The organism is Peribacillus sp. TH14, from assembly GCF_016651145.1.
Classification (GTDB): domain Bacteria; phylum Bacillota; class Bacilli; order Bacillales; family DSM-1321; genus Peribacillus; species Peribacillus butanolivorans.
This window is the reverse complement of sequence record NZ_JAEKEK010000001.1, coordinates 4,284,190-4,341,860: the sequence shown is the minus strand read 5'-3', so window position 1 is coordinate 4,341,860 and position 57,671 is coordinate 4,284,190. Positions and strand designations below refer to the sequence as shown.

At 37.9% G+C, this 57,671-nt stretch carries 56 protein-coding genes and 3 pseudogenes (2 of these 59 only partly in view); 9 read left to right on the top strand and 50 right to left on the bottom strand.

Annotation, left to right across the window (positions count from 1 at the left end):
* Together mtnK and mtnA are read left to right on the top strand one after the other, a co-directional pair.
* Positions 1-1,064, top strand: the 3' portion of a protein-coding gene (mtnK, locus tag JFU50_RS21205) for an S-methyl-5-thioribose kinase (RefSeq protein WP_201223979.1). It extends 139 nt beyond the left edge of the window; only the last 1,064 of its 1,203 coding nucleotides appear in the window; its start codon lies beyond the left edge, outside the window; the stop codon is at positions 1,062-1,064.
* Positions 1,065-1,078: 14 nt separating this feature from the next.
* Positions 1,079-2,125: an S-methyl-5-thioribose-1-phosphate isomerase gene (mtnA, locus tag JFU50_RS21200; RefSeq protein WP_201223978.1), complete on the top strand. Its 1,047-nt coding sequence runs from the start codon at positions 1,079-1,081 to the stop codon at positions 2,123-2,125.
* A gap of 195 nt (positions 2,126-2,320) precedes the next feature.
* On the opposite strand, the gene JFU50_RS21195 is transcribed toward mtnA, so the two are convergent.
* From JFU50_RS21195 to qoxA, 11 genes are all read right to left on the bottom strand, one after another.
* Positions 2,321-3,208 (bottom strand): LCP family protein, encoded by an 888-nt coding sequence (locus JFU50_RS21195; protein WP_201223977.1) that lies wholly within the window; start codon positions 3,206-3,208, stop codon positions 2,321-2,323.
* A gap of 114 nt (positions 3,209-3,322) precedes the next feature.
* Entirely contained in the window at positions 3,323-4,807 is a 1,485-nt protein-coding gene (locus JFU50_RS21190) for a lmo1851 family serine protease (RefSeq protein ID WP_201223976.1), read from the bottom strand.
* A 280-nt stretch (positions 4,808-5,087) separates the two neighbouring features.
* Positions 5,088-5,792, bottom strand: a complete 705-nt coding sequence (deoD, locus tag JFU50_RS21185) for a purine-nucleoside phosphorylase (protein WP_053346597.1) — start codon at positions 5,790-5,792, stop codon at positions 5,088-5,090.
* 247 nt (positions 5,793-6,039) lie between these two features.
* A complete protein-coding gene (locus JFU50_RS21180) occupies positions 6,040-6,210 on the bottom strand; it encodes a YozD family protein (RefSeq protein ID WP_064505166.1) in 171 nt (56 codons plus the stop codon).
* A 201-nt stretch (positions 6,211-6,411) separates the two neighbouring features.
* Positions 6,412-7,119: a hypothetical protein gene (locus JFU50_RS21175; RefSeq protein ID WP_053346598.1), complete on the bottom strand. Its 708-nt coding sequence runs from the start codon at positions 7,117-7,119 to the stop codon at positions 6,412-6,414.
* 189 nt (positions 7,120-7,308) lie between these two features.
* Positions 7,309-9,075, bottom strand: coding sequence for a sensor histidine kinase (locus JFU50_RS21170; RefSeq protein ID WP_201223975.1), 1,767 nt, complete (start codon positions 9,073-9,075; stop codon positions 7,309-7,311).
* A 28-nt stretch (positions 9,076-9,103) separates the two neighbouring features.
* Positions 9,104-9,331: a YozE family protein gene (locus tag JFU50_RS21165; protein ID WP_053346600.1), complete on the bottom strand. Its 228-nt coding sequence runs from the start codon at positions 9,329-9,331 to the stop codon at positions 9,104-9,106.
* 662 nt (positions 9,332-9,993) lie between these two features.
* Positions 9,994-10,281, bottom strand: a complete 288-nt coding sequence (gene qoxD, locus JFU50_RS21160) for a cytochrome aa3 quinol oxidase subunit IV (protein ID WP_056520796.1) — start codon at positions 10,279-10,281, stop codon at positions 9,994-9,996.
* Between the two features lie 2 nt (positions 10,282-10,283).
* Positions 10,284-10,880, bottom strand: coding sequence for a cytochrome aa3 quinol oxidase subunit III (qoxC, locus tag JFU50_RS21155; protein WP_056520798.1), 597 nt, complete (start codon positions 10,878-10,880; stop codon positions 10,284-10,286).
* Positions 10,871-12,826, bottom strand: a complete 1,956-nt coding sequence (gene qoxB / locus JFU50_RS21150; RefSeq protein ID WP_201185413.1) for a cytochrome aa3 quinol oxidase subunit I — start codon at positions 12,824-12,826, stop codon at positions 10,871-10,873. The genes qoxC and qoxB overlap by 10 nt, the downstream gene beginning before the upstream one ends.
* Before the next feature lie 50 nt (positions 12,827-12,876).
* Positions 12,877-13,818 carry a cytochrome aa3 quinol oxidase subunit II gene (qoxA, locus tag JFU50_RS21145; protein WP_201223974.1) on the bottom strand — a complete coding sequence of 314 codons (942 nt, stop codon included), beginning with the start codon at positions 13,816-13,818 and terminating at the stop codon, positions 12,877-12,879.
* Between the two features lie 104 nt (positions 13,819-13,922).
* Here qoxA and JFU50_RS21140 point away from each other — a divergent pair, with 104 nt between their 5' ends.
* Positions 13,923-14,072, top strand: a complete 150-nt coding sequence (locus JFU50_RS21140; protein WP_201223972.1) for a hypothetical protein — start codon at positions 13,923-13,925, stop codon at positions 14,070-14,072.
* Positions 14,073-14,184: 112 nt separating this feature from the next.
* Here JFU50_RS21140 and JFU50_RS21135 read toward each other — a convergent pair whose 3' ends face one another.
* From JFU50_RS21135 to JFU50_RS21085, 11 genes are all read right to left on the bottom strand, one after another.
* Positions 14,185-14,466, bottom strand: a complete 282-nt coding sequence (locus JFU50_RS21135; protein WP_201223970.1) for a YokU family protein — start codon at positions 14,464-14,466, stop codon at positions 14,185-14,187.
* 1 nt (position 14,467) lies between these two features.
* On the bottom strand, positions 14,468-15,871 hold the full coding sequence (gene kamA, locus JFU50_RS21130) for a lysine 2,3-aminomutase (protein WP_201223967.1): 1,404 nt from the start codon (positions 15,869-15,871) through the stop codon (positions 14,468-14,470).
* A gap of 120 nt (positions 15,872-15,991) precedes the next feature.
* Positions 15,992-17,374: a sigma-54 interaction domain-containing protein gene (locus tag JFU50_RS21125; protein ID WP_201223965.1), complete on the bottom strand. Its 1,383-nt coding sequence runs from the start codon at positions 17,372-17,374 to the stop codon at positions 15,992-15,994.
* Between the two features lie 84 nt (positions 17,375-17,458).
* Positions 17,459-18,307, bottom strand: a complete 849-nt coding sequence (gene ablB, locus JFU50_RS21120; RefSeq protein WP_201223963.1) for a putative beta-lysine N-acetyltransferase — start codon at positions 18,305-18,307, stop codon at positions 17,459-17,461.
* A gap of 80 nt (positions 18,308-18,387) precedes the next feature.
* Positions 18,388-19,653 carry a peptidase gene (locus JFU50_RS21115; RefSeq protein ID WP_242489069.1) on the bottom strand — a complete coding sequence of 422 codons (1,266 nt, stop codon included), beginning with the start codon at positions 19,651-19,653 and terminating at the stop codon, positions 18,388-18,390.
* Positions 19,654-19,670: 17 nt separating this feature from the next.
* On the bottom strand, positions 19,671-20,336 hold the full coding sequence (locus JFU50_RS21110; protein ID WP_057216799.1) for a 3-oxoacid CoA-transferase subunit B: 666 nt from the start codon (positions 20,334-20,336) through the stop codon (positions 19,671-19,673).
* Positions 20,303-21,016 (bottom strand): CoA transferase subunit A, encoded by a 714-nt coding sequence (locus tag JFU50_RS21105; RefSeq protein WP_201223959.1) that lies wholly within the window; start codon positions 21,014-21,016, stop codon positions 20,303-20,305. Before JFU50_RS21105 ends, JFU50_RS21110 begins: the two co-directional genes overlap by 34 nt.
* 17 nt (positions 21,017-21,033) lie before the next feature.
* On the bottom strand, positions 21,034-22,386 hold the full coding sequence (locus JFU50_RS21100) for an aspartate aminotransferase family protein (RefSeq protein WP_201223957.1): 1,353 nt from the start codon (positions 22,384-22,386) through the stop codon (positions 21,034-21,036).
* 199 nt (positions 22,387-22,585) lie between these two features.
* The gene (locus JFU50_RS21095; protein ID WP_057216807.1) at positions 22,586-22,915 is read right to left on the bottom strand and encodes a hypothetical protein; all 330 of its coding nucleotides are present in this window, start codon (positions 22,913-22,915) and stop codon (positions 22,586-22,588) included.
* A gap of 261 nt (positions 22,916-23,176) precedes the next feature.
* On the bottom strand, positions 23,177-24,151 hold the full coding sequence (locus JFU50_RS21090) for a S66 family peptidase (RefSeq protein ID WP_201223955.1): 975 nt from the start codon (positions 24,149-24,151) through the stop codon (positions 23,177-23,179).
* 327 nt (positions 24,152-24,478) lie between these two features.
* Positions 24,479-24,619, bottom strand: coding sequence for a YjcZ family sporulation protein (locus JFU50_RS21085; protein ID WP_201223953.1), 141 nt, complete (start codon positions 24,617-24,619; stop codon positions 24,479-24,481).
* 314 nt (positions 24,620-24,933) lie between these two features.
* Here JFU50_RS21085 and JFU50_RS21080 point away from each other — a divergent pair, with 314 nt between their 5' ends.
* The gene (locus JFU50_RS21080; RefSeq protein ID WP_201223951.1) at positions 24,934-26,034 is read left to right on the top strand and encodes an SGNH/GDSL hydrolase family protein; all 1,101 of its coding nucleotides are present in this window, start codon (positions 24,934-24,936) and stop codon (positions 26,032-26,034) included.
* A gap of 46 nt (positions 26,035-26,080) precedes the next feature.
* Here JFU50_RS21080 and msrB read toward each other — a convergent pair whose 3' ends face one another.
* Together msrB and msrA are read right to left on the bottom strand one after the other, a co-directional pair.
* Entirely contained in the window at positions 26,081-26,509 is a 429-nt protein-coding gene (gene msrB / locus JFU50_RS21075) for a peptide-methionine (R)-S-oxide reductase MsrB (RefSeq protein ID WP_201185431.1), read from the bottom strand.
* Positions 26,499-26,990, bottom strand: coding sequence for a peptide-methionine (S)-S-oxide reductase MsrA (msrA, locus tag JFU50_RS21070; RefSeq protein ID WP_397443435.1), 492 nt, complete (start codon positions 26,988-26,990; stop codon positions 26,499-26,501). Before msrA ends, msrB begins: the two co-directional genes overlap by 11 nt.
* Positions 26,991-27,232: 242 nt before the next feature.
* On the opposite strand from msrA, the gene JFU50_RS21065 reads away from it, so the two are divergent.
* Entirely contained in the window at positions 27,233-27,976 is a 744-nt protein-coding gene (locus tag JFU50_RS21065; RefSeq protein ID WP_201223949.1) for a DUF4397 domain-containing protein, read from the top strand.
* Positions 27,977-28,031: 55 nt separating this feature from the next.
* On the opposite strand, the gene JFU50_RS21060 is transcribed toward JFU50_RS21065, so the two are convergent.
* The 11 genes from JFU50_RS21060 to JFU50_RS21010 form a co-directional block, all read right to left on the bottom strand.
* Complete coding sequence (locus JFU50_RS21060) at positions 28,032-28,616, bottom strand: YpmS family protein (RefSeq protein ID WP_053346618.1); 585 nt, start codon at positions 28,614-28,616, stop codon at positions 28,032-28,034.
* Positions 28,613-29,455: an SGNH/GDSL hydrolase family protein gene (locus JFU50_RS21055; protein ID WP_201185436.1), complete on the bottom strand. Its 843-nt coding sequence runs from the start codon at positions 29,453-29,455 to the stop codon at positions 28,613-28,615. Before JFU50_RS21055 ends, JFU50_RS21060 begins: the two co-directional genes overlap by 4 nt.
* Before the next feature lie 298 nt (positions 29,456-29,753).
* On the bottom strand, positions 29,754-30,344 hold the full coding sequence (locus JFU50_RS21050; RefSeq protein ID WP_116820621.1) for an SCO family protein: 591 nt from the start codon (positions 30,342-30,344) through the stop codon (positions 29,754-29,756).
* Positions 30,345-30,509: 165 nt separating this feature from the next.
* A complete protein-coding gene (locus JFU50_RS21045; protein ID WP_201223947.1) occupies positions 30,510-31,352 on the bottom strand; it encodes a DegV family protein in 843 nt (280 codons plus the stop codon).
* A gap of 224 nt (positions 31,353-31,576) precedes the next feature.
* Positions 31,577-31,822 carry a DUF2535 family protein gene (locus JFU50_RS21040; RefSeq protein WP_223305482.1) on the bottom strand — a complete coding sequence of 82 codons (246 nt, stop codon included), beginning with the start codon at positions 31,820-31,822 and terminating at the stop codon, positions 31,577-31,579.
* 155 nt (positions 31,823-31,977) lie between these two features.
* The gene (tatC, locus tag JFU50_RS21035) at positions 31,978-32,730 is read right to left on the bottom strand and encodes a twin-arginine translocase subunit TatC (protein WP_201185438.1); all 753 of its coding nucleotides are present in this window, start codon (positions 32,728-32,730) and stop codon (positions 31,978-31,980) included.
* An 85-nt stretch (positions 32,731-32,815) separates the two neighbouring features.
* Entirely contained in the window at positions 32,816-33,007 is a 192-nt protein-coding gene (locus JFU50_RS21030; RefSeq protein WP_053346624.1) for a twin-arginine translocase TatA/TatE family subunit, read from the bottom strand.
* A 193-nt stretch (positions 33,008-33,200) separates the two neighbouring features.
* Entirely contained in the window at positions 33,201-34,469 is a 1,269-nt protein-coding gene (gene ilvA / locus JFU50_RS21025) for a threonine ammonia-lyase IlvA (protein ID WP_201185439.1), read from the bottom strand.
* Positions 34,470-34,618: 149 nt separating this feature from the next.
* Positions 34,619-35,104: a dihydrofolate reductase gene (locus JFU50_RS21020; RefSeq protein ID WP_201185440.1), complete on the bottom strand. Its 486-nt coding sequence runs from the start codon at positions 35,102-35,104 to the stop codon at positions 34,619-34,621.
* The gene (locus JFU50_RS21015) at positions 35,101-35,895 is read right to left on the bottom strand and encodes a thymidylate synthase (RefSeq protein WP_201223946.1); all 795 of its coding nucleotides are present in this window, start codon (positions 35,893-35,895) and stop codon (positions 35,101-35,103) included. The genes JFU50_RS21020 and JFU50_RS21015 overlap by 4 nt, the downstream gene beginning before the upstream one ends.
* A gap of 57 nt (positions 35,896-35,952) precedes the next feature.
* Positions 35,953-36,663: an anthrax toxin lethal factor-related metalloendopeptidase gene (locus JFU50_RS21010; protein WP_309557831.1), complete on the bottom strand. Its 711-nt coding sequence runs from the start codon at positions 36,661-36,663 to the stop codon at positions 35,953-35,955.
* Between the two features lie 225 nt (positions 36,664-36,888).
* Between JFU50_RS21010 and JFU50_RS21005 the strand changes: the two genes are divergently transcribed.
* Both JFU50_RS21005 and JFU50_RS21000 read left to right on the top strand, forming a co-directional pair.
* Positions 36,889-37,131, top strand: coding sequence for a hypothetical protein (locus tag JFU50_RS21005; RefSeq protein WP_053346628.1), 243 nt, complete (start codon positions 36,889-36,891; stop codon positions 37,129-37,131).
* A gap of 304 nt (positions 37,132-37,435) precedes the next feature.
* Positions 37,436-38,796, top strand: a pseudogene (locus tag JFU50_RS21000) (IS1182 family transposase).
* Between the two features lie 149 nt (positions 38,797-38,945).
* Here JFU50_RS21000 and JFU50_RS20995 read toward each other — a convergent pair.
* Positions 38,946-39,716, bottom strand: a complete 771-nt coding sequence (locus JFU50_RS20995; protein ID WP_201223945.1) for a TerC family protein — start codon at positions 39,714-39,716, stop codon at positions 38,946-38,948.
* A 200-nt stretch (positions 39,717-39,916) separates the two neighbouring features.
* Positions 39,917-40,534, bottom strand: coding sequence for a YpjP family protein (locus JFU50_RS20990; protein ID WP_201223944.1), 618 nt, complete (start codon positions 40,532-40,534; stop codon positions 39,917-39,919).
* Between the two features lie 438 nt (positions 40,535-40,972).
* Between JFU50_RS20990 and ggt the strand changes: the two genes are divergently transcribed.
* Positions 40,973-42,661: a gamma-glutamyltransferase gene (ggt, locus tag JFU50_RS20985; RefSeq protein WP_242489068.1), complete on the top strand. Its 1,689-nt coding sequence runs from the start codon at positions 40,973-40,975 to the stop codon at positions 42,659-42,661.
* On the opposite strand, the gene JFU50_RS20980 is transcribed toward ggt, so the two are convergent.
* From JFU50_RS20980 to JFU50_RS20940, 9 genes and pseudogenes are all read right to left on the bottom strand, one after another.
* Positions 42,662-43,441, bottom strand: coding sequence for a class I SAM-dependent methyltransferase (locus tag JFU50_RS20980; protein WP_201185445.1), 780 nt, complete (start codon positions 43,439-43,441; stop codon positions 42,662-42,664).
* A 71-nt stretch (positions 43,442-43,512) separates the two neighbouring features.
* A complete protein-coding gene (locus JFU50_RS20975; RefSeq protein WP_201185447.1) occupies positions 43,513-43,947 on the bottom strand; it encodes a BrxA/BrxB family bacilliredoxin in 435 nt (144 codons plus the stop codon).
* Positions 43,948-44,178: 231 nt separating this feature from the next.
* Positions 44,179-45,865: pseudogene (gene ilvD / locus JFU50_RS20970) on the bottom strand (dihydroxy-acid dehydratase).
* A 538-nt stretch (positions 45,866-46,403) separates the two neighbouring features.
* Positions 46,404-47,540 (bottom strand): conserved virulence factor C family protein, encoded by a 1,137-nt coding sequence (locus JFU50_RS20965; RefSeq protein WP_053346633.1) that lies wholly within the window; start codon positions 47,538-47,540, stop codon positions 46,404-46,406.
* Positions 47,541-47,669: 129 nt separating this feature from the next.
* A complete protein-coding gene (locus JFU50_RS20960) occupies positions 47,670-49,547 on the bottom strand; it encodes an ABC-F family ATP-binding cassette domain-containing protein (protein ID WP_201223942.1) in 1,878 nt (625 codons plus the stop codon).
* A complete protein-coding gene (locus tag JFU50_RS20955; RefSeq protein WP_057216833.1) occupies positions 49,544-50,188 on the bottom strand; it encodes an HD domain-containing protein in 645 nt (214 codons plus the stop codon). The genes JFU50_RS20960 and JFU50_RS20955 overlap by 4 nt, the downstream gene beginning before the upstream one ends.
* 50 nt (positions 50,189-50,238) lie before the next feature.
* Positions 50,239-51,084 carry a DegV family protein gene (locus tag JFU50_RS20950; protein ID WP_057216836.1) on the bottom strand — a complete coding sequence of 282 codons (846 nt, stop codon included), beginning with the start codon at positions 51,082-51,084 and terminating at the stop codon, positions 50,239-50,241.
* A 175-nt stretch (positions 51,085-51,259) separates the two neighbouring features.
* A pseudogene (locus JFU50_RS20945) lies at positions 51,260-51,735 on the bottom strand (glutathione peroxidase).
* Between the two features lie 80 nt (positions 51,736-51,815).
* Positions 51,816-52,328 (bottom strand): hypothetical protein, encoded by a 513-nt coding sequence (locus JFU50_RS20940; protein ID WP_207198816.1) that lies wholly within the window; start codon positions 52,326-52,328, stop codon positions 51,816-51,818.
* Positions 52,329-52,536: 208 nt separating this feature from the next.
* Here JFU50_RS20940 and metA point away from each other — a divergent pair, with 208 nt between their 5' ends.
* Positions 52,537-53,445 carry a homoserine O-acetyltransferase MetA gene (gene metA, locus JFU50_RS20935; RefSeq protein ID WP_201185454.1) on the top strand — a complete coding sequence of 303 codons (909 nt, stop codon included), beginning with the start codon at positions 52,537-52,539 and terminating at the stop codon, positions 53,443-53,445.
* A gap of 176 nt (positions 53,446-53,621) precedes the next feature.
* Here metA and JFU50_RS20930 read toward each other — a convergent pair whose 3' ends face one another.
* The 4 genes from JFU50_RS20930 to JFU50_RS20915 all read right to left on the bottom strand — a co-directional run.
* Positions 53,622-54,317: an AIM24 family protein gene (locus JFU50_RS20930; RefSeq protein ID WP_056520866.1), complete on the bottom strand. Its 696-nt coding sequence runs from the start codon at positions 54,315-54,317 to the stop codon at positions 53,622-53,624.
* Positions 54,317-55,012 carry a class I SAM-dependent methyltransferase gene (locus tag JFU50_RS20925; protein ID WP_201185455.1) on the bottom strand — a complete coding sequence of 232 codons (696 nt, stop codon included), beginning with the start codon at positions 55,010-55,012 and terminating at the stop codon, positions 54,317-54,319. The genes JFU50_RS20930 and JFU50_RS20925 overlap by 1 nt, the downstream gene beginning before the upstream one ends.
* A gap of 333 nt (positions 55,013-55,345) precedes the next feature.
* Complete coding sequence (mntR, locus tag JFU50_RS20920; protein WP_053346643.1) at positions 55,346-55,774, bottom strand: transcriptional regulator MntR; 429 nt, start codon at positions 55,772-55,774, stop codon at positions 55,346-55,348.
* A gap of 102 nt (positions 55,775-55,876) precedes the next feature.
* Positions 55,877-57,671 carry the 3' portion of a DNA topoisomerase III gene (locus JFU50_RS20915; protein WP_201185456.1) on the bottom strand. 380 nt of this gene lie beyond the right edge of the window, so the window shows 1,795 of its 2,175 coding nt (coding positions 381-2,175); its start codon lies beyond the right edge, outside the window — the gene reads right to left on this strand; its stop codon occupies positions 55,877-55,879.

Here is a 57,671-nt window from a genome sequence, read left to right as displayed (position 1 = left end):
ATATTACAGACACAGCCACAAAAAAAGGAATTATAATCAAACAAGCGGTTCCTTATGCAAAGGTACTTGGTGAAAGTTGGCCGCTGACCTTAAAAAGGGCTGCAATTGAAGCAAATGCACTTATCCATTTCAAGAGCTATTGTCCCGAATTTGTACCGCAAGTCTATTATTCAGATGAACAGCTTGCTATCACAATCATGGAAGACCTCTCACACTTAAAAATAGCGAGAACAGGCTTAATCGATGGCGATCAATTTCCATTACTATCGAAACATATTGGTGAGTATGTTGCCAAAACGGCATTTTACACATCTGATTTGCATTTAGAACCGTCTGCGAAAAAAGAAGTGGCCCGAAACTTCACGAATCCTGAACTCTGCAAAATTACTGAAGTTTTTGTTTTCACAGATCCTTTTTTTGAAGAACTACCGGGTGAGTATGAAGTAGAATTGACGGATGCTGCCAAAAGCATTTGGAATGATCAAGAAGTAATACTTGAAGTCGCTAAGCTGAAACAAAGCTTTGAAACCGAACAGGAAGCCTTACTTCATGGAGATTTACATACGGGAAGTATATTTGCAAGTGATACAGAAACGAAGATTATTGATCCTGAATTCGCTTTTTATGGACCAGTTGGGTTTGATCTTGGCCAATACACAGCAAACATTCTATTCCAGGCAGTTACACGTAATCCCGCTGGAAAAGAGGAAATTTTCACACACCTCCAAGAATTTTGGGATACTTTTGAAGAGACATATACTAGTCTTTGGAATACCCAAAACAAAAGTCCGTTTCGTCAAGTAAATGGTTATCTATCATATGTGCTCACTAAATTCAGAAAAGATGCATATGGTTTTGCTGGCTGCGAGCTGATTCGGAGAACAATAGGCTTATCCCATGTTGCAGATTTAAATGTTATTGAAGATAAAGAAACAAGAATCGCTGCCAAAACGGCTACATTGAAAATTGGTGCTTTTTTAATTAAAAAAAGGGAAGAATTGGATGTTCCAGCTGTGATTGAAGCATTGAAGCAACATACACTGCCTACCTATTCAACCCTTTAAAAGGAGAACTACATATGACGACGACAACAGCCTTACCTTATTCCGTTCAATGGGATGATACTCATATAACTTTATTAAATCAACAGGCCTTACCTACAATTACAGAATTCATTAAACTTTATTCCGTTGAGGATGTATTTGACAGCATTTTGACATTAAAGGTCCGCGGTGCCCCAGCAATTGGTCTAACTGCAGCATTCGGTGTCGCACTTGGAGCGAATCAGGATGGTTCAACTGATTTAGGGGAATTCAAACAAAATGTAACTAAACATATTAAAAAACTAGCTTCTTCACGCCCTACTGCAGTCAACCTTTTTTGGGCGTTAAAAAGGATGGAAAACATTTTGCAAGCAGCCAAGAGTATTCCAACTGCCAAAGAGGCACTTATACTGGAAGCAAAAGCAATCTTTACAGAAGATGAAGATATGTGCCGAAAAATCGGGGAACATGGTTTATCCTTATTTGCTGAAGGAGATTCCATATTAACGCATTGCAACGCTGGGGGAATTGCCACTGCTCGCTATGGTACAGCCTTGGCTCCCTTCCATCTAGCGAAAGAAAGAGCCTTTCCGATAAAGGTATATGCATGTGAAACAAGACCTGTCCTGCAAGGGGCACGTTTGACTGCTTGGGAACTAATGCAATCTGGAGTGGACGTCACTTTAATCTCTGACAATATGGCTGCTCATACCATTCATCATAAACAAATCAATGGTATTATAGTTGGTGCTGATAGGATTGCGGCAAACGGAGATACTGCTAATAAAATCGGGACCTTGGGATTGGCAATATTAGCTAATCATTACGGTATCCCATTCTATGTGGCCGCTCCTTCAAGCACTTTCGACCTTTCCCTTGAATCTGGCACATCCATCCCGATTGAGGAGCGGAATGGGGACGAGATTACCTTCATTCAGGGAGTAAAGATAGCCCCAGATAATGTAAAGACATTCAATCCAGCCTTTGACGTCACACCGAATCATCTAATCACGAGCATCATAACAGAAAACGGTATTATTTCACCAGACTATGTGAAAAACATTCCGCTTTTTGTCAATTGAGCCAGGTTTCATCTTTTAGATGAAACTAATCATAACGAGGCGGAATCGCATATGTGATTTCGCTTCGTTCATTTTACTATGATATTTATATTTATTCTTGCGAGGTTCTTTATAAAAGATTATATATTATTAAATCAAGCTTAATTTTTCAAAAAATTGATTAAATATTAACAAATAGTGATCGATCAGCACTTCTTACCTTGAAAAAAATTCTTGAAGTGCCTCCTTATTTTTAGTGTAGTCCATTTTCAAAACTGCTCCAGATTGGGGATATATTTCATCTTTATAGCTTCCTTCAACTGGAATCCTTAAGGTTTCTACAGAATCTGGGGATTGGAAGACAACTTGAGAGCCCATTTCCATAATCGTTTTCATCCCAATATCCGTATCTAGGTAGGACATCCCTTTTTCAATAATACTAGGTAGGGCGACCATCCCTTCAAAGGATGAGATTTGATTAATAAATCCCGTTTTTAATTGAACTAATACTTCCTGTTGACGCGCGACCCGTCCAAAATCACTTTCATCATCATGTCGGAAACGGACATATTTCAATATTTCCTCACCATGTAATACATTTTTACCGCTGCTGGCTTCAATGCTCATATCATCAATAATTTCCTGATTCACATTTACCATCACACCATCTGGGGCAAGTAGGTCAACCATCTTTACGAATCCCTTAAAATCAATTACTGCAACATGATCGACTTTAACATCTAAGTTTTCTTGTATTGTTTTCTTAAGTAGTTCACTGCCACCATAATAATAAGCAGCATTTATTTTGTTATATCCGTATTTATAACCCGGTATTTTCACATAACTATCACGCATAATAGAAGCAAGTTTTAGCTTCTGTCGCTCAGGAAAGTAGCGTGCTAGTATCACAGCATCTGCCCGAGAATCCTCCTCTCCACGAGAATCGACACCAATCAATAGAAAAGTTTTCATACTTTCTTGGCTCTCTTCTTTAGAAAGGTTTTTTTCCGTATTTTTATTCTTATTTAATTGGGGAACAGGCGAATATGAACAACCAGCCAGCATTAAGACAATTAAACATATGAACAGTACCTTCTCTTTCATATCCTCACCTCATCGGTAAAAGTAACCATATTTTTCCCCTTTTATTGAAGTATTATGCAATTAACGATAAACAGCCTGTCAACGGTAATCGCTGACAGGCTGTTTATACTCAAATTATTTGATTTCCTTCTTTAAAACTTCCACTGCTTTTTTCACTTGTGTATCATTTTCAAGGATTTTCTCCCGGATGACCTGCATTAATTTTACGGTTGTATCGTCTTTGATAATACCTGTTTCTTTAACCTTTTGTTCTTTTTGGAATTCTTTAACTGCATTTGTTGTTTCTTCATCAAAGAATCCATCTATCTTACCTGGATTATAGCCTGCTGCTTTCAGCATTTTTTCAGCTGCCTTTACTTCACTGGAAGAATCAGATGCTTTCAATTCCTTATCCGGCGAAATATATGGAAGGCTGGCATAATCAGGAAGATTCACTTTAATATCCGGCTTGATCCCTTTTTTATGAATCCAATTACCTTCAGGAGTCAGCCATTTTGCTGCCGTGTATTTAAAGTTAGATCCATCATCGAAGTCTTGGGCTGTTTGTACAGTTCCTTTCCCAAATGATTTAACACCTATTAAAGGAATATCCGCTGATTCACTGACAGCCGCTGCGACAATTTCAGATGCACTTGCACTGCCATCATCAATCAATACGACTACTGGAATCTTCAACTCTCCATTATTCTTCGATTTATAGACATCTTTTTTCCCGCTACGTTCCTCAACTTGAAGAACTACTTCCCCATTTGGAATAAACAAGCTTGCCATATCTATAGCCTGGTCAAGCAATCCACCTGGGTTACCACGCAAGTCCAAGATAAGGCCTTTCATATCTTTCTTGGACATATCATTAAGTGCCGTTTCCAACTCTTTAACAGTATGCTCAGAAAAACTTGTTACTTGGATTTTGGCAACTCCATCATCTAGCATTTCGGCATATACTGTTTCAATTGGAATGGTATCCCGCTTAATCGTAAGAGCAATCGGTTCCGGCTCACCTGCTCTAGTGATGGATAAATCCACTTTCGTCCCTTTTTCGCCTCTGATTTTCAGGACAGCCTCAGAAGAGCTTAATCCTTCAATGCTTTTACCGTCCACACTTAAAATGATATCATTCGGTTTTACCCCTGCTTTTTCTGCTGGAGACCCTTTTATCGGTGAAACGACCATAATTTTTCCATTCTGCTCTTGTATCTCAGCACCGATTCCTTCAAAAGATGAAGAGATGCTCTCATGGAAACTCGATGCTTCCTTTTTATCCATATAAGTAGAATATGGGTCATCCAATGATTTGATCATTCCATTAATTGCCCCGTCAACCAGCTTGTCTTGATCAATCTCTTCATAGTAGTTATCTTTTATCGTATCGTATGTAGAATACAGCTTTTCAAATTCCGAATGTTTATCCGGTGCTAAAGACTCTACTTTTTCATCTCCAAAGGTCAAGGCTATTGTAGTAATCCCTGCGGTTAGAAATATGAGTAAGAAAATCCCCATAATGAACGTAAACTTCTTTATTTTTATGAATTTCCCTGCCTCTTTAGGCTGTTTTTGATTTTCTTCTTCCACTGAAGCCTCACCACTTTCATTCTTCATGACGATATAAACTTTTTCTCTATTTTATCAGCTTTCAGGCTAATCGGAAAATATTAGTTATCAAAAAAACAACTTTTGATCATATATATATCTTTTTTCACCATTTCGCGTAGGTAAAATCAGAAATAAAATTCTTAACCAAACCCATAATATTTCCCTGCCAATAATCTGTTAAATTACAAAAATGCGGATACCATGGAATAAATGAGTCTGTATCCTAACTATCATCGTACAGCTTCATTTATTCCTGGTAACCCGCAAGTAAATTTTCTTCTTAATATCAGTCCTGTATTGCTGCTTCTAATGCTACCTCAATCATTTCGTTAAATGTTGACTGGCGCTCAGCAGACGTCGTTTCCTCACCAGTTAATATGTGATCGGAAATGGTTAAAACAGAAAGAGCTTGACGTCCAAATTTAGCAGCAAGCGTGTATAGAGCTGCTGATTCCATTTCTATAGCTAGAATCTGATATTTCGCCCATTTTTCTAATTCACTATTATCGTTATAAAAGTGATCGGCCGTAAACACGTTACCGACCTTTAATTGCAAACCTTTGGCAATACCTGCCTCATAAGCTTTTCTTAGCAAATCGAAATTTGCTGTTGGAGCAAAATCGACTCCCCCGAATGTCAGGCGGTTCATTTGTGAATCCGTAGAAGCGCTCATTGCCAGGATTACATCTCTAACTTTTACATCTTTCTGAATGGCACCAGCAGTCCCAACACGAATCAGCTTCTGCACATTATAGCTATTCATTAATTCATTTATGTAGATGGAAATGGATGGAACACCCATCCCTGTACCTTGGACAGAAATGCGTTTCCCTTTATATGTCCCCGTATATCCAAACATGTTACGTACTTCATTGTATAGTTTAGCATCTTCTAAAAATGTTTCTGCTATGTATTTTGCTCGTAACGGGTCCCCAGGAAGTAAGACCGTTTCCGCAATTTCATGTTCTTTAGCACCAATATGTACGCTCATACAACTATGTCCTCCTTAACTTTTGGTTGAAAAGATGTTCAAAAACTACTATACCATATCAACCTCAAGATAGGAAAACAGAACCTTAATTTCAAGAGCTTGTAAGGGATTGAAATCTGGAATCTATTAAGAGGTCTAGAATAAGGCTCTTACATATAAAAATACAAACAAAACGGCGGTGGTCCGCCGTCTTTTAAAATATTTTTAGAATTAAGGGAAAGGAAGCTGCTAACCGTCTAATGACAGGTTACTCATCGACTTCTTCATCAATTATGCATTTTTCAAGAAGATATTCGAATGTGATGTCAGCAAGATCTTCAACTTCAGCTTCTGTTGGAAGATAGCCCCGTCTTATCAATTCTTGAAAGAAGAATTCCGCTATCTCTTCTGTATCAATAAAAACCTCAATTTCTCGCAAATCATCGCCCCCTTAATTAAAGGTGTATGAATGTATAGAGACAAATATTCCAGTAAGGCATTTCATTATATAAAAACATATGAAGTGTTCACTTTTTCATGAAAATTGCCTCCACTTATAATTATCTACTCCTGCCATTATTGAACAGAAGCTTTTGTATAGTAATTAGTTAATTGGCTTATTAGAAGGGTGGAATACCTTTCACTTTGTTTGCTTTTTTTTATGATCCGGATAAATTTCCTCTGCCGCTTTTTCAATTTTAGCAAGGGCGATTTTCATGATATGGTGATATTCATCATCGCCAAAATGTTCATAGAGCTTACAGTAATCATTATATAAATCTAACAGTCCATCGATCATTTCCTTTTTTTCATTTTTTGTCATAGTCATTTCTCGCTCACCTTTACCAGGGTTGTTTTGTTTAGCAATGATAGCAAGCTCATTATTCTTTTTAGAAAGGAGCAGCCCTAATTTTCGAATAATTGCATCTGCACGTTTGGCATCGGCTATTAAGGTCAATTCTTCTTCATGCGCTTCAAGCCATTCCCCGTCGGAGATTCGTGATAACTCATAGATCACATCCTCCCAGGCATTTTCCTTATAGCGCCATATTTCTGTTCGATAGCCGATAATCTTGAAATAATCCTGTTCATATCCATCTACCTGGACTAAGTCACCTAATAAATATTTGTACTCAATATCGATCTGTTCTCTTTGATAAAGGATTTCTCCTTCGTATTCATTTATGGATTGCAATGTTTTTTCAATATAAAGACCTTCACTATAATTCACTTCATACACATAAGCACCATCGAGAAATTTTACATCGGTTATTTTCCCGACTGTCCCATACATTATTATTACGACTGTATCGCCTATTTTAAATTTCGGCTGTTTTTTCTTGCCCATAAGAGACATCCCCCAATATGGTCCTTATCGTTTGATTAGTAAATTATATGCACAAACAAACATGGAGGTTAATAGAAAGAGGGGGGCATTTTGCTCATTTAGATACAAAAGTACTCTCATTTAATAAAGGGTCATATCAATGCTAAAGTTATGTGGTGTTACTATTCATTCTTTACGTAAAAAACCGTCTCATCGAATGAGACGGTTCGTTGTAGGAATAGTCAGGATTACGTCTGTTCCTTGGCCATATGTACTTTCAATTTGAAATTTCCCTTTTAGTTCCTCCATAATCTGGATGCATGTCGCAACTCCCAGACCATTCCCTTCCAATTTTGTTGTATAAAAGGGCATACCGATATTTTTTAAATTCTCGGGGCTAATTCCTATTCCATCATCACGAATGATTAATTTTATATATTGAGGAATGAATGTAAGATTCAATTCAATCTTCCCCTTAGAATCGAATGCTTCACAAGAATTATTCAAGACATTCAAGAGAACTTGCCTCAATCGGTTTCGATCAGTATAAATATATATAGATTGTGTCACTGAGTTAATTAATGTTACATGAGAACTAGGATTTGAAGAAGAATAGACATCTATAATTTCATCGAGGAAATCTTTTAGATCAAGTTTCTCCCATTCAAGCTGATGAGGCTTTGCTAAATCAAGAAGTTGAGTTACAAATACATTAACCCGATTGACTTCCTCAAGCATGACATCACTATACTTTACTATTAAAGTTTTATCATAATCCTGGCTCTTCAATAGTTGGAAGAACCCCTTTATTGTAGTCAATGGGTTCCTAATTTCATGGGCAACCCCTGCAGCTAGCTGACCTACATATTTCAACTTTTCAGTACGAACGATTTCCTTTTCACGATCCTCTATCGTTTCCATCATTCTCTGAAAAGCAAGGTTCAGTTTTACCATTTCTTCAAAGCTTCTTTTATTAGAAACGACGAATTCTTTTCCTTCAATAAATTCCTCTGTTGCTTCAACAAGATCTTGAACAGGTCGTACAAGAGTCTTTGTAAATAAATAGACCACTATAATGATTGATACAAATAAAATCGTGTAAATGGTTAGATAACGTGACAAAAGATCATTCAAAGGCTGAAACACTTGTTTCTTATCAGCTCCCACAACCACAAACCATTTATTTTCCGTTTGTGCCATCGTATGAACAGCCTGAATAGAATATATTTTCTCTCCATTCTCTGCACTGTACAAGTTATCCGTTTCAGAAGCTTCTATCAGTTTTGCTTTTGTTAATCCCATTTCCTCTAAGGTAGAATTCTGTTGGACGCCATGGGGATCTTTTTTGGAAACCATGATACCTTCTTGATTAATCATGAAAATGTTCACAGGATACTTATCACTAATATCAATAGCTTTTCTCTCGATCATCTCCCAAAGGTTTTCTAAGCGGAAGGCCGAGGAGACAACACCAACCATTTGCCCTGTACTACCATATACCGGTGCACTTAAAGTTATTATGGGTTCAGAATAAGCTCGTGTTTTATACACGTCAGAAAGAAATTCATTACCTTCTAGTGCTTCTTCAAACCAAATTCTCTCAGCTAAGTTAGCTCCAATCATTTTATTAGATGTATCTGCAATAACTTTACCTTCCAAATCCAAATACAAAGCTCCGTAATATTCCCGTTTTGCTCCAATAAACTTTTTTAGTTCATCAGACTTCTCTTCTTTTGATGAGCCAGGATTTATGATTACCGAATTTGCACTTAATAACTTCACATCACTATTCCGTTCGTTCAAATAATTATATGTTTCATTGACGATATTAAGTGAACCTGCATTCAAGGCATTTTTTGCTTCTTTTTCAAGCAAAGAGCGTTGTGATCCATAGGAAATTATTCCTAATATCAGAACAGGTAGACTTGCTATAAGTAAAGAATAAAGCAAAATTCGGGTTTGAAGGCTTTTAAGCATCCTTCGATCCCCCCTATTCCTGATCTCCCTACTGGAGTCCTTCTTCTATTTGGACATATTGTTCCCACGCACGATCAAATACAGTCATACTTTCGAGATAGTCGCCATTCAATTCTAAATAACTACTTAATTCATTATAATCATCCGATTGCTTTGGGAAACTGTGATCGTTATAAGCGTGATTAGCAAATTTAGTGATGGCATCAATTTCTTTAGGTTGTCGGAATTTCATTAAATATAAATAAAACGGTCTCATGTGACGAGCCCTCCTAAAAAGTAACTAAGATTTCAGCTTTAATATATCGGAAACTTTACCTTCCGTCTACATTTTTAAAAACCAACATGGGTTTTTCTTCCTACAATTATAGGATAACTAACGATATTTCACCAGAAACAGAACGCAATTTATGATGAACTGTGATTGAAGAAAGAGTACAATGTCAATTTTCTTCGAAATTAATTTATATTAACCTTTCACAAAAGTGTCCAAGTCTTGCCTGTCAGGTCAGCTCTTATCCAATAAAAATAAAAGCCGATGTTTCCTTAGCGTAGGAAACATCGGCTTTCTTGTCGAAATTCTCTTTTTTCGGGCACGAACCTAACAGTACAGACGAGTTTTAATCTTTCTAAATAGTTGAATAATTAATACCAAACTAATCTATTCTTTTTACTGAGTACAAGCTAACGTTTAATGGAGCTTAAATAGGTTTGTTTACAATTATTCAACAATCATATAACTCAATGACTTACTCTTTTCTGTCTACACTAAGGGAATCATATCCTTTAAATAGAGAAATATATGTTTTTATAGAAACTGTACAATCTCTTCCTACCTAAAAATCAAAGTAATTCAGCTTCAATAATCTCTTCATCTTCAATTACTCATCATACGCCTTCTGTTTCCCAAGCTGTTTCATATCAATAACTCCAACCCCAGATCATACATAGTATTGTACCGAAGACAGTAATTAGAGCTAGGAATATAGCGCAATATAGAGTCATAAAAATTGATTTGCTATCATCAGTTTCACGAGCATGCATAAACACAACTAGTTGAACAGCTGCTTGTATGAATGCTGTCAATATAAAAATCGTCATGCCTGTTGCTTTTGACATATTGAAGAAGTAAACCAAAAGAGCTACAAACGTCAAAATCAATGAAAATACAAAACCCCATACTTGTTTAGCCGGGAATAATTCCTTCATGTTTATGTCATTCCTTTCATGTAGATAAAGGTGAAGATGAAGATCCAAACGATATCTAAGAAATGCCAGTAAAGAGAGAAAATGAAGGATTTATTGGCTGTTTCAGGTGTCAACCCGCGTTTTTTCACTTGAAGGATAATAAATAACCCCCAGAAAAGTCCTAATGTAACATGTGCTCCATGTGTCCCTAATGTTGTAAAGAGCATCGAAGTAAATGCACTAGTTTGCAGTGTAGCTCCTTCGTGATAATAGGTAATGAACTCAGTAATTTCAAATCCTAAGAATCCTAATCCAAGAAGGAGAGTGATTACGAAGAATGTCAACATGGCTTTCTTGTTGCCAAGTCGCATGGCATGAATTCCAAGCCCGATGACAAAACTGCTTGTTAAGAGCAAGAATGTTTCAGCAAGTACTGGAGTGATTTCAAAAATTTCTGCTCCAGTAGGACCGTTACCCGTACGATCAACTAATGTAAAATATGATGCAAAGAGTGTTGCAAAAAGCATAATTTCGGCTCCAAGGAAAATCCAGAAGCCTAAAATATTTAGACGATTTTGTTCCGTACTATATTCAAGAGGTTGCGAGTGATCTATTTCCATTTATTAACACCCCCGAATTTTGCTTCTGTCTCTTTAATTTCTTCTACAGAAATGTAATGCCCATGATCTATTTCGAATGAACGATGAGCCATGCAAACAAAGATACCGATTAACCCAATAATCGCAAGAAACCATATGCTGAATACTAACGCAAATCCAAAGACAAAGAAGATACAGGACATGATAAACGGTCCGCCGCTGTTATTGGGCATATGAATTTTTTCATAGTCACCCTTGAATAATTCATGACCTTTATATTTAGCATCCCAAAACGTTTCCCTTGAGTTCACTTGTGGAATAATAGCAAAGTTATATTCTGGTACTGGATTATGAGTAGCCCATTCAAGGGAACGTGCATCCCACGGATCCTCACTAACATCTCTTGGAGCATGGCGAATGCTATAGTAAATCGTATATACGATTAATACAAAGCTGATTGCCATTAAAGCTGCCCCGATAAACGAAATCATATTTAATGGTCCAAATCCAGTCGATTCAGAGTATGTGTATATACGACGTGCTTGACCATCTAAACCAGTGATATACATAGGGAAGAATGCTAAGCAAAAACCAATGGTTAGAAACCAGAACGCCCATTTCCCAATCCTTTCATTCAACATGAAACCAAACATTTTCGGCCAGTAGTAAGTTCCGGCACCAAGCACAGCAAATACTACACCCGGAATGATGACATTGTGGAAGTGAGCTACTAAAAACATTGTATTATGGTATTGATAATCCGCCGCTGACATCGCAAGCATAACCCCGGTAACTCCACCGATTGTGAAAAGAGGTATGAAACCTATTGAATAAAGCATAGGTACGGTAAATCTGATTCTACCTTTCCACATCGTGAACAACCAGTTAAAGATCTTGATTCCAGTCGGAATAGCAATTACCATCGTTGTAATCGAGAAAATACTATTAACATATGCTGCTTGCCCCATTGTAAAGAAATGGTGCGTCCAAACGAAGAATGAATATATAGAGATAAATACCATTGAAGCAACCATTGATCGATAGCCATATAGGTTACGTCGTGAAAAGGTTGGGATAATCTCACTAAAAAGACCAAATGCAGGCAAGATTAAGATATATACTTCAGGATGTCCCCAAACCCAGAACAGGTTAGCCCAAAGCATATCCATACCGCCCTCAGTCATTGTGAAAAACTTGGTTGCGAATAGTCGATCCATTGTTCCCATGATCAGCGCCACTGTTAATACAGGGAATGCGAAAATGATAATAATGCTTGTGACTAAAGCAGACCATGTAAACATTGGCATTTTCATTAATGTCATACCGGGTGCTCTCATTTTAAGAATAGTCGTCAAAAAGTTAATCCCCGTCATTAATGTACCTATTCCGGCTATCTGAATACCAATCATATAATAATTCGTTCCAACATGTGGGCTAAATTCATTACCTGCAAGCGGGAAATAAGATGACCACCCTGCATCAGGCGAACCACCAATTACAAAAGAGATGTTGAATAGCATCGCACCCATAAAAAATAACCAGAAACTTATGGCATTTAGACGTGGGAATGCTACATCTCGGGCTCCAATTTGTAATGGCACGACGAAATTCATTAAGGCCATAATGTACGGCATCGCCATAAAGATAATCATCACAACCCCGTGTGTTGAAAAAATTTCATTATAGTGCTGTGAATCTAATAATTTGTTATCCGGTACGGCAAGTTGCGCACGCATCATCACAGCATCTACCCCACCACGAAATAGCATCAACAAAGCAGATATTAGATACATAATACCTATTCTTTTATGATCGACTGTTGTTAACCAGCCACTCCATAAATAAAACCATTTTTTAAAGTGGGTTAAACCAACAATGATCAAGAGAACAGTAACACCAATGGCCACCATTGATGAGTAAATGACGGGACTAGGATTAGGTATAAGAAATCTAGAGAAAAAACCCATACTTTTGTGTTTCCTTTCTGAAAATATTTTTCTTGAGATAGACTAAGAAATTATTCATGATTGTGTGCTGATTTTTCTTTACTATTACTTGACTTATGATCATGCTCCATATGTTCACCTTTTGAATTCGTGTTAGAGTCACTTGAGCCATGATGATGTCCAGCATTTTCACCTTCTGGAGCTGGTGAGAAGTCTAAATGAGTTCCAGTAAACGTTAACTGTCCCTCATGACCCGGTTTTAATAATTCATTGAATCTTACTTCAGTAATAGGTTTCGCAGTTTCTTTAACTTCCTTTACCCATTCATCAAACTTATCTTGAGACATCGCTTCGACGTGAAACGTATTTTCAGCGAATCCTTTCCCACTAAAGTTTGCATTTCGTCCCATCATTTCCCCTGATTCGTCCGCTGCTAAGTGTAATGTGGTCACCATGTTAGACATGGCATATTTTTGACCGCCAAGTTGTGGAATCCAGAAACTCGTGATAGGCCCGAATGAATAAAGTTTAAATTCAAGTGGTCGATTTGTTGGAATATACAAGTAGTTTACTGTCTCGATATCGTTTTCTGGATAACTAAAATGCCACTTCCAGTCAGATGACGAAGCGTAAATAACTAATGGATCTTGACCTTTGTACCCTTCCGGAGTGGCTTCCACTTTATTGTTGGAAATTACAGAAACAACGGAGAAGAAAATGACGATTAAAATTGGCACCCCAACAATAATCGTTTCAACAACATGATTCCCTTCAATGTAGGGTGGTTCATATTCTTTAGGTAGTTTAGAGTCACGGTATTTCGTTAACACAAAGACTAAAATAGCACAAACAACAATAACAATAACCGCCATGATCGCAATTGATAGCCAAATCACATTGGCTTGCGTTTGGGCTTGAGGTCCTTTAGGATCTAAGACCGCTAATGATTCACATCCAGAAAGCACATTGACTATGGTAGAAAGAATGGCTAATAGAACCCATTTTGTTTTCATATATGTATCCTTTCTTTTAAGATTTCATTTCTAAGTTATCCCAAAAAATGTTTATTAAGAATGGTAATTTCTCACAATCACATTTATAGGCGGGATGAATATGAATGAATTCATTTGGGGAATGTTCAGAGAAACAGGTAATCCAAATACCTATTTGCTATGAAAAGGAATTTGAATATGTGAGGAGATACTGCATGGATTTTTTTATTCCTATTGGTCAAAGTAAGGGTAGTGAAGATGAAAATTTAAAATGAGGCCGCTACTAATGCCTTCACCGTTCGAGATGTACACCCTATAGACCACACCGCCGGGCGCACAGAAAAACCTCACCCAAAAAAGTAGATGAGGCAACTTCTAATCATTTTGTTATTTCCCAAAATCAAAGTAATTCCGCTTCAATAATCTCTTCATCTTCAATAACTCATCATACTTGGTCTGTTTTGCAAGCTGTTTCGAATCAATTAAAAATAGCTGATCTTCAATTCCTTTTACAATTTCATCACTCTGAAAAAGAGCTTTACAATTCTCACAATGGGAAGAAGGAGTTTCAGTAATTTCAACGGCTCGCGTTCCATCTGGTAATTCCCAATAGACCGTACCAGTTACCGGTGTAAGTTTTCCTATCTCACACCATGGACAAGTTTCCATGCTATTCTTCCCCCTTTGGAGTGCTCTTTTTTTGCTGTGCCTGGAATTTCTTTTCTTTTAACTGATCTCGCTTTTCACGTTGATTTTTTAATGAAGCATGCTCCGGGTTGGTAACGTAATTTTCACGGCGATTCATTCGTTTCAGCCCTTCAGGCACTAAATTAAATTGCTTGTCATTCATCAAACCAGCTATTCCTATATCTGACCGTTTTTCTTCCATATCAGGATATATGCCTTTGAAATAATCATCTGCAAGTCCTGGTGTGTAATGCTCAGGTTCGGGATAAGTGGTAATTACTCCTTCAAAATTACGTAGCACTGTTTTTGTCGGTGATTGTGAAAGGATATAGTTCGGTTGTAATGTAATTTTCCCTCCACCCCCTGGTGCATCTACAACGAAAGTCGGGACAGCATATCCAGACGTATGACCGCGTAAGCCTTCAATAATTTCAATCCCCTTAGATATCGGGGCTCGGAAATGACCAATTCCTTCGGATAGGTCGCACTGATAAATGTAGTAAGGACGGACACGAATCTTAACGAGGTCGTGCATCAGCTTTTTCATGATCGCAACACTATCATTTATACCGGCTAGAATAACAGCCTGGTTGCCTACCGGTACACCTGCATCTGCTAGCATCTCACACGCTTTCTTTGATTCTTCGGTAATTTCTATAGATGTATTGAAGTGCGTATTTAACCAAATTGGATGATACTTTTTTAAAATTGCACACAAATTTTCTGTGATTCGTTGAGGGAATACAACTGGAGCTCTCGTACCTATCCTGATTATTTCAACGTGGGGGATTTCCCTTAAGTTTTTTAAAATATATTCCAGGATGGTGTCATTAATCAATAATCCGTCACCGCCGGAAATAAGAACATCTCGGACTGCTGGTGTATCACGAATATAGCCGATTGCAGCGTCTAATTGTTTTTTTGGTACTCCCATACCTATTTGTCCTGAAAAGCGTCTTCTCGTACAATAGCGGCAGTACATGGAGCACTGATTCGTGACCAAAAAAAGGACGCGATCAGGATATCTGTGAGTCAATCCCGGTACTGGTGAATCTTCATCTTCATGAAGCGGGTCCTCCATGTCATATTTGGTTTTATGCATTTCTTCTGAGATTGGGACAGATTGCATTCTGATTGGACACCTTGGGTCATCCTTATTCATCAACGAAGCATAATAGGGGGTAATATTTAATGGGATGGTTTTCGTAGAGATCCTGACACCTTCCTCTTCATCAGGAGTCAAGTCTATAACTTTTTTCAAATCCTCCACAGTTCGGATAGTATTCGTAAGCTGCCACAGCCAGTTGTTCCATTGTTCATCGGTTACATCTTTCCATAGCTCTATATCTTTCCAATTACGCTCGGGCTTATATAAGTCAAATAACATGGTAATACCTCCTGAGTCTTGATAGTAGTATTTAATGCAAGAAGGATGCCAAAATTAACCAAAAACTACATATGCCCATAAAAAAATCCGGATTACATGGTCCATCCGAATTTTAAACATTCAAGTATGTTTTTTCATTTTATATTGCAGGGTCTGCCGTGGAATCTTCAATAACTTCGAGGCCTGAAAGACATTGCCTCCTGTTTGAAGAAGAGCCTCGGTGATCAATTTCGTCTCCATTTCCATCATTGCCTGACGCAGTGGAAGTATTTTTTCTTTTGAAGTGGGACGTTTTTTTAAAAACTGCGGCAAATCTTCAAGTGTTAATATATCTTTTTCTGTATGATTCATCATGAATTCAATCGTATGCTTAAGCTCTCTAACATTCCCTGGCCAATGATAATTCTGTAAGAAAACCTTTGTCTTCTCATCAATTCCCTCTATGGGAAGTCCTAATTTCTTGTTATAGAATAAAATAAAATGATTAGTAAGGAATAATATATCTTCAGGGCGCTCTCTTAGCGGAGGCAGCTCATAGCTTAATACATGTAATCGGTAAAATAAATCTGCTCGTAACTTGTTTTCCGTAACGGCTTTTTTCGGATCTATATTCATCGCTGCCATAATTCTTACATCCACTTGGACATTCTTTGCGGCACCTATCCTCCTAATAAACCCATCTTCAAGCACCCGCAGCAACTTTGCCTGCAGGTCAATCGGCATCGATTGTAATTCATCCAAAAACAAGGTGCCACCATTGGCCAATTCAAATAAGCCCTGGCGATCCACTGCACCTGTGTAACTGCCTTTAGCGGTACCGAATAAAAGAGATTCTAATAAATTTTCTGGTAAGGCCGCACAATTTTGTGCGATGAACGGTTCTTTTCGGCGGTTAGAATCCTTATGGATACTTTGAACAAAAAGTTCTTTTCCTACACCGCTTTCTCCATAAACTAATACAGAGGAAGAGGAACGGGCAGCCTTTTTCCCTAGTGAAATTATGTTTCTGAATTCAGTATCACTGGTTAAAATATCGTTAAACGTATATAAATTACCATTCACTTCCTCTTTTTTTTCAGGACCTTTCATTGTCTTGAGCGAGCTTTCCAGGTCAGCTAACCGTTCAGATAACTGCTTCAAACTCGAATAATCCTTCGCTATTTCTATGGCACCAACTATAAACCCATCTACATAAATGGGGAGCGTTGTATTTAACGTTTCAATGATCCTACCATGTGCATTTACATACGATTGACTGTAATTATAAATGGGCTTTTCAGACTTAATAACTCTCAGTAATGTAGAAGATTTGTGATTTAACGAAGGGAAGGCTTCAAGTAATGGTTTCCCGAGTACTTCCCCTACTTTCATTCCATCATGATTGGCTGCCACTCCATTATAAAAGATGGTTTGTCCCTTTGGATCAATCACATGAATGCCCTCATCAATGGTTTCAAGTATCGCTTCTAATACTTCACTTGTATTAAAAAATTCACTAGGCAAGGTCCACCTCCTCTAATACGTCCTTACTTAATATATATGAGGAAATGCCAAAAACTTGTCATAAACCTGCCTGAAAATGAGCACTCATGTATAATTTTTCACCCACAGATTCATGTCCTCAAGTTTATCGAAGATGTAACAGTTATTGGCTAATCGCCCGCGGTATGCGTAATCATGCTGGTGCAGGGCCGCATTCATACCGAATGACAGTGATCGGGCAATGGAATAGATACAATAAATTTCATGTGAGACAAGGTGGTCTTCAAGTTTAGCAATCAAATGCTTCATTAAGCCGTACTGCCGGTGTTCGGGCAGTGTCGCACAATCAGTGATTTCAGCGTTATGGTAGAAGGCATCGATTTCTGCTGAGGCAGCACTAACGATTTTATCATTATGGGCGTAAATATAAAAAACTGTTCCGCTTTTCATGCACTTTTTCACATATTCCGGATCATTCATCGGAGTGGGGTATATTTCAAACACCTTTCCATACAATTGTGCCAGCTGAATAGCATCGGATTCATCTGCTTTACGACAATGGTAGGCTGCTGGCGGAGCATCTAAAGCGGCTTTTAACGGGAGAGTCTGTACACCGGCAAGGATTTGATCCTCCTTTTCCCAGTTTTCACTGTTTCTACGTTCATTCTTGTTATATTTAACAAGGAAGAAGCAATCGCTTCCTAAAAAGTACTTATCTATACTTCCTTCATATAAAAAGCCTTGAACTAGTAATTCTTGAACGTTTTCCTTTCGTGTCTTAAAAATGATTTTCTCTGCTGATATGTTCTCAGCCACCTTCAAAGATTCTTCTACGCAATCTTGAAAGTGACCGAGATAATCTTCCACAAGGACCCGCTTATTAAACCGGTCGATTGTAATATGTAATGTGCAACGCGGTTTTTGAATTTTTTTTTCAATAATTCCTGTCTCCATCTAACTTGCTCCTTTCCTATCAATCAAATTATTGTAACAAAAGGCCTGACCCTATGAGAATCAGACCCGTGAGAAACTTATTATTCCTCTTCCACTCCACACCATTCGATTATAGTTAAAGCGATGATTTTTGCAACGTCCATCATTTTATCCACTTCTATATATTCATTAGAATCATGAGCCAACTTCGTTTCCCCCGGTCCGAAGACAACTACAGGAGTCGATCCCACTGATGAAAGATACCCTCCATCCGTCGCCCAGGGGGAGGCTTCAACAAGCGGCTGTTCACCCATCACTTTTTCATAGTATGCACCTAGTGTTTTCATCAATGGATGCTCAAGTTCGAGACTGCCAGGCAACCATCTAGCCCCAAACCATTCTAATTCAATGGGCTTCTCTTTGAACCATGCATCAGTCTGGTTTAAAGCCTCAATACACTGCATCAGCGAGCGTTGTGCCGCTTCCATTGTTTCCGTGGGGGCAATCCCAAACCGGCCTTCTAGTACGGCTGTATCCGGAACAGAAGAAGGCCAATTCCCACTTTGAATACTCCCAATATTAATCGGAATTGGAATTGTTACATTTTTATAGAGAGAATGACGAAGTGACTCGTTTCGTTCTTGTTCAAGCTTCTTGATTTCTAGCATTACACTAATTGCTTTATCTATTGCACTTACCCCTTCATATCTTGTACCTCCATGTGCCGACTTACCTTTGACTATAAGCCGAAACCACATCGATCCTTGTTGAAGTGGAAATAGTTTCATATTAGTTGGCTCAGGAATGATTGCCCCATCAGCCCGGTATCCTCGCAAGACTGCCGCAAGTGTACCTGCACCTCCGCTTTCTTCTTCAATCACACTTTGGAAAATAACATCCCCCTTCAATTGTATACCAGATTCAATAATTGCCTCGAGTGCTAATAATAAAGAAACATTGCCACCTTTCATATCAGTCGTTCCACGCCCAAACACTTTTCCGTCTTTTGCCATGCCGCTATATGGGTCATCGTGCCAAGCAGTATGATCTCCCTCGGGAACCACATCAATATGACCATTTAAAATAAGAGATTTGCCGTTGCCGATTCCTCTTTTAATCGCAACAAGGTTGGGGTTTCCTTTAAAATCTTTACGATCACAGTAAAAATGGGGATGATTTCTTAATTTTTCATCCCCAATCTCCCATAAATCTATTTCGAGACCAAGCTGTCTGCACTTTTCAACTACAATTGCTTGCGCACTCCCCTCTTGGCCTCGCTTGCTCGGTTCCTGTACCAGTTTTTGTAACAGCCTAATTCCATTCGTTCGATGTTCATTCAACCAAGTGCTGATTTTCTCTTCATACATATCACCATTCTCCTCTCTCATTCTTTTAAAATATGGATATTTTTAGAGACTGTAAACGAGGCTTCGGTTTGATTCCTGATTTCCTCGATACTAGAATTTTCAAATAAATCAGTTAATAAGAGGCCTTCGGGCGTCACAGAAAATACGCCAAGCTCCGTGATAATCATATGTACGCATTCTTTAGCCGTTAATGGTAACGTACATTCTTTTACTAATTTAGACATGCCTATTTTATCAGTATGCTCCATTAATACGATGACCTTTTTGGCCTTTGCCGCAAGTTCCATCGCCCCACCCATCCCTGGTACTCTTTTTCCTGGCACATTCCAATTAGCCAAGTCGCCTAATTCGCTTACTTGAAGTGCTCCAAGAATCGTGATATCCACCCTGCCCCGGCGTATCATTCCAAATGCGATCGTACTGTCACAGTATGAAGCTCCTTCTCTAATGGTAATGGGAAGACCTCCAGCATTACAGAGATGCGGATCTTCCTTCCCCTTTTTTGGAGAACTTCCGATTCCAACAAGCCCATTTTCAGCATGAAACATAACTCGATGATCATTCAAAAGATGATTCGGCACAAGGGATGGTATGCCAATTCCCAAATTGACCAGCATGCCATTGCTTATTTCTGCTGCGGCTCGTTTCGCTAATCGATTTCTGACTTTGGTTCCCAAACCCATTTCCAATCGACTCCTTTTGATGGAATGATATAATCCACAAATGCACCCGGAACAATAATGTCTTCCGGATTCAAAGCGCCAAGTGGGACGATTTGCACTGCCTCGACTATGGTGATTTGTCCGGCAGTTGCTACGAGCGGATTCGTATTCCGAGCACTTTTATCAAATATTAGATTTCCATAAGGATCTGCCTTTTCTGCATAAACAATTGCGATATCTGCAGTCAACGCAGGTTCCACTAGATAATTTTTCTCACCCAGCCTTATGGTTTGTTTTCCGTCACGGACTATATCGACGTCCAGGCCAATGTCGGTCAATATCCCACCAAGACCCATCCCACCTGCCCGGATGCGTTCGACAAGCGTCCCTTGCGGTGAGAACTCTACTTCCAGCTCACCATTGTTCATAAATAGGCCCGCATTTGGGTTAGAACCAATATGAGAAACGATGATTTTTTTCGCACGCCGCTGTGTGACCAGTTTCCCGACCCCTATTTCTGGAAAACCAGTGTCATTTCCGATTAAGGTTAAATTTTTAATACCTGATTCCAAAATTAAATTGATCAATCCCGGCGGGGTACCGATGCCACCGAACCCTCCAAAAAGAATAGACTGATTATCTTTAAAGAGATGTAGAACATCCTCAAAACGGCAAATTTTCTGAAATGAATTTTCTAACATACTAACTCACTTCCTTGTTAGGATGACAGATGACCCGGTAGGATCTGCTCATTAAATTGTCGGAGTGTTATATCGAGCCTCATTAACAATTCTGCACACTCATCCTCCGAAATCGTTAAAGGAGGAGATATGATAATTGCAGCCCCGGTTACACCATCTAGACCCGCTGCTGCAGGGTACAATAGGATTCCATTTTTCATTCCCAATTTAATGATTTCATTAGTCACGTCGACAACCTTTGGAAGCGGAGACTTTGTCGATTTATCCTGGACAAATTCCATACCAATCAATAAACCCCTTCCACGGATGTCTCCGATAAAGGAATACTTCTCTCCTAACCTCTTCAGTCCTCTAATTAAGTTTTTCCCTCTGTCGGCTGATTTTTCAACGAGATTGTTTTTTTCTACATATTCTAACACCGCTAACGATACCGCACATGATAATGGATTGGCGCTAAGTGTATGCCCTCCGATAATCGACTGAGAGCCACTCATGATTGGCTCCATCACTTTTCTCGTCATTACAGCGGCAGCTATAGGAGTATACCCCCCACTCATTCCCTTTCCGAATGTTACGATATCAGGTTCTACATCCCAATATTCGGAAGCAAGCATCTTACCGGTCCGACCGAATCCAGTCATAACTTCATCGGCAATGAATAAAATGTCATGTTCTTCACAAATTTTCTTGAGTTTTTTAAAATAACCATCCGGTGGAACAATAGCTCCCCCGGCTGCGCCAATGACAGGCTCAGCAATAAAAGCGGCAATATTGTCACCACCAATGCGTCTAATTGTTGCTTCCAATTCCTTAGCACAGGCCATTCCGCACGTATGGGGATCAAGTTGAAGTGGGCAGCGGTAGCAATATGGAGGAGAAACGGAAGGATATGATTCAAGCATAGCGGTAAACCGTTCACGGCGAATAGGGTGGCCCGACATCGAAAGAGCCCCCATCGTGATGCCGTGGTAGCTCATCCATCTGGATATAATTTTATGTTTCTTAGGTTTCCCTTTTTCCTGCCAGTGCTGAATGGCAATTTTCAAGGCAGTTTCGGTCGCTTCGGATCCGCTATTTACAAAAAAGCTATAATTCAGTTCCCCTTTTGTTAGTTCAGCAATTTTTTTGGCGAGTTTCTCCGCTGGTTCACTCGTAAACTGTGAACGATACACAAATGAAACCTGATTAGCCTGTTTTTTCATCGCATCAATAATTTCCTGAACACCATGACCGATGTTAGCAGTAACAGCACCGGATGAAGCATCCAGGTAGTTCTTTCCTTCTTTATCGTATAAAAATACTCCCTCACCATGACTGATAGTCGGGTAGGCTCCTCCTAGGACCGGCTTGATCAATGAAGACTGCTCCATATGCCCACACTCTCCTTCTCTGGAAACAAACTAGCATTATAGTAAAGTGTATGTCCTGATTCAGGGAATCTTGCTAAGGAAATTGACCTAAGCTTGTAAACATCAAAAAATTCTTTTAGATTTTTGAGATGGGTCATTATAAGGAGTGACTTAATAGGGTACAAAAAAAAAGTGTATCCACAAGAGATACACTTTTTTCTTACAATGCGCTATTTAGCTTTTCTTGACGAATTGACTCTAAAAAATTTTCATCCTTTAAAACAGCCAGCACATTTTTATAAAAAGCAGTTTTATCAATAACTGAGGTATGTACATATTCATACTCTTTTAAAGATGGATGACGCAAAACATGTTTCATGCATGAATGACAAACTTTTTTAGTACCTAACTTATAGTAGTTCAAGTTACTTGCATCCCCATTTGAAGTGTCTTCGTTACAAACGAAACAAGTATGGCTTACACGGCCTTTTTTATTATATTCGGCCAAAGCCCCTTCTAAACGGATGGATGCGGGAATTGTTAATAACACATAATCACCTTTTCTATTTTAAATCTCTTAGTATTATATCAGAAAAACATAGAATTTGAACAATTAGCCTCATATTCCCTAATAATGCTTGTAAAATAATAAGATATTCAGCGCTGACAAGAGGTATTACTCCTAAAATCAACCAGAAAACATAGCTTCAGGCAAGTAGAAATATATTCATAATATAGGGAATTACCAGACCACATCCAAAATAACTTAAAACACCGTCCACTTTTGAACGGCGTCTTATCTCTAGTTTTTTTATGAAAGGACATTAACAGTTACTTTTCCGTTTTTCACATTCATCACTGCTTTTGCACCTACCGGGACCGTTACAAATGGATGAACATGTCCAAAGTTAGCATTCGCGATGACAGGTATACCATTTATTTCTTTCTTTGTTGAAATAATTTCCTGCAACGCATAATCAGTCATCCCGGATTCCTTTTGGAAACGGCCTATGACAATTCCTTTTATTCCGCTTGCATCTGGCAATTGAAGCAATGACTGTAAATCTCGGTCAAAACTGAATGGATGGCTTTCTTCATCATCTTCTATAAACAGGATACTATCCTTTAAAGAAGGCATATACTCTGTACCCTGTAAAAGATTGATTGTACAAAGGTTGCCTCCAATGATTGTCCCTGTCGCTTCCCCTTCCTGAATGACCATATATCCTAAATTTGTATGGAAAGTGCGATCTTCCTGTTCTAAATGCCATGAATCATCACTCCACGTTTCACTTGGTTCAAGATAAAAGTCATCAACCTGGAGAACTGCTTTTTTAAAGTATTCCATTGTATATTCCAGCCCAGCCTTCATGCCGAACGTCGAGAAATGAGGACCAGGGTATGTAGTTAAGCCTGTTTTTTTATAAATTGCCAATAAGATAGCCGTTATATCACTATATCCCATCAACACTTTTGGATTTTCTTTAATCAAATCGTAGTCAATATATCGTAGTAATTGGTTGGCATTATAACCGCCAATAGCCGTAAAGATTCCCTTTACATTTGGGTCCCGAAACGCATCATGTAAATCCTCAATTCGATCTTCAATTGAATTCGAGAAAAAGTCGTCATGGACCAAAGCCGTATTACCATATGTCACTTTAAATCCAAGCTCCATTAATCTTTCTTCTGCCAGCCTGCGTTGTTCCCCTTTGACAATCGCCAGACTTCTCGAAGGTGCAATAATCCGGATTTCATCGCCAGCTTTTAAACGAGAAGGTTTCATATCTTTTTTCCCCCTAAAATAATTATATCTTTCGTTATTTTAGCAGATATGCTGAATAAAGAAAAACCAGGACACTTAAGAACATGCATTCGTATTATTTCATAGTTTATTCCAAAGAAAAATAACTAGGATTCCTGGTTATTTTCTTTCACCAGCTAAAAACCGGTTCTTCGATATTTTTCAGTTGGTTTTTTTCGATAATTTTACGGGCAATCCAGCCCCCAGACACTGGTCTGAGAAAGTAAGTATTTAAATAGGATTTATTCCTTTAAATTACTAACATAAAGAAAAGACCAGCATTTACTGGTCTTTTAGTTTTTTCTTTTGTTAGCAACAGAATGAAGCACCGATGATAATCAGCAGAATGAACAATACAACGATTAACGCGAAACCTGAACCAAAACCGCAACCGCCACCGCGACCACCACCATAACCATATCCTCCGCCATATCCACCATATCCGTACATTAAGTTTCACTCCTTCTTGATTTCTGATTTCTCTTTACACCTTACCATATGTCATTAAGCCCGCCTTGGTCTGTGCATTAGCCTATTTTTCTAGATTTAAGAAAAAACTTTCCAATTATTGCTTTCATCTTTATAAATCATATTAGGTGAACAGCCAAGGGCAACCGCGAAAAATGTCAAAAAATCGCCTAGTACTTATTGTGTAAGTTTCAAATTGGGATATAATAAGGAAAAAACCATTCTTAGCCTCTTTAAGTCTTTAAGCTATCTCTTACCTATTTAGATAAATAAAATGTTAATTCGGGGGAACTACATTGAAAAAGAACGCAAAACCCTTCATCCCTTTCGCTGCAATTGCCACGATTCTTCTTATCAGCTATATCCTTCAAAAAGTTCCTAAAACCTATGGATCAGATGATTCATTAAATGTTTATCAAAAATTTCAATCCGGCCAGCCGATTCAATACCTTGTTGTTGGTGACAGTATTGGAAGAGGCTCTGGAGCCGAAAATCCTAATTTAACATGGTTCAAACAGCTAGAAAACAAGATGAATGACGTCAACGATATTCCTTTTCACGGGGATTATGTGGTCCAAAGCGGCTCCACTGCTTTTGAAGGCCTCTTTAAGCTCTCCCAAAGAAAGAAACATGACCATAAAGATTTAATTTTTATCGTATTCGGCGAGAATGACCGCAAATACATGAAGGTAGACGATTTCATCATGACGTATGAGGCGTTAATCAGGAAGGCGAAGCGTCTCCATCCTAATGCAGAAATGTTTACAATAACGGAAAGCAGCTTGAAATATGAGGAATTTGCATCAGCTATCGAACTATTATCTAAACATTATGGGGCTACTAATGTAGATATGCGGCCAATTTTTCAGACTTCAGGCTATACTGAAAAACAGCTGACTAAAGACTTAATACATCCAAATGGACTAGGCTATCAATTTTATGCTAATGCAATTTATGAACAATTTCTTGATAATTTAAAACAGGAGAAGCCAATAGCAAGCCTTCCCTCCAAGCTTCACGCCGGTTCTGAATTAGATTTATCAGAAGTTGACAACTATGAAAAGATGATCGGTTTCCGTCCAAGAGGAGACTACTTTACAAGTAATGCAAAAGGGAGCCTGATTGAATACAATTTCAAAGGGAGTATTCTTGGTGTGAAACTACTTAGAAGCCCTGATGGCGGGGAAGTGGCTGTAATTATCGATGGAAATAATATCACATCTTTAAATACATGGTGGCCCTTTGCACGAGAAAGATATTTGTTTATCACCAATGGACTTTCTCCCGGTTCACACACGGTCCGTTTTGAAGTAACCGGAAGAACAATGGCAAGCGATCCGACCGCATTACCATATGTACGTATATCATCGATCATCAGCGATGATATAAACCACTAGTAAAGCAGATAAAAAAACCCTATCATCCAGTGATAGGGTTTTCTAATTAATCAAACAACTTCTTATATTCCCCGTATCCTTCTTTTTCAAGATCTTGGACCGGAATGAACTTTAACGAGGCAGAATTGATGCAATAACGTAATCCAGATGGTCCGGGTCCATCATTGAAAACATGACCAAGATGAGAATCGGCAGTTTTTGAGCGCACTTCAATCCTTCTCATACCGTAGCTAGTATCTAGATTTTCTACCACTTCTTCTTCCACTAGCGGTTTAGTGAAGCTTGGCCATCCACAGCTAGAATCAAACTTTTCCTTTGAAGTAAATAGAGGGTTGCCGGAAACGACGTCTACATATAGTCCCGCTTCCTTCAAGTTCCAATATTCATTATGAAAAGCTGGTTCTGTCCCATTATTTTGAGTGACTTCATATTGAATTGGTGAAAGTTTCTGCTTTAATTCTTCTTTACTGTTCATCTTTTTCCCCCCAATGATGTTGTAAAAATGATTTACGTCCTGACCCAATCGAATACCTTTCGTAATGCTCAGGTTGCTTTCTATAATAATGCTGGTGATACGTCTCAGCCTGATAAAACGTTTGGGCAGGAATAATCGGAGTAACAATTGATTTGGAAAATTTGCCGCTCTCCTGCAGTTTTACTTTGGAAGCTTCAGCAATTTCGCGTTGATTTTCGTCATGATAAAAAATCGCCGTTTGATAGGAACTGCCACGGTCATAAAATTGTCCTCCTGGATCAGTTGGGTCAATTTGCTGCCAAAACAATTCGATTAATTTTTCATAAGGATATACACTCGGATCAAAAGTAATCTGAACAGCCTCATAATGTCCCGTGGTTTCAGAACAAACCTCTTTGTAAGTAGGATTTTCCTTTGTACCCCCTGTATAGCCTGAGATAACTGATTCGATACCAGGCTGCTCATCGAATGGCTTTACCATACACCAGAAACAGCCGCCTGCGAATGTTGCTTTCTCTAATTGCTTAGTCAAATGAAATATCCTCCTTTTATGCAAACGTTCCATTGAATGCATTTTAACGCTTTTATTTTGCCCTGTAAAATATTTTGCCGTTCAAAATGATTAATATATGCTGTCTCACCACTTCAAGTTAGGTTTGACACATGCCCAAGCATACTTCCATATGATGGGTTCATAATGAATAAAATGAGAGGTGAAGGAATTTGAGCGATAAACAATCATTTTTACAAAAAGCCTTAGCTTATGATTTACTATCCTCTTACTATAAATACAGCAATCCACATCTGCATGATTATTATTATCATAAGCACTTAAAAAGTCTCGAAAAAGCAACACAACCCATGAGATATGAACAAAGAAATACAGTAGCACCCTCATATGTAAGAATTCTACACGCTGCCCCAAAGTCTCCAGCTATCGATGTATATGTAAATGAAATGCGCATTCTCAAGAACTTTGTATATAAAGGTAACAGTGGTTATTTATCATTACCCCCTGGAATGTATCAAATCGATATATACCCTACTGGGCAAACCACTTCAACCATATTGAGCCGGAAGGTCGGGCTCGAAAGTGGAAAATCATTTACAGTCGCTGCCGCTGGGGCAAATGAATCGTTGAAAATGTTAACTTTAGAAGATAATCCATTTGTTCCTCAAAATGAAGCCAAGGTACGATTTATCCATCTATCATATGATACACCTTCAGTCGATATTGCCGTAAAAGATGGAGATGTCGTGTTTGCAAACCTTCCGTTTCGTAAAGTAAGCGAATATTTAAATCTATACCCTATGAAAGTTGATTTTGAAGTGAGAACCGCTGGTACAAAAGATGTTGCACTCTCATTACCCAACACAGATTTCCAAGCAGATACCTCCTCAACTATTTATATAATCGGATTGAATCAAGATCAACCTGCATTAGAAACACTTACATTAACTCCATAAATGAGTAAAAAACCTGGATACCTTGATCCTGGTTTTTTACCCATTTATTCTTAATTCACTGCAGCGAAGACGGGATGGTCAATAAAAATGAAATATCATCATTTTTCAAATCAAATTCTTTTGCCTTTACCCTAATGTCGCTTTTAAGTTCCATATCCTGCAGTGATACATAAATACTTTCGTCGTTGGGGCGAATACTGACCCACTCCGGCATATTATACCGATCGTTAATTAAACTCATGACATATGAAACCGGAAGATTCATCTGTCCAACAGCAACAGACTTTTGCTTTAAGATCAAATCACCATTCTTTTGAGCAATTGGTTCAAACGTTAATTTCATTTCAACTTCACGATTAAAAAATGGCATTGTTCCATACAGCTCGACTTCATCCGTTAAAAAAACTTCATAATGAATAGATCCTGTCAATCCTTCTTTATCAAGATACTGGTTGATTAATCGAGTCAGGTCTTCCCGATTCGTATGAATCTGAAATTGTATATCCTCTTCGTAACTTACTTTTGGTATCAGCTCTTTATCTTTAGCCGGAAGATTAACTAAAATCAGGACGAACAGGATGACCAGGATGTTTAGGGCTAATAAAGAAATAAACAAAGCCTTCCATTTGACTTTTGTCATTCTTGGTCATCATCTCCTTTGGCACTAGCTTCTAACGTGTCCTTTCCAATAGTGGTAATTTCCATGTTATTATAGATTCTTGTTGCAATTAGCTCATACCCGCGATCATTCGGATGAAAATAATCCTCAGCATACAGCAAGTCTTCTTCAGAGTTTTTAAAAATATCATCTATCTCGATAAAATATGCTGAATCATATTCCTTGATAATCTCTTTCCCGCTTTCATTCCAATCATTCATGATCATATCAAGTTCATAAAAATCGGCAAACCATTTTGAAAATGGATTATATACACCCACAAGGTAAATCTGGGCGTGATCATTTTCAGAGCGCACCTTATCAAGTATCTGTCTTAATCTTTTTTCATATCCTATTTTTGCTGAATCAAACTGATTCAGTTCCAAGTTGGAAAAATTCTGTTTAAATACCTTCATGATATCATTTCCACCGATTGTGACAACTATGGAGTCGGCTTGTTCAATGTCGTCTTGAATTTCTGCCTTATCCAATCTTTTTAAAAGTTGATCGGTCCGATTTCCCCGAATGCCATGATTAATCATCTCTACAGAAATAATGGATGGTTCTTTTTCCAGCTTATTTTGTAAATAAGGCAGATAGCCGCCATTATCTTTGCTATCCCCGACACCTTGGGTCAAGGAATCACCGATGGAAACAATTTGAACAGGATCCGGAAAAAAGCTGGCTGGAATGGTTTCCTTTTCACTCAGTTCAATGACGCTCTTTTGCTGAACTGATGACTGATTTGAAACAGTTTCACTTTGACTGCAACCTGAAATCCAAACTAGGCATATGAAAAGACAGGTGATTTTGTACCACATGATCCTCACCTTCCTACCCATATATTATATCATGTAGAAAACGAAAGATTGCAAACAATATACCCTCTTTCTATTCTACTCTTTGCTAAAGCAATAGTTACTATATACTATGAAAAAAAGCAGGGATTAAAAGCTAGTCCTATAAATTTTAGCATGTACTTAGCATGTAAAATCATTCTTCACTTCTGCTGTTTCGTTCATAAACGATTTACAACTATTTGACTATAGGATAATGGACTTTTCCCTTTATTTTCATTTTAAAACTATAAAAACAGAAAGAACAGGTAATTTAACCTGTTCAATAATTCTGTAAAATTTTAATATGTTTGATGATTTCATCAAATGGAATATCCTGCAAACCTGTGTATTCTTGAATAATCTTCCCATCCTGATCCACTAGAAAAAAGCTAGTCTGATGGATAACCTGGTCCTCATTTTCAGGTTTCTTAACAAGTGTTTTAAAGTTCTCCAATGCAAACTGCTCGATTTCTTCTTGACCATAGCCAGTTAGGAAGTGCCAGTTTCCGTAGTCTACATTAAATTGATCTCCAAACTTTTTTAATACATCGGGTTTGTCAATCTCTGGATCCACTGAAAAGGAAACAAACTCTACATCTGAGATGCCTTCGTCCTTCAACATTTGTTGAAGTTTAGACATATTTGAAGTCATTGGCAAACATACATCCTCACAACTTGTAAAGATAAAGTCCGTGACCCAAACCTTTCCTTTAAGGTCACTTTTTGAAAAGGGTTCCCCTTCCTGATCTATGTAACTGAAATTTTCAAGGTCCCAGTTTTTCGCATCAGGTACTCCGCTTGAACCGCATGCTGTTAACAGCAATAATACCGTTGTGCCTATAGCTGCCTTAAGCAAATGCAGCATTCTCATCCCTACCCCGTCCTTTATGTATAAAATATTCTGTTACTTCATTTATTCTACCAGACCAAGTGGTGTGAGAAAAGTAACTCTTTCTACAATCTAAAGACAATTTATTGAACAATGAAATAGCTCAAATCATACACATAACTTCGGTAACTGCTTTTCTATAAGAAATCAGTCCCAATAATACATAATAGCCATGGCGCCTTCACCTGTATGGGTACTGACTACAGCAGTAGTTGCCTCTATCTTTATATCGTGAAAACCTGATAATTCTGATATGGATTTACGAACTTTATCCGCAATTTCAAAACCGTTTGCATGAACAAACCCAATGCTTTTAATTGTTTTTCCGTGTGTATCTTCCTTGAATTTCTTGACAATATATTTCACAACCTGTGACTGGCTTCTAGCTTTGGACACAGGATTCAGTACACCATCGTCAAGAAGAGCAATCGGCTTGATGTGCAATAGGGAACCGATAAACGCAGAAACTTTACCAATTCTTCCACCCTTCACAAGGTTATCAAGAGTTTCAATGACAATGATTAAACTTGACTGCTTTTTAATGTTTTCTAGGCGTTCAATTATCTCTTCAGAAGATTTCCCTTCTTTCGCCATTTTTGCTGCCTCAATAACCTGAAATGACATGGCCTTTGAAATGAATTTAGAGTCTAAAACGGTAACTTTTGCATCAGACACACTAGCCGCGCTCTCCGCTGAGCGGACTGTTCCACTCATACCACCAGTCATATGAATAGAAATAATCTCACTACCGTCTTTCCCAAGTTCATCATATACCTCCACAAAGGTTCCTACTGCTGGTTGAGAGCTTTTTGGAAGTTCTTTAGACAGATTCATTCTTATCAAGAATTCTTCCTGTTCTATTTCAACCTTATCCAAAAAAGTCTCTCCATCAATATAGATTGATAGAGGAACCATTGTTATATCATAATATTCTAGTTCTTCTGGTGTCATATCTACTGTTGAGTCTGTTACTATCTTTACTTTATTCATCATTACACATCCCTAAATTAACATATCTATTGTATTATACCTACTCAAAGAACGCATTCAAACTAAACTATTCATTTTCTATGTTAAAGAATACATTTAATTCTAAATGATTACACAAAAAAAGACCATCCCATAAGCCAACTAACCACACGCCGCTTATTCGATATTACATGGAATTAGAGGCATCTCTTTTATAGGAGAAGTTAGCTATGGAACAGTCCACATTAAGCATTATTAAGTAAATTCTCATAAAAAATCTTGTGATAAACAGGCCGTTTAAGTACTGATGCTAAATAATGCTTAAATGAGTAATTTTCTTTATGATCTTTATTATCAAAAACTCGTTTTACAAACACTTCCAAACGCACGGTCAACATAAAAAAATTCGGATCACTAGGCAATAAAACAGGAATTTCTGAAATTGTGACCTTATGTCCAAAACAATCTTTGAATTCCAAGCATTTGAACATCAAATTATCAATCCTCATTTTTAACCGATTGCTTATATTATACACAATAAACCCAAAAGTATAAATATTCATATGTATAAAAAACTGACAAGCCCCAGCATTTTTTAAATTACAAAATGACCCACAAGGGCATAATGCCTTCATGGGTCATTTTTTTATAAATCTTCCTCGTTATTAAAGGTTTCTTCAAGTAAACTTTCTCGCTTCACCTTACGTTTATACACTATTTTAGATAGTGAAATACTGATTTCATATAATAACAATAGAGGAACCATAACCAAAAAGTCTGACATAAAATCAGGTGGCGTAATACAAACCGCTATAACCACAAGTACAAAATAAGCATACTTCCTTAATTTTTGAAGCACGTATGGGTTAATTACACCAATTGAGGTCAAAAACATGGTAACTACAGGGAGCTCAAATAAAACAGCAAAAGGAAGTGTCATATTCAAGACGAATGAAAAATACTTATCCGCTGTAAAGTTGGTTATGAACATATCATCGCCCAATTCAATCAAAAATTGAAGAACGGTTGGGAAGATGACAAAATAACCAAAAGCAAGTCCTCCGATAAAAAGTATGAAGAGAGCAGGTATATAGGCAAGCGTGGCTCTTACTTCATTTGGCATCAAAGCCGGTTTAACAAATAACCAGATTTGCAGAGCAATTATCGGAATCGTTGTGGCAATGGCTACAACTCCTGAAAGCATAAAGTAAATCCAGATAATATCACTCGGTCCTAATACCATTAAGTCGAAATCAAGATCCTTCACAAACCAATTATAGATATCTTTAACATAAATAAAACTGACGATAAAAAAGATGAAAAAAGCAACAGCCGTAATGATAAGCCGTTTTCTCAATTCATCGAGATGATCGATGATATTTAATTCTTTATCTTCCAAAGTTGATCACGCCTTCATCTGAAAATCCGTATCTTTGTTTCAGCATAAAGGCGCAAGACGGTACCATCTTACGCCCAGCATTTAATTATTCATGATTTTTTTGTTGTGTTTTCTTTTCTTCTTCATAATCACCTTTTGTTAATTCACTCGTAGATTTTTTAAATTCACGCAGTGTTTGTCCAAAAGCACGACCTATCTCGGGAAGTTTCTTCGGACCGAAAATAATTAATGCTAATATTAAGATGAGAATTAGACCAGGTACTCCAATGTTCGACATTGATACATCCCCTTTGGTGTTGTAATTCGACCTACTCTGATTATAATACCATTTCCAACCAATTGAAAGTAAACTGGCATTTCTTCATAAAATGGTAACAATTATCGACAGATTATTTATAACAAATGTGCAGGTAGAATAAAATGTAAAAACATATTTATTATTCTATCCTACTTTACCATTTTGTCTATAATTAAATTAATAAGTGAAATAAATTACTGTCTTTATTGACTTCAACAAAGGAGAATCCTTTTTTATTCATTCTTTGAATCAGTCCATTATAATCATTTTTGTCTTTTAACTCCACACCAACAAGGGCCGGCCCGCTTTCTTTATTGTTTTTCTTCGTATATTCAAAACGGCTAATATCATCATTCGGTCCTAACACCTCATCAAGGAATTCCCTTAGTGCTCCTGCCCGTTGTGGGAAATTTACGATAAAGTAATAAAGCAGACCTTCAAATAATAAAGACTTTTCCTTAATTTCCTGCATACGGCCAATATCGTTGTTACCCCCACTGACAAGACAAACAACTGTTTTTCCTTTGATTTGTTCTTTATATAAATCCAGTGCAGCTACTGATAACGCCCCAGCCGGTTCAGCCACAATCGCATGCTGATTATATAAATCCAGTATCGTGGTACAGATTTTCCCTTCAGGAACGACAACGATATCTTCCAAGTTTTCCTTACAAATCTGATATGTCATCTCTCCTACATGCTTAACAGCCGCACCATCAACAAAGGTATCTATGTTTTCAAGTTCAGTCGCTTTTCCTTCTTTGAACGAATATTCCATTGAAGCAGCACCAAGTGGCTCTACTCCAATACATTTCGTTTTCGGCGAGACCGATTTGAAATAACTTGAAACACCGGCCATTAGTCCCCCACCACCGATTGCTGCGAATATATAGTCAATTTCATCTTCACAATCATTTAGGATTTCAACAGCTGTTGTACCTTGCCCGGCGATTACCTTTTCATCATTGAAAGGATGGATAAAGGAACGGTCTTCTTTTTCACAGCATTCCATCGCCATGGCAAATGCATCATCAAATGTATCACCAATTAAGACTATTTCAACATTTTCCCTGCCAAATAACTGAACTTGATCGACTTTTTGCCTTGGTGTTGTAGCAGGCATGTAAATTTTCCCATGAATTCCTAATTGACTACAGGAAAAGGCCACTCCTTGTGCATGATTTCCTGCACTGGCGCATACGACTCCGTTCTTCGTCTCTTCCTGGGTCAAGCTTTTCATTTTATAGTAAGCTCCTCTTAATTTAAAGGAACGTACATGTTGAAGGTCCTCTCGTTTTAAATAAACATTACATTCATATTTTTCAGAGAGCCTCTGATTTTTTTGTAAAGGAGTATGTAAAACAATCTCTTTCAGTTCTCTATAGGCAATTAGAATATCTTCCAATTGAATCCCCCTATTCATAGATACAGTCTGGTTCATAACAATCCCTCATTTCCTTCCTAATCAATTCAATTATTATAGCACTTTACTGTTATTAATGTAATTGATTTTTCTAAAAATTCTATCTTTTGTTTGTTTTAAACCAAAAAATCCGATTATGGCTAATGTTCCATAATCGGATTTCACTCTTATTTTTTTTGCAGGATAATATATTCATGCGGATAGAGATTTTTTTCATCCATGATACCCGGGAGAGATGAGATCTTTTCCCATTCTTCATCATTAATTTCCGGAAAATAAGTGTCACCTTCAAAGTTCTCATGAATTTCCGTAATATATAAGCGGTCTGTAAAAGGAAGAATTTCTTTGAAGATTTCCGCTCCACCAATCACGAAGACTTCCTTGTCACTTTTATCCGCAAACGTCTTAATTTCTGAAATATCATGTAATACAGTGCAGCCCTCTGCTGTAAATTCAAGATTTCGGGTAACGATGACATTTTCCCTACCAGGCAGCACCCTCCCGATTGATTCAAATGTTTTACGGCCCATCACAATTGGATGACCTAACGTCACTTTTTTAAAATACTGGAGATCTGCTGGTAAATACCACGGTAGTTGATTGTTTTTCCCTATCACTCGATTTTGACCCATGGCCACTATCAACGATATCATATGCTAACCTCACCTTTTATATGGGGATGGGCTTCGTAGTTTTCCAGAACAAAGTCCTCGAAATTAAAATCAAAGATATTTTTCACTTCCGGATTTATTTTCATGATTGGCAGTGGTTTGGGATCTCTTGTCAACTGCAGTTCCACTTGGTCAAGGTGATTCGAATAGATATGTACGTCCCCAAATGTATGTACAAATTCACCAACTTCTAAATCACATACTTGGGCAATCATCATCGTTAATAGCGCATATGAAGCTATATTAAACGGAACACCTAAAAATACATCGGCAGAACGCTGATAAAGCTGACACGAAAGCTTGCCATCAGCCACATAGAATTGAAAGAAAGCATGGCAAGGCGGCAATGCCATTTCGTCCAGTTCTCCCACATTCCAAGCACTTACTATCAATCTTCTTGAATTTGGATTGGTTTTAATTTGTTCAATCACTTCACTGATTTGGTCGATTTGTCTTCCATCCGCTGCTCCCCAAGAACGCCATTGATGACCATAAATCGGGCCTAATTCTCCCTTTTCATCAGCCCATTCATTCCAAATGCGCACGCTATTTTCCTGAAGGTAGCTGACATTTGTGTCACCCTTTAAAAACCATAATAATTCATGAATAATCGCTTTTAAACTAACTTTTTTCGTTGTAAGGACAGGGAACCCATCCTTTAAATTGAATCTCATTTGATATCCAAAGGTACTTATCGTTCCTGTTCCCGTACGATCACCTTTTTGAGTGCCATTTTCAAGTACATGCTTACATAAATCTAAATATTGCTTCATGGTAAACCACCTTTTCTACATTCATCCTTCTTATTTTAACGTATTTCAGCTCAATGTTTAATCTAATTGTTTAATAAAATTATAAGTCTCAGGTGCTTTTTGTCTAAGTAGTTGATTTTGTTCAAAGTTTACATAAAACATGGCAAATGTTTCTGCAAAGTATTCTTCAGGATAATTTAAAAAATAAGACTGTCCTGGAAACAGTACATCTACTTCCTTTCCCCAAATTCTCAAATAATCTATGTCCTCACGGATGCCATCATAAACAATATTATCAATGGAATGCGCAAGCTCATGTAGCTCCAAATTTACAGAACCATGTCCTTTTCCCTTATCGCTTGCACCGATTTTAACTAATACGGTATATGAACCACCCATGCCTGGAACGGAATCCCATGTTGTATCTTTATTCAAATAACCACGTGGAGCTTTCCCTTTTAAATAGGCCGCTGATTGATTTTCTGTCAAATTTCCGTTGAATAGCTTCATTCTCACTCCATGGTCTACAGTTTTCAACAGTAGGGAATGAGGAAGTGCATCAATAGTTTCTACAATCCTTAAGGCTTCCTGTTCATCGAAATCCTCTTCAGGAAATAAAAATAAACTTTGCAGTTCTTTATTATCCTGCAATATTTCCGCCTGCCTTAAAGGATTATCTTTCGTCAAATTCCGCCATTTCACTCCTTCCGCTTTAGCTAAGGATAGGGAAAGCATTGAAAGGAAACAAGCAAATAATACAAGTATTGCTATCCAATTTTTATATTTCACCTTCAACCCTTCCTTTCCTTAAATCCAATGTATATTGCGAAAATATATGTATATTAAACTATAAAAAAATCCCTATACTATTATATTAGTATAGCATATTAAGACAATATATTAACTTTATGTTTTTCTGGTAAATTTGGCTGAAGATTTCTCCCACGGAGCACCAATTCTCCGGATTTTTCATATATCAACAGTATCTAATCGTAAAAGGTTTAAGGTGATTACATGAAATCGATTAATAAAAAGGTCATCCTGCATGAGCACCGTGAACTTGCCGAAGAAGTTCTTGATATCTACAGTTTAAAAGTGTTTATCATTCTCGACCTTTTGCTGTTCTCTATTTTCTTCGGTATATTGCTACATCCTTTACTCACTTCACTCTGGCTTAACTTTTTTTTACCTTTTCTTTTTTTCACAACATTTACTGTCATTCTTCAACTATTTGATATTTTCCAAAGAAAAAGCTGACATCATTTTGATGTCAGCTCAGACTGTAGACAAACTCGATGAAAATCGAGTTTGTCTACAGTTTTTTTGAGGGGTTGTAAAAATTCGAACGTTGATTGGAACGTAGGGCACTCGCTTTCCGCGGGCGGTCAGTGAGCCTCCTCGGCGCCTTTGCGCCTGTGGGGTCTCCCTTGGACACGCTTTTCCCGCAGGAGTCTCGCACCTTCCGTTCCAATCAACTTTGTTTTAACAATTAGAAATAAACACTTTTTCCTACAGTCTTTTTTGTTTTAATATAGGAGTATTAAAACTTGTGGTGATGACTATGCTTTCGAAACATAATTCTATTCAGCGAGATCAACTTGAAATGATTACTTTGGATCAACTGGTGCCAGCGAACCATTTGGTTCGTAAAATTGAGGGGGCCATTGACTTCACTTTCATTTATGACTTGGTGAAAGAGATGTATTCAGAGATAGGCCGCCCAAGTATTGATCCAGTTATTTTAGTTAAATTGACATTCATTCAATATACCTTCGGTATTCGTTCGATGCGTAAAACGATTGAAGAAGTTGAAACGAATATGGCTTACCGTTGGTTTTTAGGTTACGGTTTCCATGATAAAGTACCTCACTTCTCAACGTTCGGGAAAAATTATGAGCTTCGCTTTAAAGATACAGACCTGTTTGAACAGATTTTTTATCGTATCTTAATGACAGCCTCAGAAAGAAAGTTAATTAGTGCAGAGCACGTATTCGTTGATTCAACACATGTGAAAGCCAGTGCGAATAAGCGTAAGCGGAAATTCGAAAAGAAAATCGTTCGTAAGGAAACACGAGCATATCAAGGACGCCTTCAAGAAGAAATAAATCAAGATCGTGAAAACAATGGAAAGAAGCCTTTTCCACCGGATAAATTTGATAAAGAAGAAACCAAAGAAATTAAAGAAAGTTCAACTGACCCTGAGAGTGGCTACTATGTAAAAGATGAACGAACAAAACAGTTTGCCTATTCATTTCATGCGGCTGCAGACCGCAACGGTTTTGTGCTGGGGACGATTGTAACACCAGGAAATACGCATGATAGTCATACCTTAGAGCCTCTTGTTGAACAAGTGATTGAGAAAGTTGGAAAACCTGAAGCTGTTGCCGCAGATGCAGCTTACAAAACACCAGCCATTACAAGCTACCTTTTTGGGAAAGAAATCACACCAGCTTTACCCTATACACGTCAACGGACAAAAGAAGGGTTCTTTCGCAAGCATGACTATGTTTACGATGAACATTTTAATTGTTATCTCTGCCCATCGGGCGAGATTTTAAAGTACTCAACAACAAATAAAGAGGGCTATCGCGAGTACAAATCACCCAAACACACTTGACATGCTCATTTTTATCACAGTGTACAGTAAGCAAAGACCATCAAAAAGTGGTGACACGCCATATCTGGCAAAATTATATGGAAGAAGCAGATCATCTGCGTCACCACAAGGATGTAAAACCTATATATGCGAAACGCAAAGAAACAATAGAGCGTGTATTCGCAGATGCAAAAGAAAAGCATGGTATGCGTTGGACTACTTTAAGGGGACTTAAAAAATTGTCGATGCAGGCGATGCTTACATTCGCTGCCATGAATTTAAAGAAGATTGCCAATTGGACATGGCAAGGTCCAAGAATGGCTTAATAAAGTGGGCTCGTAGAGGCCCAATCTCTTAATCTTGATCAAAATTCAAAGGGAATTTCAAAAGGGGTCCAGAATTAAAACATTCTGGACCCCTTTTGTCTACAAACTGAGCTGACATCATTTTGATGTCAGCTTTTATTATTGAGTGTTTAACCGTGTTCTTTAACCCTTTTTTCTTTCTTAAAATGAAATACGATCGTAGTGCCGAAAATAATGAAAATAAAGGCAAAGAAGATAGCATGAGGAATTTCAATCCCTGCAACAGCAATAAGCATTTTTATAGCAATGAACCCTATTAAAACATATGCTGCAGTTTCTAATTCTGGAATCTTATCAATCAGCTTTAAAAATAACCCAGCCACGCCCCTCATCATCAAGACACCAATCATCCCACCGGTTAAGAGGACCCAGACTTTTTCACTTACCCCAAAGGCGGCCAATACGCTATCGACGGAAAATGCAATATCCATCAATTCTACAGCAGCAACCGTTCCCCATAAGGTACCAAACATGCGGATCAGTAAGCTGTTTTTACTCATTCCCTGAATATCTTCATCGTTTACAGCTTGTTTTTTTCTTTTATCTCTAAAGTATTTGAACGAGAGCCAACCAAGGTAGGCGGCTCCAATGACCTTCACCCACCAAAGTTTAATGAGGAAAACACCTATTCCAATTGCTACAAACCGGAAAGCATAAGCACCTAACAAACCATAAAAAAGAGCTTTTTTCCGTTGTCTTTCCGGCAGGTGCCTGACCATTACCGCCAAAACCAAAGCGTTATCCGCTGACAGTAGACCTTCCATTAATACGAGCGTACCAATCAATCCCCAGCTAACCGGGTCGGTTAAAACCTCACCCCACATATTCCAGTCAAAAAATTGAGCATATGTATTAATGACGTTATTTAACAACTCTGACATGATGAAGACTCCTCTGCTACTGTAACTATAAAAGTAGAAACCCAATTGAAAAAGATCATCTTACTTAACTAGCTTTAAAATATCTAATCTTGTACTTTGTTTAACACAAAATAAATACGTTGCATAACAACGTATCATTTAATACTTATATAACAATTATCATACTCTTACATGTGCTTAAAATCAATGGAACCAAGCTACTAAGAGAGTCTTTGTTTACTTGTCCACTCTGGGGGTGTATTTTTATCCCAATATATTTTTCCTAAATCATAATGGGTCGCATATGAATCATGATAGGTATGATAATGAAAATCAAACCAATATCCCTCTAATGGCGGATTCTCCTGCCTGACATGGAACCGCATGATATCCTTGCCGCTTATCGAATCAAATATATGAAAAATTTTCTCCGCTCTACCCGCACTTGGCTGCTCTGTAATCGTTAATTGCTGTAATTTTTCATCAGGAAATTGGGCCGTTATTTCTGTAATAGCATCTTCCATTTTTGGTAATATGGCTATTTTGAATTCATCACCAATTTTAGGATTGATTTTCTCGCCAAATTTCATAAATGCGTTTTCCTCAGCTTTATTCAGAATGCCTGATAAGAACTCTTCCCGATTAAATTCCTCTTCTATATCAGTAGGTTTTTGAGAAGAAAGATAGGATAAATGTTCTTCTTCTACTAACCCTTTTTTAGTATCCTTTAACGAATCGGCTTCAGCCAGCCACGATAGATCTGAAGGGGTGACAAGCCCAAATGTCAAAACGGATACTAAAATGACGAGACTTTTCCTGAACCAAACCGTCGCTTTCAAATTTCACACTCCCCCTTCTTCTTATTATTTTCTTTATATTTAGTATACTTTTATTTTTTAGTAATTACGAATAAATAGTTACCCAGGTTTCAAAAATCTTTAAAATGGATAAATACCTATATAAAGTTCATGAACCCAATCTTTTTTACTAAATATCCACTATTCAATTTGTAAATGAAGGATTTTGACGATATTTGGAGAACTTAATAAGATTCAAGTCTTTTTAAGGAGGGGTCTTATATGGCTTTGACTACGACTGCCATGGTGGCTTTATGTCTTGTAACGTTAGCATTTTTCGTATATTTATCATTTGCTGATTAAGAATAAATAAATACCTACGAAAAATCTCCTTGTCATTCATCAGTAATGACAAGGTTTTCTTTTAAAAAAGGCGTTACGACTTGGCAGATAAAAGGACTGAATACTGGAGGAATTACTTTGGAAAACAACAATGGAAACACTAAAGATGATTACAAGAGGGAAACAGCCACAGGGAAGGCCGGAATGGTCGTTACCGCTCATCCCGTAGCTACTTCCATTGGGGAAAAAATATTACGTGAAGGTGGAAATGCGGTTGATGCGGCGGTTGCCATCCAATTTGCTCTGAATATTGTAGAACCTATGATGACTGGTATCGGTGGCAGTGGTTTTCTTATGGTATATAACGAAAAGAATAATGAAACTAAAATATTCGATGGCCATGTAAGAGCACCTAAAGCCGCGCATCCAAACATGTTTCTTGATGAAAAAGGGGAAGTCATCCCATTTAAAAAACGTTCGATTAAAGCTACAGCAGTTGGTATTCCAGGAATTCTTAAGGCTATGGATGAAGCTCTCTCCGAATACGGTAGTAAGACATTAGCAGAACTTATTGAGCCCTCTATTGAATTCGCTGAAAAAGGAGTTCCTGTCAATTGGGTATTTTGTGATGCCCTTGAAAATTTTGAGTATCGGTTAGGTGAAGAAGCCCGTAAATTCTTCATTCCAAACGGTAAACCATACAAAGCTGGTGACCTCCTAATAAAAGAAAAATTGGCTAATACCTATCGAATATTACAGCGTGATGGAATTTCCGCTTTTTATGAAGGTGAAATCGGAGAAGGAATCATTTCCTGTATTCAGGAACTTGGAGGTTTTATGGAACTTTCTGATTTACAGGACTATAAAGCAACCATTGATGAACCAATGTTTGGTACTTATAAGGATTACCAAATTGCTTCATCGATGGCCCCAAGTGCAGGAGGATTCACTGTCATTCAAATTCTAAAAATATTGGAGAGCTTCCACTTAGAACAATATGATGTGCATTCATGGGAAAAATATTACTTAATTGCCGAAGCAATGCGTCTAGCATTTACTGACAAAAAGGCTTTTCTAGCTGATCCCGAATTTGCCGAATTACCATTAAAGGGTCTTTTGCATGATGAATATATAGCTAAACGACGCTCATTCATTAATTTTAAGGCAAGAAATAATGCAATTGACTTTGGAAATCCTTGGATATATGATTCTGTGAAACAAAGGGATGTCATCCCACAACCAAATGACGAAGAACGTAGTGAAACGACTCATTTTACTGTCCGTGACAGATGGGGAAATATTGCCGCATGTACATCAACTGTCGAACATCCATTCGGTTCCGGTATCATGGTTTCCGACTATGGCTTCATGCTGAATAACGAACTGACGGATTTCGATTCCATTCCAGGCGGTATGAATGAAGTACAGCCAAATAAACGTCCTGTCAGCTGTAAAAGCCCAACCATCATCTTTAAAGACGGTGAGCCTATATTGACGCTAGGTTCTCCAGGAGGACCGACCATCATCAGTTCAGTCGTACAAACGATCATAAATGTACTTGATTTAAAAATGGACTTAAAAGCAGCCATTGAAGAACCTAGAATTTTCACTCCTATGGGCCCTCATATTGAATGGGAATCAGGTATTGATATGATTAGCAAAGGCCACTTAGAAGCAATGGGCTTTGCATTTAATGAAGTGCCCCATTCTATAGGGAATGTTCAGGCAATACAAATCAACCCGGCTGACGGGTCAAGCTATGGTGCTGCAGATTCAAGCCGTGAGGGCTGTGCGGTAGGTCTAAATGAGTTAGATTACAAAGCTTAATCACAGTACAGAAATGTAGCCATAATGAAATTTGGATGTTTTTCTCTTTAATACTTCAAATCCAAATTCCTCAAAGCGGGAGCTGCGAAAATGGTCCTTCAACACGACTCTCTTTCGCGCAACCCGCTTGGCTTCTTTCATTATTTCCATTGTTAAGTCGTGACCTTCCGCAAAATGAGCCAATCCCCTAATCCCATTTGATTCTTGAATCGTTTCCTCAAACATTGGATCGAAATATACCACATCGAAATGATTATCCGGTAATGTTTTCAATAACTCGTAATGATCAGTATGAATGACCTTAATTCTTCTCATCGCTTGAATCATCTTTTCATCTGCATTCTCCCATGTTTTCAAACCATGGTCAACGAGCAAGGCCAAGTATTGATTTTCTTCCAAAGCACTAATCTGTCCATTTTCTCCAGCAGCAAAACTTGAGACAATCGCATCTGAGCCCAAGCCCATTGTACAATCAAGCACAGTACTTCCTTCCTTTATATCTCCAGCAACGAGAAAAGGATCACTTTCTCCTTGTTTTATTCTTTTTATTCGGATCATAGCAAGGTTTGGATGAAAAAAGAATGGCTCTTTTTCTTCAAACCGATATAGCTCCATTCTCATTTTTCCAAAAACAAGGCAATCATCTTCACCATTTTCTGATTGAATCGCCCTAACCGAGCGTTTTCTTCGGGCAATAAAAGGAATATGTAATTTTCCTGCTAACTTTTTGGCCATCATTATTGTCTCATTATCGGCTCTTCCTGCTGTTGTGATAAACATCGTCCTACCCCTTTAAACTGTTAAAAATTTGAAAAAGAATGCCCTGTTTCCAGGACATTCTACTTTATCACTTATTTCACTTGACTAAATGCTGCTAACAAGTTATCCATAATAGCTTCCATCGGCTGGCCTTCAATTTCATGACGTGGAATGAAATGTAAGACTTCTTTGCCTTTTAAAAGTGCCATGGATGGCGAAGAAGGTTCAATTCCGTCAAAATACTCACGCATTTTGGCTGTTGCTTCTTTATCTTGACCAGCAAATACGGTTACAAGATGCTTTGGTTTATCCTCTGCTTGGAGAACAGCTTGAGTAGCAGCTGGACGAGCTAACCCGGCAGCACAGCCACAAACTGAATTCACTACAACCAATGTTGTACCCTCGACAGCTTCCATAAAGTTTTCAACAGCTTCAGCGGTTTCTAACTCCTCAAAACCTGCTTGAACTAATTCAGCACGCATAGGCTTCACCATTTGTTTCATATATTCATCATATGCCATAGACATAAAAAAACCTCCTTGGTTACAATTCTTCAATTAGTATAATCATACTATATTCTTAAGTCCATATGCAAAAATGACGCTTACAACTTTTGTTAAAGTATTTATGAAACCGTGTTAGCACACAAACTGGTCAAATATCAAATATTAAACACTATAAAAATAGTCTTCTCAAAGAAACACGGTAAAAGAATTGATTTAATTCTTCTACCGTGTTTTTATTTCACATGATCTAAATTAAACTTTCATTACGCCGCCTGAACTAGCATTAGTTACAAGTTTAGAGTAACGGGCTAAATAGCCTGTTTTAACTTTTGACTCGAAACCTTTCCAGTTAGCTTTGCGTTTTTCAAATTCTTCATCGGAAATTTCTAATTCGATTTTACGATTATTCAAATCTAACTCGATGATATCTCCATCTTCTACAAATGCGATTGGACCACCTTCAGCTGCTTCTGGGGAGATATGACCGATACTGATGCCTCGAGATGCACCTGAAAAACGTCCATCAGTAATTAATCCCACTTTAGCACCAAGACCTCGGCCAACGATTTGGGAAGTAGGCGCCAGCATTTCCGGCATGCCCGGCCCGCCTTTTGGACCTTCGTACCGGATGACAACAACATTACCTTCTTTTACTTTGCCAGTAATAATTCCAGATAATGCATCTTCTTGTGAATCGAAGCAGATCGCTGGCCCTCTGTGGTATCCACCAACAGATTCGTCAACAGCACCCACTTTAATAATTGAGCCTTGAGGAGCAAGGTTACCAAACAATACAGCAAGACCACCACGTTCAGAATGCGGGTTATCCAACGGATGAATAACATCCTTGTCCAATATTTCACAACCCTCAACATTTTCGCGTAGCGTTTTACCTGAAACAGAAAGACAATCACCGTTAAAGGCACCTGGTTTTTTAAGTAACTCATGTATAATTGCGCTCACACCACCAGCATTGTGTACATCTTCAATATGATAATCAGATGCTGGGGCAATCTTCGCAAGATGTGGTACGCGGTTTGCTATTTCATTGATGCGTTCCATAGGATATTCAAAACCTGCTTCATGTGCCAATGCAAGTGTATGAAGCACTGTGTTAGTCGAACCACCCATCGCCATATCCAAAGCAAATGCGTTATCAATTGCATCAATCGTTACGATATCACGAGGTTTAATATCTTGTTTGATTATTTCCATCAATTGTTTGGCAGATTTTTTAACAAAATCCTTACGTTCTTCGGCTACAGCCAAAATTGTACCATTACCTGGAAGTGCAAGACCTAAACCTTCGGCCAAACAGTTCATGGAATTTGCTGTAAACATCCCTGAACAAGAACCGCACGTAGGACATGCAACTTGCTCAAGTTCTTGCAAATCTTCTTCATTTATATTACCCGCTTGGTATGCTCCTACACCTTCAAAAACAGACGTTAAAGAAAGAGATTTACCGTTTTTGTCTTTCCCTGCCTTCATAGGCCCGCCACTTACAAATATTGTAGGAATATTAACACGAAGAGCTGCCATCATCATCCCCGGTGTAATCTTGTCACAGTTTGGAATACAAACCATACCGTCAAACCAATGTGCAGATACAACCGTTTCTACAGAATCCGCAATAATCTCACGGCTTGGTAAAGAATAGCGCATACCAATATGGCCCATGGCAATTCCATCGTCTACCCCAATTGTATTAAATTCAAAAGGAACACCGCCAGCTTCACGAATGGCTTCCTTCACTATTTTACCGAATTCCTGAAGGTGAACATGACCTGGAACGATATCAATGTATGAATTACAAACCGCGATAAATGGTTTTCCGAAATCTTCTTCTTTAACACCTCTTCGCACGCAAAAGGCTTCTGTGTGGAGCACGGTCGATTCCTTTTGTAATCATATCACTTCTCATATTTGATGTAGACATTTGTTGTAACCCCCAATTTTCACTTCTCTAATAATTTAATATAATCTAATTTTTAGTATACTCTAAAAATTCTAACATATTTACATACAAATGCAACCATTCAACTCTTAAATATCCATAAAAAAGTTTTACTAAAATAATAGAAAAGATATTTTTCTCCTATAAGAAATGGTTTCATGTAGAAAACATACTATTTCGCATGTTTTTGACTGTTAATAAATCAAAAACACATGATTGGTCAGTAAAAACTGTACTCGTTCAATCGACAAGCATAATTTTCACTAAAATTACCCAAGTCAAAAGTTGTTATGGTATCAATACACCAAGGCATATAAAAAAATCATTTCTGCAGAGGATGCTCTCTGTGAATCTGACTAACTGAAAATCTGGTTACAAAATATGCCCTAAAGCGGGACATTTTTAGAGCATAAAAATAACAAAAAGGCATCCGGAATTAAGTCCATCCGAATACCTTTTGCCTACAAAATAGAAACATGCAATTTGTATGATTTGTTGATAAAACGATTTTTAATCAAAGTCACTTGTCATTTGTTTGCCTTGATTCTGTCATTTGCTTCCAAACTGAACCCTTTGCTTCTTCTCCGTTTTCTATTCGGTCAATAGCCATTTTAACCTGTAGAGCCACTTCGAACTCTGGGTCCTGTTCAGCTTGTTTTAAATAGGGTAGGACTGTTTCATTTCCCACTTCATATAAGAACATCGCAGCCCTCCACCTTACTAGTTTATTTTTATCTGATAAGGATTGCGACATTTCTCCCATTGCTTCTTCAAAACCTAGATCAGATAAACAGTCACCCGCTGTTCGTCTTACTGCCACACTTGAATCTTTCAATGCTTTGTACAAGCTCGGAAGTACTTTTGTATCCTCGATCATCCCTAAGTAAACAACAGCAAGTCGACGAATAGAGACTTTACTATCAGACAAGGCTATATCCAATACTGGAATCTCTTCAACCGTTGGATCTTCCATTTGTTCTAACGCTTGATAACGTTTTTCCCAATTTTCATCATTCAACATTTCTGCGGTTAGTTTTATTTTGGGACGCTTCACGAATGCCTCTTTTTTATCAACGGTTTCTTGAGCAGCAGCTACTAGCTGGTTAATTCGTTCTTCCGGAAAAGCGGCAACCAACTCATCCGCTACTTCTTTCACGATATCATCCATATCCCCGTAACGGATACCATAATCCTTCCATTTTCGGAGCAAGACTACATTATCGTCTTCTTTTTGAGCAGCAGCAATACCTTTAATAAAATATTCTGGTAAAGCAAAGCGTTTTTCATGTTGGCTATCACTTGCTTTAATTTGCATCGGAATTCCTTTGAATTGTTGAATAGCAACTGTTACTTCACCATAATGTTCATTTATTACCGTTTGTTGATTTTGTTCTTCAGTTTTCTCACCAAACACTTGACGAATTTGGACCAAGATATCTTTCCAATCATATTTCGCATTACGCTCAACTGCTAAAAAGTCGGCAACATGATATACGCCTTTCACCCCTTCAATCGTAAATAAATCTTTAATAAGCTGAGGTGCTTGATCGGCTTGATTTTTTTTATAATTATTACTTTTACCTGCTAAGAGCTCTTCTGTTAGATTAATTTTCATTGTATTTGGACTTGGTGTAGGTTCTATTGATTTTATTTTCAATACTTTTCTCTCCTTTTACAAGACGTACTCATGTACTAGATTTTATCACAATGGCCACAGATTCTCATGCAATTGAGATAGACAAAAAAAGACTGGACCAAGCATACTTCCCCTGGACCAGTCTCTCACTTATTCCTCTTCTAATTTTTCCGCTAAATACGTCCATCTTCCCATCATATACTCTAATTTATCTGTTAGTTCTTTTTCCTCTTCAAGAAGCAGACGAACTTTTTCAAAGTCGCTCCCCGCTGCTGACATTTCTGTTGTGATGTCTGTCAGACGCTGCTCGACATGTTCCATGTTACCTTCGATTTCTTCCCATTCCTTACTTTCCGCATAGGTTAGTTTTTTCTTTTTCTTTTCTGTGCGGTTTATCTGAGGCTCTGGCTTTTTTTCAAGAACGGTCTCTTCTGTTTTTTCCTCTAAGAACTCTGAATAGTTGCCATAATAAAAATCAATTTCACCTTTATTTTTGAAGACAAGGAGCTGATGACAGGTTTTATCAAGAAAATAACGATCATGTGATACGGTAATAACTACACCTGAAAACGTTTCTAAATAATCCTCGAGAACTGTCAAAGTTTGCGTGTCCAAGTCATTCGTCGGTTCATCCAAAAGCAGGACATTAGGTGCTCCCATTAAGATGTTAAGCAGATACAAACGTCTTTTTTCTCCTCCGGACAGCTTGCGTATTGGGGTACCATGAGAACCCATTGGGAATAAAAATCTCTCAAGCATCTGTGCAGCAGTAATAAAACTGCCATCCTTAAGAGCGATTGAATCAGCTGTTTCCCGGATATATTCTATCATGCGAAGATTCTCATCCATATCAACGCTTTCTTGCGTATAATAACCAATTTTCACTGTTTGTCCTATTTCAAGATTTCCTTCATCTATCGATTCTCGCCCAGCCAAAATGTTCAATAACGTAGACTTTCCGCTGCCATTATTACCTACGATTCCAATGCGGTCACCTGGCTTGAATAGGAAGGAAAAATGTTTGATGATAGACTGATCACCAAAAGATTTAGAAATATCTTGCATCTCCAGAACTTTTTTCCCAAGGCGGGCACCACTTAATTCCATTTCAAGACTTTCAGTTTTTTGCTTATCTTTCACACCCGTTTCTAATGTTTCAAAACGTTGAATCCGTGCCTTTTGTTTAGTGGTACGTGCCTTTGCACCTTTACGAATCCACGCTAATTCTTTTTTAAATAGACTTTCCTTTTTCGTTCGTTCGGTCGATTCGTTTTCTTCCCGAATAGCTCTTGATTCTAAATAGTCAGCATAGTTTCCTTTATATTCGAAAAGCTGTGACTGTGCGATTTCCCAAATTTTATTGGAAACCCGATCAAGAAAATAACGATCATGGGTCACAAATAAAACGGACTTCTGATATTTAGCCAAATATTCTTCGAGCCAGGTAATGCTTTCAAAATCAAGATGATTCGTAGGTTCATCCAAAATAAGCAGATCAGGAGTTTCAATCAAAGTCTTTGCCAGAGCGGCACGTTTTTTTTGGCCACCTGACAGTTCACCCAATTTCCTTGAATGATCTGGAAGACCAAGCTTTGTCAATATAGTTCGTGCGTTCGCACTTGTATCCCAGGCACTAAGGGCATCCATTTCCTGTTGTTGCTTTAACAACCGGTCTTGAGTTGTGCTATTCTGTGGATCTAATTGCAGCTGAACGAGTGTTTTTTCATATTCCTTAATTAACGAAAATACTGGAGTTGAACTTTCATACATATACTCCATAATCGTTAATTTTTCATCAAAATAAGGATCTTGAGATAAATAGGAAATCGTATAATCATTTGGATGATCCTTCGTTCCCAAATCACTATCTTCTAAACCTGCAATAATATTCAAAAGTGTGGATTTTCCAGTTCCGTTTATACCAACGATCCCAATCTTTTCGCCTTCGGTAATGGAAAAAGAAACATCTTTAAATAATAGCTTTTCCCCTTGTGTTTTCATTACATGTTCCATGCTAAAAACTTTCATAATCGTACATCCCATTCCTTGTAAAATTCCTCTAAAAAGCTAACCATATACTCATGCCTTTCACTTGCAATCTTCTTAGCTGTACAGGTGTTAAGCATGTCTTGTAACCGTAATAATTTTTCATAGAAGTGATGAACGGAAGAGCTTTTACCCATCCGATATTCCTGTTTTGTCATCTTCTCACGTACAATAAGTGACGGATCATACATTGGTTGCCCCTTTTTTCCGCCATATGCAAATGTCCTGGCAATCCCAATGGCACCAATCGCATCCAAACGGTCCGCATCCTGAACTATTTCCGCCTCAATAGAAGGAAGTTGTACGTGTCCAGAACTATAAGAAATTGTGGTGATAATCTGTTTAATATCCTTAACAGTATCTACATCCAAGTTAATTTCCCTAAACCAGTCATCCAGCTTTCTCCAACCTGCATCGACATCCTGATTTAATTTATCATCCGGAATATCATGAAGGAGAGCCGCCAATTCAATGATAAATTCATTTCCTTTTTTTTCTTCTCTTGCAATATGTAAAGCCAGCTTTCGAACGCGATCGATATGGAACCAATCATGACCACTGGCATCAGAATTCAATTGGTTATATACATACTTTTCCGTAAGTTCAATTATAGTTTGTTTCATTTCACCACTCCAAGTCCATTCTATTTTACCATGGTTCTTATTAATGTGCCTTAATCTTCATTGAACCAACTGATTCCAATCGTTTGTTCACCGGTATGCACCCCTATCGCACTGCCGAGTGGAGATACATGCGTCTTTACATTAGGAAATTCTTCAGAAATCATTGCTTTCCACTTCTGGGTCTGCTCCGACAGCGCCCCATATAATATAGTGCATTCTTTCACTTTTCCTGTTGCAAATGATTTGCGAAAATCGCTAAAAATTTGTTTTTCCGCTTTTTTTAGGTTTCGAGGTTTCGATTTAGTATGAAGCAACCCATCTTCAATTGAAATGATGGGTTTAAAACTTAATAGACTTCCGAGAAAATATTGAGCATTTGTTAACCTACCACTGCGGTACAGCTGATCTAAAGAACCTATTAACACATAGGTTTCATGGCTATCTGCATATTTTCTTGTTTTAACGAAAGCTTCATCAATGGAGTGACCATTTTCAACATAATGCATGAGCCGTTTCAGTATTAATAGCATCGGAAAAGAAATTAGTAAAGAATCAAAAACATCTACAGGTATCGTAACCATCTGTGCGGCCTGCTGACTAGCGGAAACTGTACCGCTTAACTTACTGGAAAGATGAACTGATATGATTCTATCATAGCGTTTTTCAAGCATCTTATATAACTCATAAAATCTACCCACAGACGGCTGGGAAGTAGTCGGGTTTATCTTTTCTTCATTCATCCTGCGATATAATTCCTCAGATAATAGGTCAACACCATCTTCATATTCCTTGCCATCAATGATGACAATCATCGGAACTACATATACATGTTCATTTAGTGATAATTCTTCGTCTAATAATCCTGTACTGTCCGTTACCCATGCAATTCGTTCCATAGTTTACCTCCTGAGTAAAATAGTTGTTCTTTATTATATTCAACTTTTCCCTCATCTTTCCCCTCTTGAAATCGAATGTATTTGGTATATTTCGAACAAAAGAAAAAACCATATTAACGTTACAGAAAAAGAGCTCACCAGGAAAACTTCTTCTGATGAACTCATTTTTCATTTTTTATAATAATTCTTTTAAATCGTCTTCTATTTCCAATGGTTTTGTTCGAGGCGCATATCGACTGACAATATTTCCTTCGCGGTCAATCAGGAATTTGGTGAAATTCCATTTTATCGATTTTGAACCCATCACTCCAGGCGCATTTTCGGTAATATAACTGAATAATGGATGTGCATCCTTCCCATTAACATTCACTTTTGCAAACATCGGGAAAGTTACGCCATGATTCAATTTACAGTAAGAATCGATTTCCAGGTCATCACCAGGCTCCTGGTTAAGAAATTGATTACATGGAAAACCAAGGATGACTAAACCATCTTCTTTATATTGTACATATAAGCTTTGCAAATCATCATACTGTGGCGAAAAACCGCATTTACTTGCGGTATTTACAATAATCATTACTTTCCCTTTGTATTCCTCAAGCGAAACGGTCTCGCCATTGATTTTTTCACTTCAAATTCATAAATGGACATGTATGATCTCTCCCTAAAGTATGATGCTGTCATTTTACCGTATTTAAAGATCACTTTTCCAACTTTAATATTCTTTCTTTTTAATTTTTCTCTATCCCCCCGGCTACTTTTAGAGATTGGATCAAATACTCTACCATATCTTCCAAATCTTCCATTTGCTCTTCTTTTACAAGCCTACCAAATGAAACTTTAAACGTAGAAGAATTTACTGGCCGATCTATTTTACTGATCGTTTCGGTGGTCGTCACAGTAATGATTCTTTGCTTCCCCCAAATTTTCTCCAGCCCGATTAAGATATCTTCAACTTCTCCTGCCCCAAGTTTTTCATGAAATGAAATGAATATATCAACCGTACATCCTGCATATGTTTCATTATTATTGAATTCGAGCAACTCCGAACTTAAGTTCTCGAGTGAAGCATGTAACTCAATTCCACCAACAACAGAACTAGGTACGAGAGGTTCCTTCAATTCCATCTCAATCTTATATGTTCTTGACATTGTTGAGAGATTAACGATCTCATCACGGGCTATGACCAATATATCTCCAACAAAGTCACGATCATAAACTGCCCCTTCTAACACTACTTTCATATTCTCAAATGCTGTGGGATCAAACAATCTCCATACACCTCTCCAACCTCTTAAGTTTTTCAAAAAGAACTATGTATATATCTCCTCCCCATTTTACCATTCTCGAGAATTCGTTAGAGGATTTACAAGAAATTATTAAAATAGCTTTTCTATTTGGAAATTTTCTATATAATTAAAATATTATGATTTTTGAAGAAGGAGGCTAATTATGCCAATCAGAATACCTGAAAAACTGCCAGCTAAGGAAATTTTAGAACAGGAAAATATCTTTGTAATGGATGAGGAAAGGGCAACCAGGCAAGAAATTCGCCCATTAAATATATTGATTTTAAACCTTATGCCTGAGAAAGTAAAAACAGAGGCCCAACTGCTACGCTTTCTTGGCAATACTCCTATTCAGGTAAACATATCATTTCTACGCTTAAGCACACATGAATCGAAAAACACAAGTAAATTTCATTTAGATCAATTTTATAAATCATTTGATGAAATCCGTTCTAAAAAATATGATGGCTTGATTATCACAGGAGCTCCAGTTGAAAAATTGGAATTCGCAGATGTTAATTATTGGAAAGAACTTCAAGATATTATGAACTGGTCAGCCGAAAACGTCACATCTACACTACATATCTGTTGGGGAGCTCAAGCCGCGCTTTACCATCATTATGGAATAGGCAAATACGAACTACCTGAGAAATGCTTTGGCATTTATAAGCATGAGGTACTCGAACCAAATGAAAATCTAGTCCGTGGCTTCGATGACAATTTTATGGCACCTCATTCGCGCCATACTGACATTGACTATCAAAAATTAGTTAATCATCCAGAATTGAAGATTTTAGCTCAGTCCGATCAGGCCGGAGTATTGATTGCCGCCTCTGTTGATGGAAGAAGAATAATGGTTACAGGTCATTTCGAGTATGATGCCGAAACACTTGGTGAAGAGTATAAACGTGATAGGGAACGTGGAATTGATACACAGCTTCCTGAAAACTACTATCCTGACAACGACCCAACTAAAGTACCGCTTCACCGATGGAAAAGTCACTGTAGCCTCATGTTCTCCAACTGGCTGAATTATTATGTCTACCAATTGACCCCTTATGAGTGGGATTGAAAGGGAAAGAAAAAAAGAAACTCTCTCATTAAGTGAAGTACTTTTTTTCGGGGAAACCTGCTGAATCTAGTATGGATGAAAAAACCTGAGTCCTTGATTCAGGTTTTTTCATTTTGAAGTTTTTCTGGAATTCTAGTTTAAAAAATTTCTTGTATTTGCTTTATGGTGTTTTTTTATCAAGACTCTTTATTACCAAAATACACCTCTTCAAAAGGTTGGACTACTACAAATCCCTGTCCTTCAAATTTCATCTGAACCGATTCCCCACTTCCTCTTCCAAAAAACGACTTTAATGACACATCGGTTACAAACTCAGGTTGTAGGTCTCCAGACCAAGCGACGGTTGCATTTGGATCCGTATAGACTGGGTTCCCCCTTTCTACCATTAATGTGAGAGGTTCATAATGAGAAGTAAATGCCACCATCCCTTTCCCTTCAAGTCTAACATTGAACAATCCCCCCGCTAGCAAACCGGCAATACGCCGCATCATTTTAATATCCCATTGTATGCTCGGCTCAAAGGCAAGTAAATCGTTACCGTTTACACTAATTGATTCCCCATTCAAATGTAAGATGGAAATCTTCTTCCCTTGATCTGCCACATACAACTTTCCACTTCCAGTCGCTTTCATCAAAGATGCACCCTCACCTGTAAAGGCCTTTTTAAAGAGTTTGCCAAATCCGTGTTCTAATATTCCTTCTCGTTCGAATTTAATATTGCCCCGATAAGAAATCATTGTTCCCATTTTCGCCCAGATTTGTTGTTCAAGATTAATTTCCAAAATTCTTTCCGTTTCAAGTTCAAACAAACCTTGCCCCTTATCCTGCTGTTTCGTTTTTTCTACGAATTGATTGATTTGATATTTTTCCATCACTGATTACCCTCTTTTTGAAGGAGAAACAACCACATAAAAGATACGGCTTGCTTTAAATCCTTTGAAAAGTGACCTAGTTTTGTAAAGTCTACCCCTCTCTTGGCGACGCCGGTATCAGCGACTGCTTTCCATCCGCTTTCCACTGCTATTTTCTCAAACTCCCACGGCTGCATCGTGTTCATGATCACTTTGTCGCCTAATAAACGTTGGAAACTAAACTTTTTACGTGGTTCCGCAGTCGGACCAAGTATTCCAAAACAGGCATAGCCGCCAGGCTTTATTATACGGTGAATTTCCTTCACCACAGTTAATGGTTCACCTGTGTATTCAAGGGAATTAATTACCAATGCCGCATCCATTTCTTCGTCCTTAAATGGAAGACTATAAAAATCACCTTGAATAAATGAAAGTTTAGGCTGATGTACGGTCTTTTCCATTGCAAATTCAATCATGACGTTAGAAAGATCAATTCCAGTTACTTCATAACCCGCTTCAGCAAGTTTAAGAGAACCAACTCCATCTCCACAGCCTATATCAGCTACCTTACTTCCCGTAGGCACATATTGAGAAAAAAACGGGATTATATTTTTTCGACTTCCTGTTTCCCACATTTCTTGCGAATTCTCCACCCACTTAGAAGCAAAGTCATCCCATTTCTTTTCCGATTCTTTATGCCAAGTATGTAAATCCATCCGGCATTCCCCCATTCCATTTAAATCTTTGTTTCATATGAACACATAGAATTGTTAAAGAAATAACAAGGATATACTAACCTCGTTTCTTAACTTTTTTATTACATTACCTAGTATTTAAAAACCCATATCTAACCGTGACTGCTGAGGCTTATTTATAGCTATTCTGCTCTGACTCTAAAAATCCCTTTTTTACCTTTTCCTATTATCCACTTATTGAACATCATTTGTTTAATTAATAGTTAGATTGTTTATTCCGTACAATAATAGCTGACTGTTTTATAAGTAATTTAATTTATAAAAGTCAACAAAAAAAAACTGCCAGTGGCAGACTTATTTTGAGTTCTCTTCGTTTCTTTTTTGTATATTTCTTAAATCCTCGACACGACTAGGAGATTCCTCAAAGAATTCGACAAGATCTCCAATTCGATCGATAGCATTCCAACTAAGGTGATGTTCAATACCTTCAACATCCTGATAGATATTTTCTTCTTTGACCCCAATCAATCTTAGCATCTGTTCTAATAGTTCATGTCGGTATACGAGCCTTTTACCCACTTTTTTCCCATTTGCAGTCAAAACGAGACCACGGTACTTTTCATATATTAAATATTTTTCATGATCTAGTTTTTGAACCATTTTTGTAACTGAAGAGGGATGGACGGAAAGATTTTCTGCAATATCGGAAACCCTGGCATATCCTTTTTCTTCAATAAGTAAATAAATTTGTTCTATGTAATCCTCCATGCTCGGTGTAGGCATTCGGAATCCTCCCATTCAAACGCATATCTAAAAATTTTACTATATAAACGACCCCGAAACAAGAAGATATCGTCTCAGGACGTCTTTTAAAGAAGTTTATTATTAAGTTTGCTTGACGGCTTGTTCTGTTGGAAATGTAAAACTAATCTTCTTTTCAGAATCGGACCAAGATAAAATTGCGTCAAAGGTCTTCTCTCCTTTTTTAAAGCCACTTATTAAATCCGTTTCGCCGCTTGCCAACAGCTTTTTTATATTTGCTTGACTGATCTTTTTATTCAGGATTTTTTTGGAGATAGTGAAGTTACACTTCGTTTTCTGATAACTCACACATCCATAAAATTCACCTTTATCGACAATCTTCGAACCGCATAACTTGCAGCTGCCTACAGATGCAGTATTTCTTTTTTTAGACCCGCTCCGTTGAATTGATTCAGTATCCAGTCCTTGGAAATCCCAGTTTTCCGATGATTCAACTGCATCACTGATAATTTTAGCCGACATCTTCTTAACAGCTTCCATAAATTCACCAGCGGAAGCCTTTCCTTCCCCGATTTCCCTTAAGCGCTGTTCCCATTTAGCCGTCATTTCAGGTGAAGCCAGAATTTTTTCTCCGATGGCAGTAATCAGTACTTTCCCTTTATCTGTCGCAAATACCTGATTTTTTTTAACATCAATATATTTACGGTCTTTCAGCATAGTTATAATGCCTGCACGAGTAGCTTCAGTTCCAAGTCCTTCTGCTTTCATCAAAACCTTTTCTAGCTCTTCATTATCCAGATGTTTTCCGGCAGTTTTCATCAATGTAATCAACTGACCCTCTGTATAGCGCTTAGGAGGCTGGGTTTTTCCTTCTTTCACTTTTACACTGGCTACCTGTCCAGAATCCCCTTTTTTGACGGGGGGCAAAATGATATCGTCATCATCCTTATCATTTTGGAAAATCACCTTCCGCCATCCCTCTTGGATTTGCTGCTTGCCTTTCGAAATGAACTCGGCCCGCTTATCGACAAGCGTTTTAATTGTTGTATAATCGAAAATCGCCTTCTCATAATGAGCCGCAATCAGGCGGCGTACCACCAAGTCATAGATATTGCGTTCTTCAGCGGAAAGGCGCTTTGGATCTGTGACCTGCTCAGTTGGGATAATTGCATAGTGATCAGTCACTTTTTTTTCATTTACAAACCGTTTATTATTTATGATGCTTGATTGAGGCAACGGAAACAGGGATTCATACTCTGAAAACCTGCTTATTTTTTGCAAAATATCGGGAAATGTCTCGGCTTCCCCCTCTGTAACATAATTGGAGTCAGAACGCGGGTAAGAAACAATCCCTTTTTGATATAGACTTTGAACAATATCCAGCGTCATTTTCGGTGAATATTTATAAATCTTATTCACGGTTGCCTGTAAAGAAGATAGATTAAATAATAAAGGTGGCTGAAATTCTTTTCTTTCTGTATCCATTTCTGCAATTTCAGCTTCTTTACCCTTGCAAAAGGCGGCAATTTTTTCAGCAAGTTCTTTTGTTTTAATCCTCGGATCGTTGTTCTGCTGCCACTTTCCTTGATATTTATTTCCATCCATCTTGAAGTCAGCAAATACTTCCCAAAACGGTTCAGATTTGAACTGTTCAATTTCCATTTCCCTTTTTACTATCAAAGCGAGGGTAGGCGTCTGAACCCTGCCAGCTGAAAATACATCCGACACCCCTCTTTGTTTCAATAAAATGCTATAAGCTCTAGAAGCATTCATACCAACAACCCAGTCTGCACAAGCTCTCGTATATGCTTCATAATAAAGTGGCCTTGTTTTTTCTTCGCTAATCAGATTTTGGAAACCTTCATAAATGGCTTTCGGAGTCAAAGAGGAAATCCATAAACGTTTCATCGGTTTTTTG

Bases quoted from the DNA above. Each gene is read 5' to 3' on its own strand.
- mtnA (WP_201223978.1), top strand. From the start codon at position 1,079: ATGACGACGACAACAGCCTTACCTTATTCCGTTCAATGGGATGATACT.
- JFU50_RS21195 (WP_201223977.1), bottom strand. From the start codon at position 3,208: ATGAAAGAGAAGGTACTGTTCATATGTTTAATTGTCTTAATGCTGGCT.
- JFU50_RS21190 (WP_201223976.1), bottom strand. From the start codon at position 4,807: ATGAAGAATGAAAGTGGTGAGGCTTCAGTGGAAGAAGAAAATCAAAAA.
- deoD (WP_053346597.1), bottom strand. From the start codon at position 5,792: ATGAGCGTACATATTGGTGCTAAAGAACATGAAATTGCGGAAACGGTC.
- JFU50_RS21175 (WP_053346598.1), bottom strand. From the start codon at position 7,119: ATGGGCAAGAAAAAACAGCCGAAATTTAAAATAGGCGATACAGTCGTA.
- JFU50_RS21170 (WP_201223975.1), bottom strand. From the start codon at position 9,075: ATGCTTAAAAGCCTTCAAACCCGAATTTTGCTTTATTCTTTACTTATA.
- JFU50_RS21165 (WP_053346600.1), bottom strand. From the start codon at position 9,331: ATGAGACCGTTTTATTTATATTTAATGAAATTCCGACAACCTAAAGAA.
- qoxD (WP_056520796.1), bottom strand. From the start codon at position 10,281: ATGAAGGAATTATTCCCGGCTAAACAAGTATGGGGTTTTGTATTTTCA.
- qoxC (WP_056520798.1), bottom strand. From the start codon at position 10,880: ATGGAAATAGATCACTCGCAACCTCTTGAATATAGTACGGAACAAAAT.
- qoxB (WP_201185413.1), bottom strand. From the start codon at position 12,826: ATGGGTTTTTTCTCTAGATTTCTTATACCTAATCCTAGTCCCGTCATT.
- qoxA (WP_201223974.1), bottom strand. From the start codon at position 13,818: ATGAAAACAAAATGGGTTCTATTAGCCATTCTTTCTACCATAGTCAAT.
- JFU50_RS21140 (WP_201223972.1), top strand. From the start codon at position 13,923: ATGAATTCATTTGGGGAATGTTCAGAGAAACAGGTAATCCAAATACCT.
- JFU50_RS21135 (WP_201223970.1), bottom strand. From the start codon at position 14,466: ATGGAAACTTGTCCATGGTGTGAGATAGGAAAACTTACACCGGTAACT.
- kamA (WP_201223967.1), bottom strand. From the start codon at position 15,871: ATGTTATTTGACTTATATAAGCCCGAGCGTAATTGGAAAGATATAGAG.
- ablB (WP_201223963.1), bottom strand. From the start codon at position 18,307: ATGGAGACAGGAATTATTGAAAAAAAAATTCAAAAACCGCGTTGCACA.
- JFU50_RS21115 (WP_242489069.1), bottom strand. From the start codon at position 19,653: ATGTATGAAGAGAAAATCAGCACTTGGTTGAATGAACATCGAACGAAT.
- JFU50_RS21110 (WP_057216799.1), bottom strand. From the start codon at position 20,336: ATGGGTTTGGGAACCAAAGTCAGAAATCGATTAGCGAAACGAGCCGCA.
- JFU50_RS21105 (WP_201223959.1), bottom strand. From the start codon at position 21,016: ATGTTAGAAAATTCATTTCAGAAAATTTGCCGTTTTGAGGATGTTCTA.
- JFU50_RS21100 (WP_201223957.1), bottom strand. From the start codon at position 22,386: ATGGAGCAGTCTTCATTGATCAAGCCGGTCCTAGGAGGAGCCTACCCG.
- JFU50_RS21090 (WP_201223955.1), bottom strand. From the start codon at position 24,151: ATGAAACCTTCTCGTTTAAAAGCTGGCGATGAAATCCGGATTATTGCA.
- JFU50_RS21085 (WP_201223953.1), bottom strand. From the start codon at position 24,619: ATGTACGGATATGGTGGATATGGCGGAGGATATGGTTATGGTGGTGGT.
- msrB (WP_201185431.1), bottom strand. From the start codon at position 26,509: ATGAACAGTAAAGAAGAATTAAAGCAGAAACTTTCACCAATTCAATAT.
- msrA (WP_397443435.1), bottom strand. From the start codon at position 26,990: ATGGTAAAGCCATTCGATGAGCAGCCTGGTATCGAATCAGTTATCTCA.
- JFU50_RS21060 (WP_053346618.1), bottom strand. From the start codon at position 28,616: ATGACAAAAGTCAAATGGAAGGCTTTGTTTATTTCTTTATTAGCCCTA.
- JFU50_RS21055 (WP_201185436.1), bottom strand. From the start codon at position 29,455: ATGTGGTACAAAATCACCTGTCTTTTCATATGCCTAGTTTGGATTTCA.
- JFU50_RS21050 (WP_116820621.1), bottom strand. From the start codon at position 30,344: ATGAGAATGCTGCATTTGCTTAAGGCAGCTATAGGCACAACGGTATTA.
- JFU50_RS21045 (WP_201223947.1), bottom strand. From the start codon at position 31,352: ATGAATAAAGTAAAGATAGTAACAGACTCAACAGTAGATATGACACCA.
- JFU50_RS21040 (WP_223305482.1), bottom strand. From the start codon at position 31,822: ATGTTCAAATGCTTGGAATTCAAAGATTGTTTTGGACATAAGGTCACA.
- JFU50_RS21030 (WP_053346624.1), bottom strand. From the start codon at position 33,007: ATGTCGAACATTGGAGTACCTGGTCTAATTCTCATCTTAATATTAGCA.
- ilvA (WP_201185439.1), bottom strand. From the start codon at position 34,469: ATGAACCAGACTGTATCTATGAATAGGGGGATTCAATTGGAAGATATT.
- JFU50_RS21020 (WP_201185440.1), bottom strand. From the start codon at position 35,104: ATGATATCGTTGATAGTGGCCATGGGTCAAAATCGAGTGATAGGGAAA.
- JFU50_RS21015 (WP_201223946.1), bottom strand. From the start codon at position 35,895: ATGAAGCAATATTTAGATTTATGTAAGCATGTACTTGAAAATGGCACT.
- JFU50_RS21005 (WP_053346628.1), top strand. From the start codon at position 36,889: ATGAAATCGATTAATAAAAAGGTCATCCTGCATGAGCACCGTGAACTT.
- JFU50_RS20995 (WP_201223945.1), bottom strand. From the start codon at position 39,716: ATGTCAGAGTTGTTAAATAACGTCATTAATACATATGCTCAATTTTTT.
- JFU50_RS20980 (WP_201185445.1), bottom strand. From the start codon at position 43,441: ATGTTTATCACAACAGCAGGAAGAGCCGATAATGAGACAATAATGATG.
- JFU50_RS20975 (WP_201185447.1), bottom strand. From the start codon at position 43,947: ATGTCTATGGCATATGATGAATATATGAAACAAATGGTGAAGCCTATG.
- JFU50_RS20960 (WP_201223942.1), bottom strand. From the start codon at position 49,547: ATGAAAGTTTTTAGCATGGAACATGTAATGAAAACACAAGGGGAAAAG.
- JFU50_RS20955 (WP_057216833.1), bottom strand. From the start codon at position 50,188: ATGAAACAAACTATAATTGAACTTACGGAAAAGTATGTATATAACCAA.
- JFU50_RS20950 (WP_057216836.1), bottom strand. From the start codon at position 51,084: ATGGAACGAATTGCATGGGTAACGGACAGTACAGGATTATTAGACGAA.
- JFU50_RS20940 (WP_207198816.1), bottom strand. From the start codon at position 52,328: ATGAAAGTAGTGTTAGAAGGGGCAGTTTATGATCGTGACTTTGTTGGA.
- metA (WP_201185454.1), top strand. From the start codon at position 52,537: ATGCCAATCAGAATACCTGAAAAACTGCCAGCTAAGGAAATTTTAGAA.
- JFU50_RS20930 (WP_056520866.1), bottom strand. From the start codon at position 54,317: ATGGAAAAATATCAAATCAATCAATTCGTAGAAAAAACGAAACAGCAG.
- JFU50_RS20925 (WP_201185455.1), bottom strand. From the start codon at position 55,012: ATGGATTTACATACTTGGCATAAAGAATCGGAAAAGAAATGGGATGAC.
- mntR (WP_053346643.1), bottom strand. From the start codon at position 55,774: ATGCCTACACCGAGCATGGAGGATTACATAGAACAAATTTATTTACTT.